Raw genomic sequence first — 55,405 nt, 5'->3', positions numbered from 1 at the left:
GACCCGTACCCCACCGTCCGCCGTCAGCCGGTGGTGTGCGGTGTACGACACCGAGCTGGTCACCCGTGCGCGTACCTGGTGCGGCACGTCCCCCGGCTCCAACAGCAGGTACGTCTCCACCGGCAGATCGGCCACCACCAGGTAGCCGTCCCGCTCCGCCACCGTCCGCGCCGGGGTGACCGCCAGTTCGCGCCCGGACCAGACCGCCTTGTTGATCTCGTGCCAGCCCAGCCGGTGCGCCCGACCGGGCAGCCAGAGCCCTCGGTTGCTGACCACCACGACCCCGTCGCCGTTGGACGTGGCCGCCCAGGAGAGCATCCGCTCGTCCCGCTCCAGCGGCGGTCGCTTGTCCGCCGGCAGCTTCGGCTTCCGGTTGAACAGTCCCACTCAGAAACCTCCCGCAGCCTGCTCGCGCAACGCCCGCGCGTGCTGCTCCAACGAGAGCAGCTCACCGAAGAGCGCGAAATAGTCGTCCTTGTTGGCCACCGGGTTGATCCGCTGCACCTTGGACTTCAGGTCCCGGATCCGGTTGGTCACCGACGCCCACTCCAGCCGGGCCAACGTGATCGAGACGTAACGCGGATCCGGCTCGCCGTCGATCCGCAGCGGCTCCACCGCCAGCTCGCCGACCAGGGCCCGGCCGCCGAGGTCGACGCAGGCGTCCCGGACCCGTTCGATCCAGACCGCTCCGGCGGCCCCGCTCGCCGCGCCACCGGCCTCGGTGATCGCCGCCCGGACGCCGTGGTGCATCGGGTGCAGGTACACCTCGGGGCCGAGGGCGTCGAACATCGGCCCGGCCAGCACCGGCTCCTGGAGGGCGAGCTTCAACGCCTCCCGCTCCACCATCACCTGCGGGTTGTCCACCGCCGGGGTGGCGGTTCGGGTCGGGGCGGGAGCCGTACCGCCGGGGGTGGGTCTGGTGGGCGCGGCGGCGGCGTTGAGCACGGCCCGCTGCACCGGCTCGATCTCCATGCCGAGGTCACCGGCGAGCTTGCGGACGTACTCCGGGCGTTTCTCCCGGTCCTTGAGCTTCGCGACCAGCGGCGCGGCCTGGCGCATCGCCTCCACCCGGCCGTCGACGGTGTCCAGGTCGAACCGGTTGAGCACGTGCCGCAGCGCGAAGTCGACCAGCGGCTCGCGGCGGGCGATCAGGTCGCGGACGGCCATGTCGCCCTTTGCCAGCCGCAGGTCGCACGGGTCCATGTTGTCGGGGCTGACCGCGATGAAGGTACGCCCGACGAACCGCTGGTCGTCCTCGAAGGCGCGCAGCGCCGCCTTCTGTCCGGCGGCGTCCCCGTCGAAGGTGAAGATGATCTCGCCGGCCACCGCGTCGGTGTCCAGCAGCAGCCGCCGCAGTACGCCGATGTGGTCCGCGCCGAAGGCGGTGCCGCAGGTCGCCACCGCCGTCGGTACGCCCGCCAGGTGGCAGGCCATCACGTCGGTGTAACCCTCGACGATCACCGCCCGCCCCTGCTTGGCGATCTCCCGTTTGGCCTGGTCGATGCCGTAGAGCACGTGCGACTTCTTGTACAGCGGCGTCTCGGGGGTGTTCAGGTACTTCGGGCCGTCGTCGTCGTCGAACAGCTTGCGGGCACCGAAGCCGATCACGTCCCCGGTCAGTTCCCGGATCGGCCAGAGCAGCCGGCGCCGGAACCGGTCGATCAACGAGCCGGACCGCGCCTCCCGGGCCAGCCCGGCGGTGATCAGCTCCTGCGGGCTGAAGCCGCGCTGCCGCAGGTGCTTGGTGAGCAGGTCCCAGCCGTCGGGGGCGAAGCCGCAGCCGTAGCGCTCGGCGGCGGCCCGGTCGAAGCCCCGCTGGGCCAGGAACTCGCGGGCCGGGCGGGCCCCGGCGGTGCCGAGCTGCCCGGCGTAGAACTCGACCGCGGCGGCGTGTGCGGCGACCAGCCGCTGCTTCTGGCCCTGCTGCTGGCGTACGGGCGCCGGGCCGGCCTCGGTGTAGCGCAGCTGGATGCCGGCCCGGCCGGCGAGCCGTTCGACCGACTCCAGGAACGACAGGTGCTCGGCGTCCATCAGGAACTTGATCGCGTCGCCACCGGCGCCGCAGCCGTGGCAGAAGTAGACGTTGCGCGCGGGTGAGACGGTGAACGACGGTGTCTTCTCGTCGTGGAACGGGCAGAGGCCCTTGAGGTTGCCGCCGCCGGCCGACTTGAGCGTCACCGTCTCGGAGATCACGTCGGCGATCGAGGTGCGCTCACGGACCAACGTGATGTCCTCGTCCTTGATCCGCCCCGCCATTCGCGCCACCCCCTCAGGCGTACATCCTGCCCTGTCGCACGGATCCGGCCCGCTCCGGGTGGCATTCGTGACACCTGTCGGCCGCCGGGTGGTACCGCTGGTGACACCCGCCGGTCGCCGGGTCGGGGTCACCGGGCCGAATCACTCGGACCGCCCATCAGAGGATCAATAGCATGGCATCGTCATAACCATGCGCATTCTGCTCACCAGTGCGACCGGGTACATCGGCTCCGCCGTACTGCCGGCGCTGCTGCTCGACGGGCACGAGGTGACCGCGATCGTCCGCAGCGACGACGGCGTCGCCACGGTCACCGCCACCGGAGCCACCGCGATCCGGGGCGACGTCACCGACAGCGAACTGCTCAGCCGGTCCGCCCGCGACGCCGACGGGGTGATCCACCTGGTCACACCGGGCGGGCAGATCACCGACGCGTTCGACAACGCGGTGGTGGACGGCGTCCTGGCCGGGCTGGAGGGCAGCGGCAAGTTCTACATCCACAGCAGTGGCATCTGGGTGCACGGCAACACCCACGGCGTCGCCGACGAGGACGCCCCGTTCGACCCACCGGAGGTCACCGCCTGGCGGCCGGCGATCATCGAGCGGGTCCGCAACGCCAGCGGCATCCGCAACGTGATCATCTCGCCCGGTGTCGTCTACGGCCACGGCTCCGGTCTGCCCCGGATGATCGTCGACGGCCCGCAGTCGTCGGACCCCGAACCGGCCCTGCTCTTTCCCGGCACCGGCGACCAGCACTGGACCGGAATCCACATCGACGACGTGGCCACCCTGTACGCCTCGGCGGCGCATCGGGGGAAGCCGGGCTCGTACTACCTGGGGGTCAACGGGGTGAACCCGACCATGCGCGAGATCGCCACCGCCGCCAGCCGGACCCTCGGGCTGGGCGGGCGGATCGCCCCCGAACCGCCGGAGCAGACCCGCCGCCGGTTGGGTCCGCTGGCGGAGGCGTTCGGCCTCGACCAGCAGGCCACCGGGGACCGGGCCCGCGCCGAACTCGGCTGGAAGCCGATCGGACCGTCCCTGCTCGACGAGATCGAAACCGGCTCGTACGCGCGCCGGATCTGACCGGGCGAAGACACGGTGGCCTGGTGGAAACCGGCGAACATACGCCGCCGTGGCATCGGCTGGCTACGGCTCCAGCTGCACGAGTCCGAACTCCCCCTCGACCAGGACGAACGGCACGCCACCTGGCTGGAACTCTTCTTCGACCTGGTCTTCGTGCTCGCCCTGGCCACGGTGCAGAACCGGCTGGACACGCCGACCCCGCACCTCGGTGACCTGTTCGCCACCTTCGGCCTCTACGCGGTGGTCTGGTTGGCCTGGATCGGGCAGGCGTTCTACGACACCCGGTTCGACCCGGACGACATCATCCACCGGCTGGCCGTACTCATCGGCATGGTGGGCGCCGGGGCGATGGCGATCGGCGCCGGCAGCGCCCCGCACACGCTGCTGCTGCCGGTCGGCTACATCGTCGTACGCTGCATGCTGATCGTGCTCTACCTGCGGGTGCACAACAGCGGCCCGGTCACCCGCCGGCTCACCACGGTGTACCTGATCGGCTTCGGGACCGGCGTCCTGGTCTGGATCGCCTCGTTGGGCGTACCCGAGCACCTGCGCCCGCTGCTCTGGACGATCGCCCTCGTGATCGAGTTCGCCACCCCGTGGGTGGGCCGGTCCCGGACCGCCCGGATCCCGGTCGACACCTCGCACCTGCCCGAACGGATCGGTCAGTTCACCATCATCCTGCTCGGCACCACCCTGACCGACCTGCGGGACGCGATCGCCCCGCGCCCGGAGGTCGACGTGGTGGTGGCCGCCGCCATCGCCCTGGTGATCCCGGCGGCGGTCTGGTGGGTCTACACCACCTTCGTGACCACCGGCCTGGCCGTGCCCCGGCTGAACGCGGGACTCGCCTACTCGTACGTGCACTCGTTCCTCGGCGCCGCGCTGCTGCTGCTCGGCTGGGCACTCGGGGAGGTCGTCGGGCAGGTCAGCGTGCACGCACCGGAGCTGCCGCACCGGCTGCGCTGGCTGCTCGCGCTGGGGCTGGTCACCTGGATGCTCTGCGGGCTCTGCCTCCAGTGGGTCTCACTGGGTTACGTGCCGCGCTCACGGGCGATCATCGCGGTCTGCGGGGTCGCCCCGGTCGGTCTGATCGCGTTCCTGGTGAGCGATCCGATGACCCTGCTCGCGCTGCTCGCCCTGTTGATGATCGGGTACGCGATCGCGGTCAGCCGGCACATCGTGCACCTGAGCGGTTCCCGTACCGCCGAGACCTGATATCCGCCGCGCCCGACATTCATCCGGTGTCGGCGGTCGGGTGTCGGACACCATCGAAGTTTCTCAATCCGATTGACGCGAACAACTTTCATTGGTTGGCTTCGAAGCATCGCGATGAACGACGGGCCCCATTCCGTGCCGACTTTCGTACTCACGAGGGGAAACAGTCGTGCGCAAAGTCCGCCTACTCATCATTCCCGCCCTCCTACTGCCGATGCTCCACGCCGTACCCGCGCAGGCCGGGCCGGTCGCCGGGAGCAGGGACAACGGCGTCACCCAGGTCACCCGGACGGCCCGGACCGGCGGCGACCCCACCACCTACTGGACGCCCGCGCGGCTCGCGGCGGCCACCCCGCTCGACGAGACGGCGTCCGCGCCGGACAAGGGCGCGGTCGAGAAGCTGCCCGTGGACAACGCGGTCACCCGCTACGCGTACGGCACCCCGTCACCGCGCGCCGCCTCGGACCGGGCGATCCAGCTCAACGAATCGATCACGGTCGGCAAGATCTTCTTCACCAACTCGACCACCGGCCAGGGCAACTACTGCTCGGCCAGCGTCATCAACAACCCGGCCCGGAACATGGTGATCACCGCCGCGCACTGCCTGCACGACGGACCCGGCCGGACCTGGCACACCGAGAACTGGATGTTCGTCCCCTCGTACCGCAACGGCGCGCAGCCCTACGGAACCTGGGACTGGTCGACGTTGGCGGTGCCGACCGGGTGGATCAACACCCGCGAGCGGCAGTACGACGTCGCGATCGCCCTCGTCTTCGGCAGCCGGTCGGTGGTCGACGCGGTCGGCGGCAACGGTCTGCTCACCGGCGGCGGCCGCTCCTACCACTACGACATCTTCGGCTACCCGAGCAACCGGGACAGCGGCGAGGTGCAGTGGAGCTGCTCCGGGACGTCGAGCGACGCCGGCAGCAACCGGATCGAGATGGGCTGCCCGTGGGGCGGCGGGTCCAGCGGTGGCCCGTGGTACTACAGCTACGACAACACGCTCAGGATCGGCGACGTACACGGGGTCACCAGTTACACGAATGACTCGAACAATCCCTCGTACATCGGATCGCCGTACTTCTCCGACGCCGTAGCCGGCACCCTCTACCGCACCTACGCCAACCAGACCTGGTAAAGGATCACCGATCCGCGGGTGCCTCGCGAGAATTGCGGGGCACCCGCGTCCGGTTCGCCTGGCACCATGAAGAGCGAGCGCTATTTCCGGAGGCGATGCCATGTCCGCCCGAGCCGTCCTCATCACCGGCGCGACCGTCGCCGTCCTGCTCGCCGGTGTCGCGGGCGTGGTCGGCCAACTCCGCTCGACCCCCGCCGAGCCGACGCCGGGCGACGGTGGCCGCCCGGCCGAGATCAGCGAGACCGTGAACCCGAGTCCGGGCACGAGCCCCGGCGGCGCGGCCGACTACTGGACCCCCGAGCGGATGCGCGATGCCGAGCCGGCACCCATGCCCGAGGGTCGCGACCCGCAGTGACGGGTCGCGGCCGAGGGATGGCGTCGAAACCGGTCAGCCGATCTCGCGGGCTTCCTGCTCCTCGATCTGACGGTTCCACTCGGGCTTGGCGGCACGCCAGCCCTCGTCGTCGGCGCCGAGCCGCCAGTAGCCGGAGATGGAGAGCCGGTCGCGGCCCAGGCCGCGCTCGACCCGGAGCAGGTGCCGGAGTTCCTTCACGAAGGCGGCCTCGCCGTGGACGAACGCGTGCGGCGTACCGGTGGGAAGGTCGGCGGCCCGGACGGCGGCGACCAGGGCCTCGCCGACGGCGCCGGTGCCCCGGTGCAACCAGACGATCTCGGCCTGTGCCTCGGTGGTCAGCTTCAGCTCCTCCGCCGGCCCGGCGACCTCCAGGAAGACCCGGGCGGTGGCGTCCACCGGCAGCCGTTCCAGGGTGGCGGCGATGGCCGGCAGGGCGCTCTCGTCGCCGACCAGCAGGTGCCAGTCGGCGTCCGGGTCCGGTGCGTAGCCGCCGCCGGGGCCCAGGAACATCACCGGGTCGCCGGGACGGGCGCGGACCGCCCACGGTCCGGCCAGCCCCTCCTCGCCGTGGTAGACGAAGTCGATGGTCAGCTCCGACACCGCCGGGTCGAAGGCCCGTACGGTGTACGCGCGCAGCCGTGGCCACTGGTCCGCCGGCAGGTCGCGACGGACCGCCTCCAGGTCGAACGGGGTCGGGTAGTCGACGTCCGGCCGGGGGAAGAGCAGCTTGACGTAGTGGTCGGTGCATCGGCCGATGTCGAGTCCGGCCAGCTCCGGCCCACCGAGCACAACCCTGATCAGGTGCGGCGTGAGCCGTTCGGTGCGGCTCACGGTAGCGTGAGTGACCTGCGCACGCGCTCTACGGTCCGTCATGAGGTTAGGTTAGCCTAAGTTCCTCCGGGGCGACGGACGGATTCCCGATCGAGGCGCACATCACGCTCCACCAGCCCGCCGGTCCCGGGCTTTGCCAGCCGGCCGGTTTCACCTGGCCAGGCGGTGGGCCAGCCAGGACAGGGCCAGCGGATAGCGGTAGTCGATCCCGCCGTGCCCGGCGTCGAACAGCTCGAACCGCACCCGGTCGTCCGGCAGCCCGATCCGGGCGAGTTCCACCCGGAACGCCTCGGTGCCGAGATCGAGGAACCACTCGTCCCTGGTCCCCGCGTCCAGCCAGACCGCCCGCAGCGAGCCGACCGCCTCCCGGTGACGCTCCACCATCCGGACCGGATCCCAGTCCAGCCAGCGCTGCCACAGCTCCGGCCGCAACACCCCGGTACGCGGGTCGAACGGCAGTTGCGGCGTACCGTCCGGGGCGGCCGAGAAGCACGCCGAGCAGCCGAGCATGCTCAACAGCGTCTGGTCACCGGCCTTCGTGAACGAGGGCCGGGACCGGAAGTCCGCCCACCAGCGGAAGATGTCCTGGTCGTACTCGCGCAGGTAGCGGACCGCCTTGCCGAACTCGGGCCCGTAACACAGCTCGTAGAGGGTGTCGCCGGCATGGCTGGCCAGCGCCCCGAACAGGTCCGGCCGGAGCATCGGGGTGATCAGCGCACCGAAGCCGCCGGACGACTTGCCGGAGATCGCCCGCGACTCCCGGTCGACGATGGTCCGGTACCGCGCGTCCACCCACGGCACCACCTCGTCACACAGGTACGAGTGGTACGCCCCGGTGCCGGGCGAGTCGACGAACTGCGAGCCGCCGTACGCGGTCCACGCGTCGACGTACACCACGACGCAGCCGGGGGCCTCGCCCGAGGCGAAGACCTGGTCGGCGGTCTCGACGAACGGCTGCCGGTACGGCATCCGGTTCGCCCACATCGACACGTGCCCGGTGTAACCCTGGATCACGTACACGCTCGGGTAGCGCACCTGCGGGTCGTCGTCGTAGTCCGGCGGCAGGTAGACCCAGATCGGCCGCTCGTGCGGGTCGCCGAGCGGGTTGCCGCGCAGCAGTTCCGAGGTGATGACGTGGCGTTCGAGCCGGCCGGCCAGTTCGGTGTCCCAGGGCAGCATGGCACCGAGTCAACCACGTACCCGACCGCTCCCCCACCCCTCAGCCGGCGGCCAGGCGGTGGTGCCAGGCGACCGCCGCCGGGTCGGTCAGCGACGCGACCTGGTCGATCACCACCCGCAGCCGCTCCGGGTCGGTGCCGGCGGAGCGCCACAGTGGCGCGAAGACCGGGTCGAGCGCGTCCGGCGCCCGTACGGTCAACGCGTGCACCAGTTCGGTGATCACCTCGCGCTGGCGGGCGTACCACCGGTCGGCGCCGGGGCGGCGCATCACGTACCGCAGGGCCATGCCCTTGAGCAGCGCGCACTGGGCCCGGACGGTCCGGGGTACGACGAGGTCGGCGGCGTAGCGGCGCAACGGGCCGGGGCCGTACCGGTCGCGGGTGGCGTCGACGGCGGCGGCGACGAACCGACCGGTCAGCGCGCTGGTCGTCTGCTTGAGCGCGACCTGGGCCCGGTGGCTGCCGTCGTAGCCGGCCAGCGGTGCCAGCACCGGGTCGGCGAGCAGTTCGACCAGGACCACGGAGAGGTCGGCGGCGGACTCGGCGGAGTAGTTGGCGGCCACGTCGACGCAGAGCGCGGCCCGCTCGTGCACGTCGGCGAGCAACTCCGGCAGCGGCAGGTAGCCCCGGTAGACGCCGTCCTCGACGTCGTGCACCGAGTAGGCGACGTCGTCGGCCCAGTCCATCACCTGAGCCTCCAGGCAGACCGCCCGCTCCGGGGCACCCACGCGCAGCCAGTCGAAGACCTCGGCGTCGTCGGCGTACACCCCGAACTTGCGCTGGCCGGGCCGGCGCGGCCAGGGATACTTGCCGGTCGCGTCGAGCGAGGCACGGGTCAGGTTGAGGCCCGCGGAGGTGCCGTCGGGCCGCAGCACCTTGGCCTCCAACCGGGACAGTACGCGCAGCGTCTGCGCGTTGCCCTCGAAGCCGCCGCAGGACTGGGCCAGCCCGTCCAGCACCGACTCCCCGTGGTGGCCGAACGGCGGGTGCCCGAGGTCGTGGGCGAGCCCGGCGACGTCGACCACGTCCGGGTCGGCGCCGAGCCGCTGGCCCATCTCCCGGCCGATCTGCGCGACCTCCAACGAGTGCGTCAGCCGGGTACGCAGGAAGTCGTCGGTGCCGGCGGTGTGCACCTGGGTCTTGGCCGCCAGCCGGCGGAAGGCGGCCGAGTGCAGCACCCTTGCCCGGTCCCGCTGGTACGGCCCGCGCCCGTCGCCGCTGCCCTTGGGTGGCTCGGCGACCAGGCGCTCGGCGTCGCCGTCGTGGTTCACCCGTTCACCCTGTCACCCGCTCACGGGGCGGTCGACGGCGCCTCCAGTACGCAGAACTCGTTGCCCTCCGGGTCGGCCAGTACGGTCCACCGGTCGCTGGGCCGTTGCCCGACGTCGACGTGCCGGGCGCCCATGTTGACCAGGCGCTCCACCTCGGCCTCCTGGTCGGCCGGGCGCAGGTCGATGTGGAGCCGGTTCTTCGTCTCCTTGCCGCTCGGCACCGGCACGAAGATGAGGCCGGGCAGTTCGTCGGCGGACCGGCGGATCTCCACCTCGTCGGGCTTCTCGTAGGTAATCCGGTAGCCGAGCGCCTCGGCCCACCAGCGCGCCAGCCGGGCCGGGTCCCGGGCGTCGACCACGAGGTTCTCCCAGAGACTGCCCATGGCAGAAACCTCCGTTGCGATCGGGTGACCAAACTTGGGTGACGACCAGGTTACGCCCGCCTGTCCGGGGCGCCGCACCGCCGAGCTGCCGACACCGAACGCAGCTGATTGGTGATCCCGCGCAACCACCAATCAGTCCAGAGTTGCTGTCCAATTGCCGACCGTCACGGGATGACATCACCCAGGACCAGGTGTAGCGTGCCGTAAACAGAAGGTCACCTGCCGGCGGCGATCCCGGCCGGTCCGCGTGCGGCCGACCAGCCCGCTGCCCCATCCGCGACACGCGACCATCCGCGTTGCCGGCCGGCGTCGACCCGACGGGCACGCCCAGGGCTGCCCACCGCGCCACCGCTGCCACCGCGCCACCCGCCACCGCCCCGGACCCGCCCGGCCGTCCGGATCCTTCGGCAGGACAGTTAAAGGAGACTCTCCCGTGGACGCTGACGCCGCCATCCGGGCCGAGCTGTACCGGCTGCGCCGCCGGCTACCCGATCTCTCCGGCGCGGTGCTCGGTGGAGTGGACGGACTCATGGTCGCCTGCGACCTGACCGCCGGGGACCCGCACCACCTGGCCGCGCTCTCCGCCGCGACGCTCGGCATCGGGCACCGGTTCGCCCAGTCGGCCGGGCACGGGGCGCTGCACGAGTCGGTCGTCCGCAGCGCCGGTGGCTGCGTGATCACCTACCCGGCCGGGGCGTACGGGCTGCTGACCCTGGTGACCTATCCGGACAGCAACGTGGAGCGGATCCATCCGGAGGCACGGGCGACCGCGCAGCGGCTCGGCACGATAGTCGACTCGATGCGGCACGCGGCGACGACGGGCAGCATCCCGACCGCCGACCCCGCCGCACCGCTGGCCGTACGGACGCCGATGGCCACCCTGCCGGCCGACCTCTGGGCCGAGACGGGTGGCCTGCGCCCACCGGGGCTGCACTGACAACGCTGGCAGCACAGTCCCCGGTGGACAGTCCATCCGGTCAGCGGCTGTCCGAGCCGGCGGTCCCGATCGCGGCGCGACCGGCCTCCAGCCGGGCGACCGGCACCCGGAACGGTGAACACGAGACGTAGTCGAGCCCGACCTCGTGGAAGAAGTGCACCGATTCCGGGTCGCCGCCGTGCTCGCCACAGACCCCGATCTTGAGTCCGGGTCGGGCGGCCCGACCCTCTTCGGTGGCGATCCGGACCAGCCGGCCGACCCCGTCCCGGTCGATCGACTCGAACGGGGAGATGCCGAAGATGCCCAGCTCCAGGTAACGCCAGAAGAAGGCGCCCTCCACGTCGTCGCGGGAGAAGCCCCAGCCCATCTGGGTCAGGTCGTTGGTGCCGAAGGAGAAGAACTCGGCCGCCTCGGCGATCTGGCCGGCGGTCAGCGCCGCCCGGGGCACCTCGATCATCGTGCCGACCAGCACCTTCACGCCACTGTCGCCGACCACCTCGGTGATGATCTTTTCCGCCTCGGCGCGTACGGTCTCCAGTTCCTGTACCGCGCCGACCAGCGGGACCATGATCTCCGGCTCGGCCACCAGACCGTCGCGGGCGCACGCCACCGCCGCCTCGACGATCGCCCGTACCTGCATCGCGAACAGGCCGGGGATGACCAGGCCGAGGCGGACCCCGCGCAGCCCGAGCATCGGGTTCTGCTCGTGCATCCGGCGTACCGCCGACAGCAGCGCCTCCTGCTTGGCCACGTCCTGACCGCGTTCCTGGGCGACGGCGACGTTGACCGCCAGTTCCTCCAGTGGCGGCAGGAACTCGTGCAGCGGCGGGTCGATCAGGCGTACGGTCACCGGCTGGCCGTCCATCTCGCGGAAGATCTCCACGAAGTCGGCCCGTTGCAGCGGCAGCAGTGCCGCCAGCGCCTCCTGCCGGTCGGTGTCGGTGCGGGCCAGGATCAGCCGCTCGACCAACTCCCGCCGGTCACCGAGGAACATGTGCTCGGTCCGGCACAGGCCGATCCCCTCGGCCCCGAACCGCCGGGCGCGGGCCGCGTCCTCGCCGGTGTCGGCGTTCGTCCGGACCCGCAGCACCCGCCGCTGGTCGGCGTGCATCATGATCCGGTGTACGGCCTGCACCAGCGGATCGTCCGACTCGGCCGGCTCCAGGCTCCCCTCGAAGTAGCGCACCACCTCGGACGGCGACACCGGCACCTCGCCGAGGTAGACCCGACCGGTGGTGCCGTCGATCGAGACGACGTCACCCTCCTTCACCACCTGCCCGTGCGCGGTGAACTGCTTCGCGCGGACGTTCACGTCGAGGGCGTCGGCGCCGCAGACACAGGTCTTGCCCATGCCCCGGGCCACCACGGCGGCGTGACTGGTCTTGCCGCCGCGCGAGGTGAGGATTCCCCGGGCGGCGATCATGCCGGGCAGGTCGTCCGGGCTGGTCTCCCGGCGGACCAGGATGACGTCCTCGCCCTGACCGGCCAGCTCGACCGCGCGGGCGGCGTCGAAGACCACCCGGCCGACGGCCGCGCCCGGTGAGGCCCCGACGCCGGCGGCCAGCGGCGCGATGTCGTGCTCCAACCGGAACCTCGGGAACATCAGCTGGGCGAGTTGCGCGCCGCTGACCCGGTGCAGCGCCTCGTCCAGGTCGATCAGCCCCTCGTCGACGAGCTGCCCGGCGATCACGAACGCGGCTGCCGCGGTGCGCTTGCCGACGCGGGTCTGGAGCATCCAGAGCTTGCCGCGCTCGATGGTGAACTCGATGTCGCACAGGTCGCGGTAGTGCTCCTCCAGCCGGGCCATGATGCCGAGCAGTTCGCCGTACGAGCGGGGGTCGAGCTTTTCGAGGTGTTGCAGCGGGACGGTGCTGCGGATGCCGGCGACCACGTCCTCGCCCTGCGCGTTGGCCAGGTAGTCGCCGTAGATGCCCTGGGCGCCGCTGGCCGGGTCGCGGGTGAACGCGACCCCGGTGCCGGAGTCCGGGCCGAGGTTGCCGAAGACCATCGCCACCACGTTGACCGCCGTGCCGAGGTCGGCCGGGATCCGCTCCTGCCGGCGGTAGAGCACCGCCCGGTCGGCGTTCCACGAGCCGAAGACGGCGAAGATGGCCAGGTCGAGCTGTTCGCGCGGGGTCTGCGGGAAGTCCCGCCCGGTGTGCTTGCGGAAGATCGTCTTGTACGTGTCGACCAGCGCCCGCAGGTCGGCCGCGTCCAGGTCGAGGTCGTCGGTGGTGTCCTTGGCCCGTTTCGCCTCGTCCAGCGCGTGTTCGAACTCCTCGCCGGGCACCTCGCAGACGGTCTTGCCGAACATCTGGATCAGCCGGCGGTAGGAGTCCCAGGCGAACCGTTCGTTTCCGCCGGCCTGGGCGGCGAGCCCGGCCACGCTGGCATCGTTGAGCCCGACGTTGAGGACGGTCTCCATCATTCCCGGCATGGAGAACTTCGCCCCGGAGCGGACCGAGACCAGCAGCGGGTCGGCCGGGTCGCCGAGCCGCTTGCCCATCGCCCGTTCCAGCGCGGTCAGGTGCCCGGTGATCTGTTCGGCGAGTTCGGCGGGGGCGGTTCCGGTGGCCAGGTACGCCTGGCAGGCCTCGGTGGTGATGGTGAAGCCGGGCGGTACCGGCAGGCCGAGGTTGGTCATCTCGGCCAGGTTCGCGCCCTTGCCGCCGAGCAGGTCCTTGAGACCCATGTTGCCCTCGGCGAAGTCGTACACGAACGTGTGCGGTTCCCCCGCTGTGCTGTCCCTCGCTGCGGTTTCGCTCGATGCCACCAGAAGCCTCCCACGTACGACGCTGAACGAAGGTTGAGTCCGCGAAGGTTAAGCCAGGCTAAGGCGACCCGTCAGTATTGGGTGACAATCGGCACAGGTGCGGTCCCTGTCCGTGTTCGTACCGGTTTATGGGAGCGCTTCCACGTGCACGAGCACGCACCCGAGCAGCGCTAACCTTGGTACGGCACCGTGCAGCGCACACCCCCCGGACCGGCCGCGAGGAAGCTGACTGACGATGAGCAGTGCACCCCTGGAGCAGTCCCGTACGCACCCCCCGGCGCCCGGACAGCGCTCCGACGTTCCGGCGGCGGCCGGCACCGGAATCCGGTTCACCGACGTGGTCCCCGCCCCGGTGGAGGTGCGACCCAGCCCCGGCGTGTACTACCCGCTGACCGCCGGGACCGGGATCCGGACCAGTGCCGAACCGGCCGCCAGCGCGGTCGGCGACCAGCTGGCCGAACTGCTCCGCCCGGCCACCGGCTACCCACTGCCGGTCACCGCGCTCGACCCCGACACTCCCCCGACCGGTGCCATCACCCTGCTTCTCGACCCGACCACCCCCACACCGGCCACCGGGTCCGAGGGCGGGTACGTCCTCGACGTGACCGCCGAGGGTGTGGTGATCCGGGCGGCCAGCGCCGACGGTCTCTTCTACGGCGTACAGACGCTGCGGCAGCTCCTGCCGGCGGAGATCGAGAGCACCACGCCCCGTCCCGGCCCGTGGCCGGTGCCCGGTGGGCGGATCGTCGACGCACCCCGGTTCGCCTACCGGGGCGCCATGCTCGACGTCTCCCGGCACTTCTTCGAGGTCCCCGACGTGCTCCGCCTCGTCGACCAGTTCGCCCGCTACAAGCTCAACCACCTGCACCTGCACCTCACCGACGACCAGGGCTGGCGGATCGCCATCGACTCCTGGCCCCGGCTGGCCGAGATCGGCGGCGCCACCGAGGTCGACGGCGGCACCGGCGGCTACTACACCCAGGCCGACTACCGGACCATCGTCGAGTACGCCGCCGTCCGCCGGATCACCGTCGTACCCGAGATCGACCTGCCCGGCCACACCAACGCGGCACTGAGCGCGTACGGGGAACTCGCGCCGGACGGGGTCGCGCCGCCGCCGTACACCGGCACCGAGGTCGGGTTCAGCTCCGTGGCCGTGACGAGCGAGCGGACGTACGACTTCGTCGACGACGTGCTCGGCGAGCTGGCCGCCCTGACCCCCGGCCCGTACCTGCACGTCGGTGGTGACGAGGCGTGGACGCTCGACCCGGCCGCCTACGCCACCGTGATGAACCGGGTGCAACGGATCGTCGCCGCCAAGGGCAAGACGGTGGTCGGCTGGCACCAGCTCGCCCCGACCGAGCACGTACCGGGCCGGGTGCTCCAGTACTGGGGCACGACCACCACCGACGAGCACGTCACCACGGCGGTACGCCACGGCGCGCGGGTGATCATGTCGCCGGGAAACCGCACCTACCTGGACATGAAGTACACCGAGCGGACCCCGCTCGGGCAGGACTGGGCCGGGCTGATCGAGGTGCGCACCGCGTACGACTGGGATCCGGGGTCGTACCTCGACGGGGTGCCGGCGGAGGCCGTACTCGGCGTCGAGGCACCACTGTGGACGGAGACGATCCGTACCGTGGCCGAGATCGAGTTCATGACCTTCCCCCGGCTGGTCGCGGTCGCCGAACTGGGCTGGTCGGCGGCGAACACGCGGGACTGGGACTCGTTCCGGCTCCGGCTGGCCGCCCAGGCACCGCGCTGGGGTCTCGCCGGGATCGAGTTCTACCGCTCACCCGAGGTCCCCTGGCCGATCACGCCCGACGAGACACCCACCGTCCCGGCCCCGCGCCGGGAGATCGGCCCGGTCGGCGAGACCGAGGCGATCCGGACCCGGTAGCACCTCGTCGCGTTTGCGCGGCCACCAGCGCGGGTCAGCCGCCGGAGTCGTCCATCTCGGCGCCGGCCGGTACGGCGTCGCTGTCCCGGTCGGCCAGCCAGCCGTCGGGCAGGTGGACCTTGCCGGGCGAGTTGGTCCGGCCGCGCGGCTGGCCGAGGGTGCTGACCGGGAACGGTTCGGCCGGATCGAGCTTGCCGAGCAGGTCGTCCAACTCGGCCAAACTGTTGATCATCGCCATTGCCCGGCGCAGTTCGCCGCCGACCGGGAAGCCCTTCAGATACCAGGCCACGTGCTTGCGGAAGTCGGTGCAGCCGTCCCGCTCGCTGCCCAGCCACTCGGCCAGCAACTCGGCGTGCCGGCGCATCGTCGCCGCCACCCGACCGAGGTCGGGCAGCCGCCGCTCGGACCGCCCGGCGAAGGCCGCCGCCAGGTCGGCGAAGAGCCACGGCCGCCCCAGGCAGCCCCGGCCGACGACCACGCCGTCCGCCCCGGTCCCGGCCACCATCCGCAGCGCGTCGTCCGCCTCCCAGATGTCGCCGTTACCCAGCACCGGTACGTCCAGCGCCTGCTTCAGCGTCGCGATCGCGTCCCAGTCCGCGCTGCCCGAGTAGCGCTGCTCGGCCGTACGCGCGTGCAGCGCCACCGCCGCCACCCCCGCCTCCTGGGCGGCGAGACCGGCCTCGACGTACGTCAGGTGGTTGTCGTCGATGCCCTTGCGCATCTTCACCGTGACCGGCACCCCGGCCGGTGCCGCCGCCTCGACCGCGGCCCGGACCAGCCGGGCGAAGAGCCGGCGCCGCCACGGCAACGCCGCGCCGCCGCCCTTGCGGGTGACCTTCGGCACCGGGCAGCCGAAGTTGAGGTCGATGTGGTCGGCCAGGTCCTCCTCGACCACCATCCGGACCGCCGCCGCGGTGGTCTCCGGATCCACGCCGTAGAGCTGGAGGCTGCGCGGGCGCTCGTCGGCGCCGAAGGCGATCATGCGCATCGTGCGCGGGTTCCGCTCGACCAGTGCGCGGGTGGTCACCATCTCGCAGACGTAGAGGCCACCGCCCTGTTCCCGACAGAGCTGACGAAAGGCGACATTGGTGATGCCGGCCATCGGCGCGAGCACCACCGGTGGCCAGACCAGGTGCCCGCCGATGGCCAACGAACCCGGCACGGCCCCGGCGGCGGTCGACGTCATCCTCCGAGGATCCCACCTCGGACCGCACGATCGGTAAGGACCCCCGCCGCCGATCTGCTTTATATTTACGGCCGTGCTTACCTTTGCCGCACTGCTGTTCGGCCTGGGGTGCGCCCTGCTCGTCGTCAGCGGGGTGGCGGTCCTGCTCCGCTGGGGCGAGGCCCGCCAGCGGCGGATCCTGGAACGAACCCCGCTGGTGCCCGCCGCGCAATGGCACCCCGGCCGGCACCGGCTGGCTGTCGCCGGCACGACCACGGCCGGCCCGGCCGGACTGGTGATCTCCCCGATCACCGGCACCACCTGCGCCTGGTACGCCGTCGAGTTGATCCGCGAACCGTCGCGCCGCTACGACGACACCGCGTCGAGCGCGGACCACCTGTGGGCGCAGGAGGCGCCGGGGCCGCCCGCGCTCCAGGACCACACCGGGCACCTGCTGGTCGACCCCCGACTGCTGCACCGCAGGTCGACCGACGGGGACCCGCTGATCACCACCACGACGGCCTGGCGCTACCGCCGCGACGACGAGGACTCCGTACCGGCGATCGTTCCCCGGAACGTGTTCGTCGGCACCGCCAAGCACGAGACCCTGGTGCTGACCGAGCTGATCGTGCACGCCGGCCAGCGGGTGTACGCGGTCGGCAGCGCCCGGTCCGTCAACGGGCAGACCATGCTCGGCGCGTCCCGGCGCGGACCGGTGACGGTCCTCACCACCGACACCGGCGAGCAGGTGCACGCCCGCCGGGTCGCCGCGATAGCCGACTCCCGGATGCTGGCCCGGACGTTCGGCGTCATCGGAGTGGTCGTGATCGCGGTGGCGCTCCCACTGATGTGGCTGGCCGCCTGACCGCGGCCGGGCCGAGCCGGTGGCTCAGCAGCCGGGCAGGCGCTCGACCAGGTAGTTCTCCACCTGGTCGAGTGAGATCCGCTCCTGCAACATGGTGTCCCGGTTCCGTACGGTGACCGCGTTGTCATTCAGGGTGTCGAAGTCGACCGTGACGCAGAACGGGGTGCCGATCTCGTCCTGGCGGCGGTACCGCCGGCCGATCGCCTGCGAGTCGTCGAACTCGACCACCCAACGCCTGCGCAGCGCCTCACTGAGGGCGCGGGCCTTCGGGGACAGTTCGGGGTTGCGCGACAGCGGCAGCACGGCCACCTTCACCGGGGAGAGCCGGGGATCGAACCGCAGCACGGTCCGCTTGTCCACGCCACCCTTGGTGTTCGGCGCCTCGTCCTCGTCGTACGCCTCCAGCAGGAAGGCCAGCACCGCGCGGGTCAGGCCGGCGGCCGGCTCGATCACGTACGGCATCCAGCGCTCGCCCTTCTCCTGGTCGAAGTAGGAGAGGTCGACCCCGGAGTGCTTGCTGTGCGTGCTGAGGTCGAAGTCGGTCCGGTTGGCGATCCCCTCCAACTCGGAGAACTCGGTGCCGCCGAACATGAACCTGTACTCGATGTCCACGGTGCGCTTCGAGTAGTGCGAGAGCTTTTCCTTCGGGTGCTCGAACAGGCGCAGGTTCGACTCGCTCAGCCCGAGGTCGAGGTACCAGTTCCAGCGCTCCCGCAGCCAGAACTCGTGCCACTGCTCGTCCGTGCCCGGCTCGACGAAGAACTCCATCTCCATCTGCTCGAACTCGCGGGTGCGGAAGATGAAGTTGCCCGGCGTGATCTCGTTGCGGAACGACTTGCCGACCTGGGCGATGCCGAACGGCGGCTTCTTGCGCGCCGAGGTCATCACGTTGGCGAAGTTGACGAAGATGCCCTGCGCCGTCTCCGGCCGCAGGTAGTGCAGTCCCTCGTCGCTCTCCACCGGGCCGAGGTGGGTCTTCATCAGGCCGTTGAACATGCGCGGCTCGGTGAAGGTGCCCTTGTTGCCGCAGTTGGCGCAGTTGAGCTCGGCGAGCGAGGTCGGCGGGCGGCCGTTGCGGGCCTCGAACGCCTCCTCCAGGTGGTCCGCGCGGAACCGCTTGTGGCAGAACTGGCACTCGGTCAGCGGGTCGACGAACGCCTCCAGGTGCCCGGAGGCGGCCCAGACGTCACGGGCGAGGATGACGGCCGAGTCGAGACCGACCACGTCGTCGCGCTGCTGCACCATGTTGCGCCACCACTGGCGCCGGACGTTCTCCTTCAGCTCGACGCCGAGCGGACCGTAGTCCCAGGCCGACCGGGTGCCTCCGTAGATCTCGCTGGAGGGGAAGACGAAGCCTCGACGCTTGGCGAGACTGACCACGGCATCGATACGGTCGGCCGGCATTGGTTCTCCTCCTACGCCGACTGGCGGTCGGCGGGGACGGGTCAGGGACGGAAGGCAGATTACTCCGCCGACCGGCCCGGCCGCCCGCCGCCTCGGCTCGCCCGCCCGTCGGCGGCCGGCCGGTGCGGTCAGCTGATGCCGCAGATCTCCAGCTCGCCGGTCCGGCTGTCCTGGGCCAACCGGACCCGCAGGTCGTCCCGGCCACCACCGCTGTAGGTGACACCGACCGGCACGATCAGGTCGTTGACCGCCGTCACCTCGCCGATCCGGAACGAGTCGATCTCCGGCTCCTCGGCGACCCGTCGCTCGAACTCGCTCGGCGACTCCCGGCGCTGGACCGCGTCGCAGAGGAAGTCGTACGCCTTGTCGAACTCCTCGTCGCGGACGGCCTCGAAGTAGTCACCGGCGACCGCGCGGGCCTGCTCGTTGATCGCCTCGCTGCCGGCGACGGTCAGACCGACCACGGCCGCCACCCCGCCACCGCAGCAGAGCACGACTCCCAGGGCGGCCGCCCCGAGCCCGAGCCAGACCCGCATGGTCCGGCCCTCGGTCGGCGGGGCGGCGAACGGGGGCGTCACACCCGGCCCCGGCGGCGGCGCGGGCACACCGTACGGCGTGGGTGTCGCCTCCGGTCCGGGCGTCACCGGGTACGGCATCGGCGGGCCGGCCGGCCCCGGGTTGGTCATGGACGCAAGGGTAGTGCCCGCGATCTCATCGGCTCGGATCAGTGGCCCGGTCACTGACCGCGACCTCGACCGGCCCGCCCGGTTCGGCGGTGGCTAGGGCCTCGAACGCCGACGGCTCGTCCAGCGACTCGGCGAGCAGCGGGGTGGCGTACACCTTGACGTCGAACGCGCCGAGCGCCCGGCGGTAGGTGCCGACCGACTCCCACTCGGTCACCAGCGACCACTGCCGGGGGTCCTCCAGGGCGCGGACGAGTTGCCCGCGCAGATAGCCGGGCCGGGCGGCCAGTGCCGCCAGCGCGGCGTGCGCCCGTTCCGTGAAGGACGCGGCGACGTCCTCGTCGACCACGAACCGGTTCGTCACCAGCACCCGGTGCCTCCTCGTAGAGTCTGTGCCATGCAGCGTACGCAGAGCGTCTTGCTGGCCCGGCTGGCCCGGGTGAACCCGACGGTGGTGTTCCTCGCCACGGTCGCCGTGGTGCTGGTGGGCCTCTTCGCCCCCGGAATCGTCGGCGGGGCGGTGTTGCTGGCGCTCGCCGCCGGCCTGCTCGCCCTGCTCCGGCTCACCTGGCCGGTGCAGCCGCCGGCGACCCGGATCATCCGCCTGCTGATGCTGACCCTGCTGGTGGCGGTCGCCCTGGTCAAGATCCTCTGACCGGTCTGCCCGCGCGGAGGCGAAGCCTTCTCACATGCAAGCATGCGTTTTTGACAATCATTCTCATTCGCGCGGAAAGTAGGGGCATGCTGAACCGCTCCGCTGCCCGTACCCTGGCCGTCGCCGCCAGCGCCCTGCTCACGCTCGGCGGCCTCGCCGCCTGCGGGCAGGACACCGCCGGGGATGACGCCGCCGGCCGGGTGGACGTGGTCGCCGCCTTCTACCCCCTCCAGTACGTCGCCGAGCGGGTCGGCGGCGACGCCGTACGGGTGACCAACCTCGCCAAGCCGGGGGCCGAGCCGCACGACCTGGAGCTGAACCCGAGCCAGGTCGGCCAGGTCAGCGACGCCGACGTGATCGTCTTCCTGAAGGGCTTCCAGCCGGCCGTGGACGACGCGGTGGAGCAGGTCGGCGGTGACCGTACCTTCGACGTCGCCGGGGTGGAACCGCTGCGCGACGCCCCGACCGGCGGCCACGAACACGAGGAGGCCGGCGCCGGTGCCGGCGAGCAGTCCGGGGTCAAGGACCCGCACGTCTGGCTCGACCCGACCCGGCTCGCCACCATCGGCGACAAGCTCGCCGAACGGCTGGGCAAGGCCGACCCGGAGCGGGCCGCCGACTACACCGCGCGGGCGCAGACACTGCGTACGGAGCTGACCGCGCTGGACCAGGAGTACACCCAGGGCCTGCGCGACTGCCAGCGTCGGGAACTGGTGACCGCGCACACCGCCTTCGGTTACCTGGCCGCCCGCTACCAGCTCGAACAGGTCGGCATCTCCGGCATCACCCCGGAGGACGAGCCGTCGCCGAAGCGGCTGGCCGAGGTGGCCGACGAGGCCCGCGAGCACGGCGCCACCACGATCTTCTTCGAGACCCTGGTCAGCCCGAAGGTCGCCGAGACCATCGCCCGCGAGGTCGGGGCCAAGACCGCCGTCCTCGACCCCATCGAGGGGCTGTCCGACGGCGGGACCGGGGACTACCTTTCGGTGATGCGGACCAACCTCGGCGCCCTGAAGACCGCGCTGAACTGCCCATGAGCGACCATCTAGGGATGGACCGAGGAGATCGGCGCGAGCCGCCCCGGACGGTGGTCACCGTCGAGCGGGCGGTTGTCGCCTACGCCGAGCGTCCCATCCTGCGCGGCGTCTCGCTCCAGGTGGGCGCCGGTGAGGTGGTGGCCGTCCTCGGGGCGAACGGTTCGGGCAAGTCGACACTGATCCGGGCCGTGCTCGGGCTGGTGCCACTGAGCGGCGGCTCGGTCGAGCTGTTCGGCACCCCGCTGCGGCGGTTCCGGCAGTGGGCCCGGCTCGGTTACGTACCGCAGCGGCTCGGCGCGGGCGGCGGGGTGCCGGCGACGGTGGCCGAGGTGGTCGGCTCCGGCCGGCTGGCCCGGCGCGGTTTCCTGCGCCCACCCGCTGCGGCCGACCGGACGGCGGTGGCCAGCGCCCTGCGCGCGGTCGGCCTCGCCGACCGGGCCGGCGACCCGGTCGCCACCCTCTCCGGCGGGCAGCAGCAGCGCACCCTGATCGCCCGTGCCCTGGCCGGGCAGCCGGAGCTGCTGATCCTGGACGAGCCGACCGCGGGGGTCGACGCGGCCAGCCAGGAGGCGTTCGCCGGGGCGCTGCGCCACTTCGTCGCCGACGGCGGCACGGTCCTGCTCGTCGCCCACGAACTCGGCCCACTGGCCCCGCTGATCAGCCGGGCGGTCGTCGTCGCCCAGGGGGAGATCGTGCACGACGGCGCGGTGCCGGAGCCGGCGGGTCACCACGCCGGTGCCGGGCACGACCACGTCCACCCGCACGGTCCGGAGGAACTACCGGGGTTGTGCATCGAATGAGCCTCTTCCAGTACGACTTCATGCTCCGCGCGCTGGTCGGCGCGCTCGTCATCGGGCTGGCCGCCCCGGCGCTCGGGATCTACCTGGTGCAGCGCCGGATGTCGCTGATCGGTGACGGGGTCGGACACGTGGCTCTCACCGGGGTCGGGGTGGGGCTGCTGCTGAACACCTCCCCGGTGCTCACCGCCGTGGTCGTCTCGGCGGTCGGCGCGGTCGCCATCGAACTGGTCCGGGAACGCGGCCGGACCTCCGGTGACCTGGCCCTGGCGCTGCTGTTCTACGGCGGCATCGCCGGTGGGGTGATGCTGGTCGGCCTCTCCTCCAACCGCAGCAACGCGAACCTGATGTCGTACCTGTTCGGCGCGCTGACCACGACGGCGCCCCGGGACCTGGTGGTGATCGTGGTGGTCGCGGCCGTGGTGCTGGTCACCATGCTGGGTCTGCGCCCGGTGCTGTTCGCCATCTCGCACGACGAGGAGTACGCCCGCGTCTCCGGGGTGCCGGTACGCGCGCTCAACCTGCTGCTCGCCGCGACCACGGCGGTGACCGTGACGATCGCCATGCGGACCGTCGGCCTGCTGCTGATCAGCGCCCTGATGGTGATCCCGGTCGCCACCGCGCAGCAGTTCACCCGGGGCTTCCGCAGCACCATGACGGCGGCGATGACGCTCGGCCTGCTCGCCGCCGCGGTCGGGGTGTGGCTGGCCGGAACGGCCGACACCGCACCGGGTGCGACGATCGTGGTGGTCTCCATCGCCGGTTTCCTGCTCGTCGCCGTCGGCGGTGTCGCCTGGCGGGCGGTCCGCCGCCGGGTGGTTCCGGTCACGGCGGGCGTTTCGCCGGTCGAGGCGCCGGAGTCGGTGCTGGATCACCCCGCCCCGTTGGTCGGACGGGGACGATAGTGGTTACCGTTACGAGGTGACCAGGGGAACCGGATACGAGGTGTACGAGAGCGCGGGTGAACTGCTGCGCGCGCTGTCCGCTCCGATCCGGGTCGCGATCGTCACGGAACTTGCCGACGGCGAGCGTTGCGTGCACGAGTTGGTGGAGAAGCTCGGCGCGGCCCAGCCCCTGGTCTCCCAGCACCTGCGGGTGCTGCGCGGGGCCGGTGTGGTGCGCGGTTCCCGCCGGGGCCGGGAGATCGCGTACGCGCTGGTCGACGAGCACATCGCGCACATCGTCGCGGACGCCGTCAGCCACGCGGGCGAGGCGGCCCCGGCCCGGTTGTCGGCGAGCTGACCCACCCGAGCGGGTACGGTCGGCGGACCGACCCGAGCTGGAGGACGACATGACGGACGCGGAAACGGAGACCAACCCCGCCGTACGCAACACCCGGCAGCGCAGCGCGGTCAGCGCCCTGCTGGCCGAGGTGGCCGGCTTCCACAGCGCCCAGGACCTGCACGGGATGCTCCGCGACCGGGGCGAACGGGTCGGGCTGACCACCGTCTACCGGACGTTGCAGGGGCTGGCCGACGCGGGCGAGATCGACGTGATGCGCCCGGCCGGTGGCGAGCACCTCTACCGGCGGTGCAGCGACGGGCACCACCACCACCTGGTCTGCCGGGGCTGTGGCCGTACGGTCGAGATCGAGGGGCCGGCGGTGGAGAACTGGGCCGACCGGGTCGCCGCCAAACACGGGTACGCGAACGTCAGCCACACGCTGGAGATCTTCGGCAGCTGCCCCGACTGCGCCGCCTGAACACATTCACCGGCCCGAATTTGCGCAACCTCGAAGTGGCCGCTGTGATCTTCCCGAACGGATACTCGGTCGACACATTTGCCGCCACCTGAATTATCGGCCGCGAATCGGGAGGACCGCAGTGAGTCAGACGCGCGATCCGGACCTCATCCACATCCCCTCGACGGTAGTTCCCGACTCAGCACCAACCTCGACGCTGGTCAATGGCTATTTCCCCCGGCGGCGAGGTCTCATCATCCTGCTCAGCGTGCTCGGCGGCTTCCTGCTGACCGTGGTCTGGTCGGCGGAGTTCGTCGACTCGACCATCGGTGACAACGTCGCGAACACGCTGCTCGGCCACGACGCCAAGGAGACCCCGATCGCCGGCATCGCCGCCGGGATCGCGTTCGCCTTCGTCTCCGGGCTGGCCGGCACGTTCACCGCCTGCAACATCGCCGCGTTCGGTGCGGTGGCACCGCTGCTCGGCGGCACCGGCGGACGGTGGCAGCGGATCGGTCAGACCCTGCAACCGCTCGGCTGGCTCTTCGTCGGCATGATCGCCGTCTCGATTCCGTACGGGATCATCGTCGGGCTGGTCGGGACCGACATGCCGCAGTTCTCCACCGCGCCGAACGCGCCCGGTGAACTGTCACCGCGCAGCATCCAGTCGATGGTGGTGTTCGGACTGGTCGGGCTCGCCATGACCTACCTCGGGCTGGCGTCGCTCGGCGTGGTACGCGACCCGTTCGCCCGGATCACCCGGCGTTACCCGAACGCGCCGATGGTGTTCATGGGCCTGCTGATAGGCGCCTTCCTGATCGGCCGACCGTTCCCGCTGTTCCGGCAGATGTTCCGGGACGCCGCCGAGAGCGGCAACCCGCTGTACGGCGCCGCCGCGTTCACCCTCCAGTCGCTGGGCAACGTGGTGGTGATGGCGGTGCTGTTCCTGCTGTTGACGTACACGGTCGGCGGGCGGTTGCAGCGGTGGATCGCCACCAACCCGCGCCGGATCACCGTTGTCACGGCGGTCGCGCTGCTGGTGGCCGGCGTCTTCACCTTCCTCTACTGGGACGTACGCCTGCTCGCCCGCCGCGAGATCATCCCCTGGTACCCGACCGCCCCCTGGGCCTGACCTTCACCGGCCCCACCACGGGACCCGGCGGACGCACCCGCCTGTCCCCCTCTACCGGCACCACCGGTCAACCCCCGACCGGCGCCGGTAGGAGGCGAAGTGCGTCCGCCGGGATCTCGTGCGGTCGGCCGGGACGTGACACCCTGTCCGGCGTGAAGATTTACGCCGACCGTTTTCCGAAGGCCGCCCGGCAACTGCTCACCGACCTGCTCGTGATCGCCTGGGTCTACCTGTCGATCCGGTTCTCGATGTGGCTCCACGACCTGATCCAGAAACTCGCCGTACCGGGCCAGAAGTTGGAGGGCGCCGGCACCGACCTGGCCCGGAACTTCACCGAGACCAGCGACAAGATCGGCCGTACGCCGCTGGTCGGCGACGAGCTGACCGGGCCGTTCGACCGGGCCGCCGACGCCGCCCGGTCACTGGCCGAAGCAGGTCACAACCAGCAGGAACAGGTCGGTGACCTGGCCCTGACGCTGGCCCTGCTCGCACTGGTCTTCCCGCTCGCCCTGGTGCTGCTCGGCTGGTTGCCGCTGCGGGTGCGGTGGATCCGCCGGGCCAGTGCGGCGACCTCGTTGCGGGACGCACCGGCCGGCCGGGACCTGCTCGCCCTGCGGGCGCTGGCCAACCAACCACTGCGCCAGCTGACCCGGATCGACCCGGACGTGGCCCAGGCGTGGCGCCTCGGTGACGAGACCACCGTCGACGCACTGGCCGCACTGGAACTACGGCGTCTCGGTCTGCGCGTCGGTCGATAGAGTCGACAACTGTGCGTATCCTGCTGGGTCTACTGAGCGTCCTCCTGCTGCTCTACGCGGCCGCCCTGCTCTGGGCGGCCCAGCGGGGGCGCGGCATCCCCCGGATCGGTTACCTGGTCCTGATTCCGCTCAACCTGGCCGTGGTCGCCCTGGTCATCCTCGTCGTCTGGTAGCCACGCCGGGTGGTCGTGGCCGGTGGCGGCGGACGGGTCGGGTGGGATCCGGCGACGTACGTCCGACACGGTGGCCGGGCCCGGTTCCCAGCCGGCGACCCAGTCCCGCTCGGCCGGCGGGGTGAGCACACCGTCTTCGAGGAACGCGTACCGGCCGGCGAGGATCCGCTCGGCCGCCAGCACGTCGACCGGGTCGGTGTTCTCCCAGAGCGTGTGGAACAGGATCTCCACCCTGGACCGCGCCTGGCGGCAGAACAGGTCGGCCAGTTCGACGCCCTCGGGACGGTGGTCGGATTCGGCGCGGGCCCGTACGGCGACCGCCGCCATCGCGAACAGTTCCGCGCCGATGTCCACGATCCGGCCGAGGAACGCCTGCTTGCGTTCGAGTTTGCCCTGCCAGCGGGACATCGCGTAGAACGTCGACCGGGCCAGTTTGCGCGACGACCGTTCGACGTAGCGCAGGTGCCGGGCCAGTGGACCGAACTCGGCGTACGAGTGGGGTTGCTGGCCTCGGCCGACCGCGAGCGTGGGCAGCCATTTCGCGTAGAAGGCGCTGGCGGAGGCGGCGGCGCGGGCCTTGCGCCCGAGTCCGGCCTCGGGGTCGATGATGTCCCCGGCGACGGAGAGGTGGGCGTCGACCGCCTCGCGGGCGATCAGCAGGTGCATGATCTCGGTGGAGCCCTCGAAGATCCGGTTGATCCGCAGGTCGCGCAGGAGTTGTTCGACGGCGGCGGGTCGTTCGCCACGGGCGGCGAGCGAGTCGGCGGTCTCGTAGCCGCGCCCGCCCCGGATCTGGACCAGTTCGTCGCCGATCTGCCAGGCCATCTCGCTGGCGTAGAGCTTGACCAGGGCGGCTTCGATCCGGATGTCGTTGCGGTCGTCGTCGGCGAGCAGGCAGCAGAGGTCGAGCATGGTCTCCAGGCCGTACGTGCTGGCGGCGATGAAGGAGAGCTTCTTCGCCACCGCCTCGTGCCGGCCGACCGGCCGCCCCCACTGGACCCGTTCGGCGGACCATTCGCGGGCCACGTTCAGCGACCACTTGGCGGCGCCGACGCACATCGCCGGCAGCGACAGCCGGCCGGTGTTGAGCGTGGTCAGGGCGATTTTCAGGCCCTTGCCCTCGCCGCCGATGACGTTCTCCTTCGGCACGATCACGTCGTGGAAGCGGGTGACGCTGTTCTCCAGCCCGCGCAGGCCGAGGAAGGTGTTGCGCCGCTCCACCGTGATGCCGGGCGAGTCGCCCTCGACCACGAACGCGGTGATCCCGCCGCGCCGCCCGTCGCCGGCCGGCACCCGGGCCATCACCACGAGCAGGGTGGCGACGGTGCCGTTGGTGGCCCAGAGTTTGAGCCCGTTGAGCCGGTAGCCGGTGCCGTCCTCGGTGGGTTCGGCGGTGGTCGCCAGCCGGGCCGGGTCGGAGCCGACGTCCGGTTCGGTGAGCAGGAACGCGGAGACCTCACCGGCGGCGAGCCGGGGCAGGAACCGCTGTTTCTGCTCGTCGGAGCCGAACATCTTCAACGGTTGTGGGACCCCGATCGACTGGTGGGCGCTGAGCAGCGCGCCGATCGCCGGGCTGGCCGAGCCGGCGAGCGCCAGCGCCCGGCAGTAGTGCAGGTTCGACAGGCCGAGTCCGCCGTACTTTTCGTCGATCTTCATGCCGAAGGCGCCGAGCCGGGCCAGGCCGTGGAAGACCTCGTCGGGGATGCGGGCGTCGCGTTCGATCGCGGCCCCGTCGACCTCGGTGCGGACGTAGTCGTCGAGCCGGGCGAGGAACTCCTCGGCCTTGCCTGCGCGGTCCGGGTCGGTGCGGGGCCACGGGTCGATCAGGTCGAGCCGGAACCGGCCGAGGAAGAGTTCCCGGCCGAAGCTCGGTTTGCCCCAGTCGGTTTCCCGGGCCGCCTCGGCGACCTGGCGGGCTTCCTTTTCGGAGACCTGACCGGCTTCCTTCGGCAGCGGCCCGACGCCGTCGGTCGAGCGGGCCGGCACCGGCCGGTCATCCTGGGTGGTGGTCATGGCAACCCCCTAGCGCGAGGTACGGCTGAAGCCGCGCTGCCTGCGCGGACAACGCTACTGCGCCCTGTTACCCAACGGTAGGTTTGTGCACTCCCGCGGATTTCCGACAGTGGCGGAACGCTGTGCCGGTACGCCGAAGAGTCGGCGTACCGGGATCGGTCACTCGCGTTCGCGCAGCTCTTCGTTGATCCGCAGGGCTTCCTGGAGCTGGTCCTCCAGGATGATGATCCGGCAGGCCGCCTCCAGGGCGGTGCCCTGGTCGACCAGTTCGCGGGCGCGGGCGGCCAGGCGCAACTGGTAGCGGGAGTAACGGCGGTGACCGCCGGCCGAGCGTTGCGGTTCGATCAGTTTCGCCTCGTCGAGGCTGCGCAGGAATCCCGGGGTGATCCCGAGCATCTCTGCGGCTCGGCCCATCGTGTAGGCCGGGTAGTGCTCGTCGTCGAACGTCGTGTTCGGGTCTTGACCCACTGCACCTCCACGTCACGAGGGCCCCGGTGCCGAAGCACCGGGGCCCAGGGTCTTGGGTTGAACACCATTTACCGGCGCTGACGCCGGTCTCTCGCTTGCGCACCGGCCGCTCGAAGCGACTGACGGTACGCGGATCGCATAATCGTGACCGGAGACCACCTTCCTTACGATGGGACTACGGTGTCCGTCCGCGCGCAAGAGCGCAGCTGACGGGCGATCCAACGGTGTTTTCCCTCCCCTTTCCTCTGATTCCTCTACGTGTTACTGCTGTTACTTCATTTGCCTTGCCGTGCTTCACTTCTATGCCCGTCGCTGCCGGAGCCCCTCACAACCACCTGGCCCCATGCACTTTCGACGGTGTCCGTCGAGTCGGAACCCTGGTTACCTGCCTGGCCCCGACTCCGCTGCCGGTCGCGTCCTCGCGTGCCGGTCAGTTCGTCCGCGTCTTCGTTGATCGTGCTCTCTCGACACCAGGAACACTACACCGCCCGGCAACCAATATCTACCTCAACCGCGATAGTTTTTTTAGTGAGTTCATCTCAGCTCTGCGACATCGACCGGTGACGCTCCGCTACCGCGACCGGTTCGCTCCCGGTCAGCTCCCCGGCAGCACCCTCGGCCGGTCTTCCTCCACCGCATCCTCGTCCTCGTCGTCCTCGTCCTCGCCCCACTTGCGGCGCATGAACGGCAGCGCGACCCAGAAGGTCAGGAACCAGATGGCGGTCACGCCACTGAGCAGGAGCGCGATCGGGCGGGGCAGGACGAAGTCGGTGATCAGCAGCACCGCGCTGACCATCGCGATCAACATGAACGCCAGCCCGCCGGTGGCCATGCTGTGCGCGAAGAGCACCAGTTCGGGCTTGCGCCCCTGCCGGAACAGCGCCCGGTGGAACGCCACCGGCGAGATGATCAGCGCGGTCGCGGCGGCGGCGGCGAGCAGCGCCACCACGTACACGTCCTTCTGGAACTGGCTCGTGTCCGGGAAGCCGTTGCTGAACGGGAGCGTCAGCAGGAACGCGAACAGGATCTGCACGCCGGTCTGCGCGACCCGCAACTCCTGGAGCAGATCGGCGAAGTTGCGCTGCCAGCGCTGCTTCTCGGTCTCCTTGGACACCCAGGCCACCTCTCGTTCATGTTTGGTTGGGGCCAGGTTTGCCCGACCCGCGTTTTCGCCAAACATGAACAAGGCTCACCGGTGACGAACGTCGCTAACCGGACGCCGTCAACCCGGACGCCGCCCACTTCGTACCGATTCCACAGTCACGCCACGCTTCGCCCCGCGGTACCACAAATCGAGGAGCTTGCCGCAGGTCGACATCCACGTGGTGCCGTACGAGGTCGGCGTACACGTCGGCCTGAACGGCCCGCTCCTGCTGGCCGGTTTCGAGGACGCGGATTCGGAGCAAGGCACTGCCCCACCGGCAGTCCATCAACCTGATCAAGGAAGTGGCGCAGACATGGAGCTGACCGGCGCGACCTGGCGCACGTCCACCCGCTCGTCCAACGGTGGCAACACGTGCGTCGAGGTGGCCGACAACCTGCCCGGCATCGTCGGCGTACGTGACAGCAAGGACCGCCAGGGCCCCGCGCTCACCTTCGACCCCACGGCCTGGCAGGCGTTCGGCGGCACGGTCAAGGAGCGCTGACGGCGGGACGGCTCAACCCTGTGGCTGCTCGATGTCGACCATCCAGGCGACGCCGAACCGGTCCGTGCAGGCGCCGTACTCGTCGCCCCAGATCTGCTTTGCCAGGGCAACCGACACGTCGCCGCCGTCGGACAGCTTCTCCCAGTAGCCCCGCAGTTCGTCGGCGTCGTTCCCGCTGAGACTCACCACGACGTTGTCCCCCCGGTTGTACGTCATTCCGGGCGGGGTGTCGGCGCCCATGATGGTGTAGCCGCTCGCGGTGTCCAGCCGGCCGTGCATGATCTTGTCCGCGTCCTCCGGGCCGGCGGCCCCGAACTCGCCGAACGTGCTCAGGCTCAGATCGCCGCCGAAGACGCCCTGGTAGAACTCCATCGCCTGCCGGGCAGTGCCGTCGAAGCTGATGTACGGGTTGAGACGAGAGACCACCGGAACCTCCGTGCGCAGCGACCTGGACAGCGCTCGCAGGATAGTCCCCGGCGACGATTCCGGGGACAGTCTTGATCGATCCGACTCCATAAACTTCCGGCATGTCCCATACCGCGCGGCTGCGCAGTCATTCGGTGGTGTCCACCGCCCTGGCCCTGATCAGTGACCGACAACTCGGCAAACTGGTGGACGAGGCGTCCGCCGTGGGGACCGGCATCGGAGGCGCGGCCGTCGCGCTGGAGGTCGAGGGCGTACCGGTCTTCGCCAAACGCGTACCCCTGACCGATCTGGAACGGCGGCCCGGAAACGTCCGGTCGACCGCCAACATGTTCGGCCTTCCCACCGAGTGCCAGTACGGCGTCGGCGGGCCGGGATTCGGCGTGTGGCGGGAGCTGGCCGCGAACGTGATGACCACCAACTGGGTGCTCGGCGGGCAGAGCGAGAGCTTCCCGCTGATGTACCACTGGCGGGTGCTGCCGGGGACGGTACCGACACCGGAGGAGTACGCCGACGTGGAGGGCGCGGTCGCGTACTGGGGCGGGTCGTCGGCCGTACGGGAAAGGATCCTGGCCGCCGCCCGGTCGTCCGCGACCGTGGTGCTCTTCCTCGAACACCTGCCGCAGACCCTGGACCAGTGGCTGGCCGAACAGGTCGCCCTCGGCACCGACGCGACCGAGGCGGCCTGCGTCATGGTGGAACGGCACCTGATCGCCGACGTCGCGTTCATGAACGCGAACGGGCTGACGCACTTCGACACCCACTTCCGCAACATCCTCACCGACGGCCGGCGGCTCTACCTCGCCGATCTCGGCCTGGCGACGTCGCCCCGGTTCGACCTCGCCCCCGCCGAGCGGGACTTCCTCGCGGCGAATGCGACCCACGACGCCGCCTACGCCGTCACGACGCTGGTCAACTGGCTGGTCACGGCGCTGATCGGCGCGGTCGGTCCGAAGCCGTTCACCGCCCGGGAACGCAACGAACTGGTCCGCCGGTACGCCGCCGGTGAGGAGCCGGTCAATGTGCCGCCGGCCGCTGCGGCGATCATCGCGCGGTACGCCCCGGTCAGCGCGGCGCTGAACGACTTCTACTGGCACCTGCACGGGACCAGCCGGGCCACCCCGTACCCGGCCGACGAGATCGAACGGGTCATCGCGGCGGTCGGGTCCGACCTGCGACCCGTCGGGCTGTGAACGAGGTGCGGGCGCCGGGCCACCGGCGGGCGGCGGCCCGGCGCCGACGGGTCAGCCGGCGGTGTCGGTCCGGCCGGTGTCGAGGATCATCGTGTAGGTGCTGATCCGCAGCGGTTCGAGGGTCAGCAGCTCGTGCGCGGCCAGCTCGCCGGTGGTCGGGTTGAAGACCAGCAGGTGCTGCTGACCGTGGGCACGGTCGTCGAAGGTGATCGCCAGCCCGGTCCGCCCGGCCCGGTCGGTCACCTCACCCCGCCAACTGAAACCGGGTACGTCGGCGAGCACCCGCAGGATCTCCGCCCGGGTCCGGCGCGGGACGACGTAGCGCCCGTACAGCGTCATGGTCGCCTTGCCCACGGCACCCGCACCGTGCTCGACCTTCAGCAGGTCGGCCAGGCCGGCACGGTCCGACGGCAGCGGCCGGATGCTCATCGACGGCAGCGGATCCGGGCCGGGTGGCGGGACCTTCTTCGACGTCTGCGGCGGGTTGCGTGTCCAGTAGTCGCGGGACGCCTCGTCCGGGAACTCTGGGTCGAGTTCGGTCCGGATCTGCTGCCCGGTGCCGTCGGCGGCCTGCCAGACCTTCAGCTCACTGACCAGCCCCATCACGTACGGTCCGTTGCCCATCAGCGGATCGCCGTACGACTTCGACGAGTGGTAGGCGTACCGGCCGACGCTGTTCTCGTACGGCGCGTCCCGCAACCGGCCGGCGAGGGCGCGCAGTTCGGCGGCGGCCGGCCTGCTGCCGTCCTGGAACTGGTACGCGATCGGTACCAGCACCCGCCTCGCCGGGATGCCACCGGGAGGGCCGATGGCGGTCGGCACCTCCGGGGTCTCGTCAGTCGACAGGTGGACGACGGTGCCGGCGGCCGCCAGGGCGACCGCCGCTCCCGCCGCGAGCACGAGCCTCCGGGTCGGGCGGGCGGCCGGGCGAACGTCGACCGGCTCCGGGGCCGCCTCGGCGAGGACGATCACGTCGTGCGCCGAGAGCCGGGGCGGTGCGACGGTACCGGTCCGGGTCGGGTCGGCCGGACCGAGCAGGGTACGGATCTGCTGTTCTCCGAACATCACGGTTCCTCTCAGGGCCGGGCCGGCGCCGGCTGGGACGCGGGCCGGGCCTTCCGGGTGGCGAGCGCGGCGGTCAGTCGTCCACGGGCGCGGTGCAGCCGCACCGCAGCGGTCGTACGGGTGCAGCCGAGCACCCGCGCCGCCTCGGACACGGTCAGCTCCTCCCACCCGACCAGGCGAAGGATCTCCTGGTCGAAATCGGTGAGAGTGGACAACGCGGTACGGAGATCGGCGACCCCGACGGTCGCCTCCGGCCCGGCCGAAACCGGTTCCCACAGCCGCTCCCCCTCCCCGATCGGCAGTACGTCCGGCGCCCCCCGACGGGCCCGCCAGTGGTTCGCCAACAGGCGCCGGGCCACCCCGTACAGCCAGGGCAGGGTGTGGTCGGGGACCTCGGCACGGCGCCGCCAGGCGATCACGAAGACCTCCTGGGCCAGCTCCGCCGACGCCTCCGGATCGCCGAGCCGGCGCTGGCCGTAGCGCACGATGTGGGCGTACTGGTCGGCGTAGATCCCGGTGAACCAACTCTCGTCGCGTCTGCGCGGTGGACCCATCCGAACTCCCAACTCGTCGGCGACCTTCACCCTGTTCTGTGTCGCCGCCGACGAGATGATTACCGGTGGTTTCGACCCCGGCGGTCACTCCTCGTGCCAGGCACTCACGTCACGTCCCCGCTGGCCGTTGCCGACCGTCGCCACCACCCCGGTCGCCATCGACACCCCGGCACCGTCGAGCGCCTCCACCACCAGCCCGTCGACGGTGGAATCCGCGTCGACGATCGGGTACGGCATCGCCAGCACCACGGCGGCTCCGGCGACCGGCGCCCGAGCCAGCTCACGCCCGTCCCGTACGACCCGGGCGGCAGCCGCTCCGACCGGCGTCACCACCAGCAGATGCCGCCCCTGCTCACCGAGCGGCACACCGAGCACCCCGGCCCGGTTGGCCGGATCCGTACCCACCTCGAACAGCACACCGGTGCCGATCGCCCCGTCCGCCGCCGGCCGGTCATAGTCGATCTCCACCCGGCCCAGCCAGCCACCGTCCAGTGCCGGCGCGGTCAGCACCGTCGCCAGCCCGTCGAACGAGCGGGCGACCACCCGGCCCGGACCCACACTCGCGTCCGGCTGCGTCGTGCCGGTGATCCGCCCGCCCCAGACCACAGTGGGCAGTGCGGTGACCCGATACCCCCAGTGCTGGGCCGCCTGCGCCACGAGCAGCCGGGCCCGCTGCGGATCGGCGGTGCCGCGCACCCGGGACAGGGCCGCCGTCGCCTGCTCCGCACCGATGCCGTCCGGGGCGAGCGACCCCGGCCCCGGTCGGAGCACCCGGACCACCCCGTCGCAGGTCACCCGCCACCACTCGGGCCGCGTCGTCCGCGGGTCGCGGACCAGGTAGGAACCGGTCGGCTCGACCGTCCACCGGCCCGGATCGGAGACCGGGGCGGTGGCGAAGACACACTCGTCCGGGGCGACCGCCACATGCACCCCCGTGGCCTGGCCGCCGGGAACGGGTGGGGCGATCGAAACGTCCTCGTAGGGTTCGAGCGTGTCGGAAACGCCCCGCTCCTTCGCGCTCGCCGCCAACGCGGCCGGGCCGGCACCCGCCTCGGCATCCAGCCACACCGAGGCGTTCAACCAGCCGGTGCCCGGATCGGGCGCCTCCCGGACGAACGCCACCAACGCGATCCGCCGGCCACCGACGTCGTCGGCGTACAGCACCCGTACCGCGTTCACCGGCACGGTCAGCCGCTCGAACTCGCCCCGGTGCTGGGCCAGGAGCAGCAGACGGGAGAGTGTCCGGACATACTCCGCGTCCTGTGCCACCGCACCACGCATCGGGGACATGAGCAGTTTGTCGCTCCAGGACAGCACCCGTCCGAAGGCGTCGGTCGGGTCGACCGGAGGAATCGCCGGGGGGCGGTCGGCCAACCCGACGGGGCCGACGACGACGGCGAGGGTACCGCCGGTCAGGGCGACCACCACGGCGGTCGCCAGCCCGGCCACCCGCCGCCGCAGGGTCCGCCGATACCGGGCCCGGACCCGGCCGTACGGATCCGGCTGTGGGCGCAGCGTCCTGGTCAGGTCGTCCAGCGCCGCCCGCAGCTCCTCGTCCACGCTCATCGCGCTCCCCCCGTACGCGTCGTCGCCGAGCGGGTCGCGCTCACCAGCGGCGACGAAGATGCCAGTGCCACCCGCAACCGGGCCAGCCCCCTCGACGCGAGGCTCTTGACCGAGCCGACCGAGCAGCCCAGGGTCGCGGCGACCTCCGCCTCCGGCAGGTCGGCCACGTAACGCAGCACGATCACCGCCCGGGTACGGGGTGGCAGCGCACGCATCGCGTCGTGTAGGGCGTGCCGTTCCGCCACCGTGTCCGCCGTGTCCCGGGCCGCCCGCTCCGGCAGGAACGCCGTCAACACCTCGTGCACCCGCTGCCGGCGCCACGTGCTGACATGCTGGTTGATCATGATCCGGCGCAGGTACGCCATCGGCTCGGCGATCCGCTGCCACCGGCGCATCGCCTTCACCAGCGCCGACTGCACCAGATCCTCGGCATCCTGCGCCGACCCGGTCAGGTGGTACGCCACCCGCAGCAGGTCCAGGTAGCGCGTGTCAACGAACTCCCGGAACTGCTCGTCGTCCTCGGTCATCGGCCCCCGCCTCAACTCGGTCACCCACCACGACCCGGAGGGAGTGCCGAAGGTTGAGCCGACCCGGAAAAAAGCCGAACGCGTCGGACGTGGCTGAACGTGAGGGCAGCGGGACCTCAGCCCCGGCCGGCGAACCCGCCCTTCGAAGACCTCGGTGCCGACCAGCGGATCCGACCGGCCCGGTTCACTCGTACGGCTGCTTCGGTGGCTCGACCTGATGCCACGACTCCACCTCCAGGTACGGGATGTCCTCGTCGTTGACCGGGTCCTTGCCGATCCGGTCGGAGTAGCGGCCGACCACGTCGACCCAGGTGTCCGGAGGCAGGCCGGTCGGCGGGTCGCCGGTCAGCCCGAGCTTGATCGGCCGACCGTCGGCCGCGCAGCAGGACAGGATCATGCGGGCCAGGATCGGTTCGCCGTCGGCGCCGGTGGCGACGAAACCGGTGAGCTGCACCCGCCGGTCACCGAGCGACACACCCTTGTCGAAGATGGCCCGGGACGCGTAGTCGAGCACCGCCAGCCGGACCGGGTCCCCCTCGGGCAACGGCGGATAGTCCGACATCGGCTGACTGCCGAGCGCGGTCCCGGCCTGGCCGGCCGCGTACGAGCCCAGGGCCGGCGGGGCGACCAGCAGCAGGCCGAGCACCGGCAGGATGAGCAGCCAACCGACCCTCGGCTCGTGGTGGCCCTTGCCGCCGTGCCCGTGGTCGTGGCCGTGCTCGTGGTCCTCGTCGGCCGGCTCCCCCGGACCGGCACCCGCCCCCGCGCCGACCCTGCGGCGGGCCGGGCGCAGGTCGTACACCAGGGTCATCACCGCGACGGCGATCAGCAGGAGCGCGGACCCGATCAGGAAGGGTTGCAGCCCCTCCTTGACGTACCGCAGGTACATGTCGGTGAAACTGGCCTTGAGCACCGCCCCGCCGAGCAGCAACAACACGACCGCCTGCGCCTGCCGGTTCATCAGAGCACCACCGCTCCCACTCCCACCGCCACCAGCACGGCGATCGCGAACGTCGCCGGGGCGAACCGGAACGCGAACCGCCGCCCGAAGACACCGGCCTGCATCGAGATCAGCTTGAGGTCGACCATCGGCCCGACGACCAGGAACACCAGCCGGGACGTCAGCGAGAACTGCGACAGCGAGGCGGCGACGAACGCGTCCGCCTCCGAGCAGATCGACAGCAGCACCGCGAGGATCGCCAGCGCCAGCACCGACAGGATCGGATTGTCGGCCAGGGTCTGCAACCAGCGCTCCGGAACCAGCACGTTGATGCAGGCCGCCGCCATCGCACCGAGCACCAGGAACCCGCCCGCGTGCACCACGTCGTGCCGTACGGCCGCCCAGAACGCGCGCCCCTTCGACACCCCGTCGAGATCGGGGCGGTGCGGCAGCCGGATCCAGTCGGCCCGCCCCAGCCGCAGCCAGAGCCAGCCCATCACCATGGCGACGATCAGGCTCGCCACACCCCGGCCGACCACCATCTCCGGATTCTGCGGGAAGGCGACCGCGGTGGCGGTGAGCACGATCGGGTTGATCGCCGGGGCGGCGAGCAGGAACGCCAGCGCGGCGGCCGGGGTGACCCCCCGGCGGATCAGCGACCCGGCGATCGGCACCGCCCCGCACTCGCAACCGGGCAGGATCACCCCGGCACAGCTCGCCACCGGCACGGCCAGCGCCGGATGTTTCGGCAACGCCTTCGCCCAGAACGAACGCGGCACGAACACCGCGATCACCGCGCTGAGGACGACACCGAAAACCAGGAACGGCACCGCCTGCACCATCACCGAGACGAAGACCGTGGTCCAGGTCTGCAACCGGGGGCTGGAGATCGCCTCGGCGACCGGGCCCCGGAAGACGACCAGCAGGATGAGCAGTACGGCGAGCACCTCGACCGAACCGATCCGGTCACCGAACAGGCGCCGTCGCGGCGGGTGGTCGCCGGCCTTGGGCGTACCGCCGGGGGTGGTGGAGCCACGGCCGGGACCGGTGGGCGAACCGTGCTGGCGCGGATCCACCGGGTCACCGCCGGTGACGGGCGGGATCGTCCAGTCGATCTCGTCGCCGGAGCCGGCGCGGCGCTCGGTCGCGCGGTCGGAGGCGGTCACGGCTTCTCTGCTCTCCTCGCTCGGCCGGGTCCGGTGGCAGCTCACCCTAACCCGAGTACCGGTGTCGACCACCACACCCGATCGATACGGCACTGTGCCGCGCCGCCGGTCGGTGCTAGCGTCGCCGAAACAACTTCACATCCGACAGGGGAGCGCACAGCGCTGAGAGTGCGGGATGACATCCGCAGACCCTCGAACCTGATCTGGGTAATGCCAGCGCAGGGAGTTCGGTCATGCTCCGGCCCACGCCGGAGTCCGGCATCAGGCCGGGCCGAGGCGTGCGACTTCTCCTGGTTCACTTCGAGAACTGGGAGGCAACACCATGGAAGGTTCCGCCAACAACCGCTGGCGTACGGTCGACGTGGTCATCGCGTCGGTCATCGCGGTCGCGTTCGGGGTCGTCTTCTGGGCCTGGAACTACGTCTGGAGCGCGACCGAGGCGGCCTTCGCCTTCTTCCCGCCGGCACAGGCGATCCTCTACGGCATCTGGCTGATGCCGGCGGTGCTCGGTGGTCTGATCATCCGCAAGCCCGGAGCCGCGCTCTACACCGAGGCGGTGGCCGCGATCGTCTCGGCGCTGCTCGGCACCCAGTGGAGCGGCACCGTCATCCCGCAGGGACTGGTCCAGGGACTCGGCGCCGAGTTGGCCTTCGCCGCCCTGCGGTACCGCTCCTTCAAGCTCCCGGCGGCGTTGCTCGCGGGCGCGTTGACCGGACTGAGCGCCGCCCTGTTCGACTTCTTCGTCTGGAACGGCGCCTACGACCTCTGGTCCTACCGGATCCCGTACGGCCTGGTCACCATCGTGAGCGCCACCCTGCTCGCCGGCATCGGCGCCTGGTCGCTCACCCGCGCCCTCGCCAACACCGGCGCCCTGGACCGCTTCCCCGCCGGCCGCACCCGCACCCGCACCCCCATCTAACCCCCACCCCCACCCCGGGCACCGGGCACCGGGCACCGGGCACCGGGCACCGCCCGGGCCAACGCCGTTGATCATGAAGTTAGCGCAAGTTTCGATCTTCATCTGGCGCACTAACTTCATGATCAACGGCGTGGGTGGGGGTGGGTGGGTGGGTGGGGTGGGTGGGGTGGGTGGGGTGGGTGGGGGTGGGAGGGAGGGGGCAGGGGTGGGTGGGGTTGAGTTGCGGGGGTTTGGGTGGCGGCATGCGGGGCGGAAGCGGTGGGCGGTGCGCGGGCTCGATCTGCGGGTCGGGCGTGGGGAGCGGGTGTTGTTGCTCGGGGCCTCGGGGGCGGGTAAGAGCACGCTGCTGGCCGCGCTCGCCGGGCTGCTCGCCGAGGACTCCGGCGAACAGGCGGGGCTGATCGAGGTCGACGGGGTCGATCCGCGTACGGCACGGGAGCGGGTCGGAATCCTCTTCCAGGACCCGGAAAGTCAGCTCGTCATGGCGCGGGCCGGCGACGACGTGGCGTTCGGGCTGGAGAACCGGGGGGTGGCGGCCGGCGAGATCTGGGGCCGGGTCGACGAGGCACTGGACCGGGTCGGCTTCCCCTACGGGCGGGACCGGTCCACCGCCGCCCTCTCCGGCGGCGAGCAGCAACGACTCGCCCTGGCCGGCGTACTCGCGCTCCGGCCCGGACTGCTCCTGCTCGACGAACCCACCGCCAACCTCGACCCGGCCGGTGCCGCCCTGGTCCGGTCCGCGATCGGCGCGGCCGTCGACCGGGACACCACCCTGATCCTGGTCGAGCACCGGGTCGCCGAGGCGCTGCCGCTGGTCGACCGGGTGGTGGTGCTGGAACCGGGCGGCGGCATCCGCGCCGACGGCACCCCGGACGAGGTCTTCGCCGCGCACGGTGACCACCTCGCCGACGCCGGGGTCTGGGTGCCCGGCCGTTCCGTGCACGCCCGACCGGCGACCACCGCCGCCGGGGACATGTTGCTCACCGCCGACCGGCTCGGCCTGCCGCCCCGGCTGGCCCCGACCGATCTGACCGTACGGGCCGGTGAGGCGGTTGCCGTACTCGGCCCGAACGGGGCCGGCAAGACCACCCTGGCGCTGCAACTCGGCGGACTGATGAAACCGGGTACGGGTCGACTGACCGCCGGTCCCGCCCTGGCCGGAGCCGACGCCCGTACGCCACCGCACCGCTGGCGGGCCACCGCGCTGGTACGCCGGATCGGCTCGGTCTTCCAGGACCCGGAACACCAGTTCCTCACCGGTACGGTCTTCGACGAACTGGCCCTCGGGCCACGCCGGACCGGCCACCCGGAAGCCGCCGTACGCTCCACAGTGGACGATCTGCTGAACAGGCTGAGACTGGACCGGCTCGCCGGGGCGAACCCGTACACCCTCTCCGGTGGTGAGGCGCGGCGACTGAGTGTGGCGACCGCCCTGGCCACCGCGCCCCGGCTGCTGGTACTGGACGAACCGACCTTCGGGCAGGACCGGCGTACCTGGATCGAGCTGGTCGACCTCCTCGCCGAGCTGCGCGACGCCGGCCACGGCGTTGTCACCGTCACCCACGACGCCGACTTCGTGACCGCGATCGCCGACCGGACGGTGACCCTGCCCGGCCGGGGCACCCTCCCCGCCGCCGGGAAACCGACCACCGCCGGTGGCCCGAGCGGTGCCGGGGATCCGAGCGGTGCCGGGAAGCCAACCGATGCCGGGAATCCAACCGGTACCGGGAAGCCGAGCGGTGCCGGGTCGGGGCGGGGAGGGTGGGCGTGATCATCACCGGGGCGGTCGGGAGGACAACCGCGCCACTGGCCCGGCGCAACCCGGTCGCCAAACTCGCCGCCGCGCTGATCTTCTCGTTCACGCTGGTCGCGACGATCGACCCGGTCGCACCCGCCGTCGCCATCGCGATCGAACTGGCCGTGCTGCCACTGTTCGGCATCGGCTACACCACACTGGCCCGCCGGGCCTGGCCGCTGCTGCTCAGCGCGGTGGGCATCGTGATCACCATGGTGCTGTTCGCCGCCGACCGTACCGGAGCCGTGCTGCTCGACGCCGGTCCGATCACGGTCACCACCGGGGTCCTCAGTACCGCCCTGGGGCTCGCGTTGCGCCTGATCGCGGTGGCACTGCCCGGCATCCTGGTGTTCGCCACCACCGACCCGACCGACCTGGCCGACGCGCTGATCCAGAACGCCAAGGCACCGCCACGGTTCGCCCTCGGCGCGCTGGCCGCGTTCCGGATGCTGCCGCTGCTCGCCGCCGAGTGGCATCTGCTGGGCATGGCCCGCCGGGCCCGGGGCGTGGACGCCGGGCGCAACCCGGTCGCACGGCTACGGCTCTTCGCCGCCACCGCGTTCGCCCTGCTCGTCGGGGCGATCCGGCGGGGCACCCGGTTGGCCACCGCGATGGACGCCCGCGGCTTCGACGCCGGCACCCCGCGTACGGTCGCCCGGCGGCAGCGGTTCACGCTGGCCGACACCGCGTTGGTCCTGGGTGCCGCCGTACTCGCCGGGGCGGCGCTGACGGTCAGCATCCTGCTCGGTACCTTCCAACCACTGCTCGGCTGATCATCACCGGCACCGCCGGTACCGCCGTCCCCGGAAGGATGCCGATGACCGTCGCCCTACGGGTACCGGCCACCCCGACCACGCCCGCGCTGCTGCTCCGGCCCTGGATCGATGGTGACGTCGAGGGGTTGGTCGAGGCGTACCGCGATCCGGTCCTGCGCCGGTGGACCCGGATGCCGGTGTCGGACGCCGAGGAGGCGATGCACTGGCTGGCGCTACAGGCCGAGGGCTGGCAGAGCGGCCGACGGCACAGCTTCGCCATCCTGGAGGACGAGCCGTTGGCAGGCCGATCCCCGGAAGACCGGTCTCTGGATGACGGGGCGGTGGAGAATCGGCGGGTTGCTGGCGAGGGTGGGGTGCTGGGCAACGTGGTGCTGAAGACGGCCGAGCCGGGATCGGGTTCCGCCGAGGTCGGCTACTGGACGGCGGTGCACGCGCGTGGTCGGGGAATCGCCCCGCTCGCCCTGGAAGCGTTGACCGGCTGGGCCTTCGACACGTTCGCGTCGTCCGGCCTGAGCCGCCTCGACCTGCTCCACCAGGTGGACAATTCCGCCTCGTGCCGGGTGGCGGAGAAGGCCGGCTACCGCTTCGAGCAGGTCCTGCCGGCCCGACCACCCTTCCCCAACGACGGCCACCTGCACACCCGGCACCGCACGCGGCTCGACGCCGGGGCGGCGGAACGGGTCACTTCGCCTGCGCGGTGACCCTGGTCGCGGTGACCGTACCGGCGGAGTTGGGTCCGTCGACGGTGACGGTGTCACCGGCCTTCAGATCCTTGAGCGAACCGGATCGCGCGATCGCCACCGCGGTGTCGGTGCCGGTCCGCACGGTGATCACTGTGCCGTCGGCGGTCTGGAGGTAGACGGTGCTGCCGTCGACCAGTTTCACTGTGCCGGTGGTGCTCCCGGCCGTACCACCACTGCCGTCGACGCCACTGCCGGTGCCCGTACCGGTGGTGGTGGTGCCGCCGGGCCGGCCTGCGCCGCCGGGGAAGCCGGCGAAACCGCCCGCGCCGCGCTGGGCACCCCGACCGGTCGCCGCCGCCGGACCGGTGCCGGCCGGATCGCCGTACGACTTCTGCACCTGGACCCCACCGGCAAAACCGCCGACCAGCAGCACCGCCGCAGCGAGGTAGAGGGTCGCCCGGTTCCACCACCGGCGCCCCGCCACGGCGGCCAGTTCGTCGGCGAGGTTGTCGTCGGACTCCGGTCGGGCCGGCGGGGTGTCCGTCGGGACGTCCCGGTGAGCCCCGGGTACGGCCGGCGACCGGCGACCCCACCGCACTGCTCTGCTCATGGTTGCTTCCCCGGAATCACTCGTGGCTCACTCGTAGCGGAGGGCGTCGATGGGCCGCAGACCGGCGGCGCGGCTGGCCGGTACGCTGCCGAAGAAGAGCCCGATCGCGACCGAGACGCCCAGCGCCAGGGCAATCGAACCGGGCACCACCACCGGCTTGACGCCGACGATGGTGAAGTGACTGCCGACCAGGGCCGCCAGCACGCCCAGTCCCCCGCCGACCAGGCTGAGCATGGTCGCCTCGGCCAGGAACTGGGTCAGAATCACCCGGCGGGGCGCACCGAGCGCCTTGCGGATGCCGATCTCGCGGGTCCGCTCGGTCACCGTGACCAGCATGATGTTGGTGATGCCGATCCCGCCGACCAGCAGGCTGATCCCGGCCACCGCGCCGAGCAGGACGGTGAAGGTGTCGGCGGTCTCGGTCTGGGTCTGGAGCAGTTGGGCCGCGTTCTGGATCCGGTACGGCGCGCTCTGCGCCCGCCCGCCGGCGGCCGGGGTGACCTTGAGTCGCTGGTCGAGAATGGTGGCGACCTGCGCCTGGGCGTCGTCCACCCGGTCCGGTCCGGTCGCCTCGACCAGCACGGAGTTGACCGGGCCGTAGCCGGTCAGGGTCTGCTGCACCGCGGTCAGCGGCGCGATCGCCACGTCGTTGGCATCCTGGAACCCGGTCGCGGAACCCTTCTCCGCCAGTACGCCGACCACCGTGTAGAGCGCACCGCCGACGGTCACCTGCGCGCCGAGCGGATCGGTGCCGGGGAACAGCTCGGTGGCCACGGTCTGCCCGATCAGCACCACCCGCCGGCCCTGGGCGAGATCGGAGTCGCTGAACGCGGCGCCGGTCGCCACCGAGGTGTTCGACGCCCCGAGATAACTCGGGTACGTGCCGACGAACTGCGCCACCTCGTGGTCGGTCCCCTGGTACGTGATGGTCGCCGACGCGTTCACCACCGGCGAGACCGACCGGACGTCCGGCGCCAGGACCGGATCCTTCAGCGCCAACGCCGTCGGTACGGTGATCGCGTCGCTGCCGCTGCCGCCGCGCGCGGTGCTCTGCACGGTGAGGGTGTTGCTGCCCAACGCGGCGATCCGGTCGGTGATCTGTCTCGCCGAGCCGTTGCCGACGGCGACCAGCAGGATCACCGCCCCGACCCCGATCAGGACCCCGAGCATGGTCAGCGCCGAGCGGAGCTTGTTGGCGGTGACCCCGCGTACGGCGAAGCGCAGGATCTCGAAGAAGCTCACCGGATCGGCTCCAGTCGTACCGTCGCCGGCTCGGAGCCGCCGGCACCGGACCGGGCACCCGTTCGACCGTCCTGGCGCTGGTCGCTGGCGATCTCCCCGTCGAAGAGCCGGATCAGCCGCTTGGCCCGGTCGCCCACCTCCGACTCGTGGGTGATCATGACGATGGTGCGACCGGCCGCGTTCAACCGGTCGAAAATGGCCAGTACGTCCGACGTCGACCGGCTGTCCAGGTTGCCGGTCGGCTCGTCGGCCAGGATCAGCGCCGGCTCGGTGACCAGCGCACGGGCCACCGCCACCCGCTGCTGCTGCCCGCCGGAGAGCTGGTTCGGCTCGTGTCCGGCCCGGTCGGCCAGCCCCACCAGGTCGAGCGCGGCGAGCGCCCGGCGCCGCCGCTCGTTCGCCCGGACCCCGGCGTACGCCAACGGCAGTTCCACGTTGGCCACCGCGCTGGTCCGCGCGATCAGGTTGAACGCCTGGAAGACGAACCCGATCCGCCGGTTGCGGACCAGGGCGAGTTGCCGGTCGTCCAGCCGGCTGACGTCCACCCCGTCCAGCAGGTACTGCCCGGTGGTGGGCACGTCCAGGCAGCCGAGGATGTTCATCAGCGTCGACTTGCCCGAACCCGACGAGCCCATGATGGCGAGGTAGTCACCGGCTCCGACGGCGAGTGACACCCCGCGCAGCGCGTGCACGGTCGCCTCGCCCTCGCCGTACCTCTTGGTCAGCCGGCGGACGTCGAGCACCACGCGGCCGGGCGCGCTCATCGCCCACCCCGCGCCGCCCCGGCGCCCCGGGGAAAGCCGCCGCCACCGGTGAAACCGCCGCCACCGGTGAGTCCACCGCCCGGTCGGCCGCCACCGGTCGTGCCGGTCCCGGGAGCGGACGTCCGGACCACGACCAGCTCACCGACCCGCAGGCCGGAGGTGACCTGTACGGTCTGGTCGCCGGTCAGCCCGACCTCGACCGGGCGGGTCACCGGCTGCCCGTTCTCCAGCACCGTGACGGTGTGCCGGTTGCCGACGGTGGTGAGCGCCGCCGAGTTGACGTAGATCGCGTCCTGCACCTGGCCGACCGTCACCGTCGTCTGGACGGTCTGGCCGGGGCGGGCGCCCGGCGGGAGCTGGCCCACCCCGAACACCACACCGTAGGTGACCACGTTGTTGCTGGTGCTGGCGTTCGGGTCGATCGAGGTGAGCGTGCCGGTCGCGGTGGCACCGGCGAGGGCGTTCCAGGCGATCGTGGCCACCTGGCCGACCTTGAGTTTGGTCGCGTCGGCCTCGGCCACCGAGGCGGACACCTCCAGTTTGCCCAGGTCCGCGAGCTCGACGAAACCGCCGTTCGAGCTACCGTTCGCCGTACCGGCCGAGGCGTTGCCGGACGACGCTCCCCCGGACGAGCCTGCGCCGACGGAGCCGTTCGACGAACCGCCGGATGAGCCGGAACCGCTCGATCCGGCGCCGCTCGGCCCGGAGCCGGTGGAGCCGGAGCCGCCGGTGGAACCGCCGACGCTGCCGTTGACGGCGACCACGGTCCCGGCCATCGGCGCCTTGAGCACCGTGCCGTCGACCGCGTCCAGGGCGGTGTCGACGGCCAACTGGGCGGTGGTGACCTGGCTCTGGGCGTCGGTGGTGTCGGCACCGGCCGCCTCGGCGCGGTCGCGGGCCGCCTGCGCCGCGCTCAGGTTCGCCCGCGCGGCGGTGAGCTGCCGGTTCGCGGCGGTCGGGTCGACCTTCGCCAGCACCGCGCCCTTGGTGACGAGGTCACCGACCTTGACCCGGATCTCGCTGACCGTACCGCCGGTGCCGAAGGTGGCACCCGCGGTGGCGGCGCTGCGCAGCGTGCCGGCCGCGGAGACGGTGGCGGTCACGGTGCCCTGCCCGACCGGGAGCGTACGGGTCGTGGCGCCGGTCGCCGCCGCACTGGACTCGGGCCTGACGAAGGAGGCGTAGACCCAGACCCCGCCGCCGAGGATCGCCAGGCCGAGTACGGCGTTGACGAGCACCGACGGGCGGCGTAGCGGGACCAGACGTCGCACCGGCATGCGAGCCAGCCTGGATCACCCGGCTCGGAACAGCCCCGGCGTCAGCTCGGAGCATCCTGAGAAGCGTCGGCCGAGACGGGGCCGGGCACGGTCGGCAGCAGCACCCGGAACGTCGCGCCGGGCCCGCCCGTGCCGACCAGGTCGACCCGGCCACCGTGACCCTGCACGATCGCGGCCACGATGGACAGACCGAGCCCGGACCCGACACCGGGACTGCGGGTGCGGCTCTGGTCGACCCGGTAGAGCCGCTCGAAGATCCGGTCGGCGTGCTCGGGCGGGATGCCGGGACCGGTGTCGGCGACCTCCAGCACCGCGTACTCGGCCTGCACTCCGGGGTAGGCCGGGCCGGCGGTGGACCAGCGCCCCACCCGTACGGTGATCTCCGTGTCCGGCGGGGTGTGCTGCAACGCGTTCGTGACCAGGTTCGTCGCCACCTGACGCAGCTGGTGCTCGTCGCCGAGCACCGTGACCGGCTCCAGAGCACCACCGACGGTGCCCGCACCGGGGCCGTCGACACCGGTACCGGGAGCGTCCGCGCCGACGGGGGCAAACGGGACCAGCCGGACCGGCCGGTCGGGCCGGCGGGCGTACGCGTCCCGGATCGTGTCGGCGGCGATCGCCAGCAAATCCACCGGGGCCCGGTTCATCGGCCGACGCAGGTCCAGCCGAGCCAGATGCAGCAGGTCCTCGACGAGCAGGCCCATCCGGGCCGCCTCGCCCTCGATCCGGCTCATCGTCTCGTCCAGCGCCGGTCCGGGTGGCGCCCCGCCGCGCCGGTACAGCTCGGCGAAGCCGCGGATCGAGGTGAGCGGCGTACGCAACTCGTGCGAGGCGTCCGCGACGAACTGCCGTAGCCGCTGCTCGGAGGCGGTACGGGCGGCCATCTCGGCGCCGATCCGGTCGAGCATGACGTTGAGCGCGATGCCCAGCCGCCCCGGCTCGGTGTGCGGGTCGGCGTCCTCCACCCGCCGGGCCAGGTTACCGGCGGTGATCTCACTGGAGATGCGTTCCATTCGGGTCAGCGGACGCAACCCGATCCGTACCACCAACGCGGCGACCAGCCCGAGCACGAGCAGGACCAGCAGCATCACCGCCGCGTCGATCAGCAGCAACCCGTCGGCGGTGGCGTCGACGTCCCGCAGCGACACCGCCACCACCGCCAGCCCACCGCTGGCGGTCGGTGCCGACAGCACCCGCCAGGTGCTGCCACCGTCCGTCGCGTCGACGGTGAACGGCCCACCGCTGCCGGCGCGTTCGGCCAGGTCGGCGAAGCCGGTCAGCTCCGGCGGGGAGAGTTCCTCGTGGGAGAGGACGGCGACCAGCACCCGACCGTTCCCGTCGTAGATCACCACCGCCTGGCCGGGTCCGCCGGCCGGGGTGGACCGGCCGGCGCGGGTCGGCGCCGATCCGAGTTCGGGCACCAGACCCGCGGCGTACGGGCGGATCGACCGCTCCAACTGCTCGTCCACCCGGTCGGTGAGGTACGACCGGAGCAGCACCAGCCCGGCGGCGTTCGCCACGACCAGCGCGATCGCGGTCAGTACGGCGATCACCACCACCAGCCGGGCGCGCAGCGTCCAGTGGCTCCACCGACGTATCCGGGCCAGTCGCCGCCGCCACCGCCCGACCGGGGGTGCCGCCGTCCAGTCGGGCGGTGGCGGGGGCGGCCAGCCGGATGGGGCGGCCCGACCGGGTGGGGCGGTGCCGCCGGGCTGGCCGGGTCGGCTGGTCACTCGCCGGCCGGTCGAGGCAGCCGGAGCGCATACCCGACGCCCCGTACCGTCTGGATCAGTGGCGGATCCCAGCGGTCGATCTTCTTCCGCAGGTAGTAGACGTACGACTCGACGATCCGGCCGTCGCCGCCGAAGTCGTAACTCCAGACCCGGTCGAGGATCTGCGCCTTGCTGACCACCCGACCGGCGTTGACCATCAGGTAGCGCAGCAGGTTGAACTCGGTCGGCGACAGGTCGACCAGCCGGCCGGCGCGGCGTACCTCGTGCGCGTCCTCGTTCAGCTCCAGATCGGCGTACTGGATCACACCCGGCTCGGGCTCGACCCGGGTGCGCCGCAGGATCGCCCGGATCCGCAGCACCACCTCCTCCAGGCTGAACGGCTTGGTGACGTAGTCGTCCGCGCCGACGGTCAGCCCGGAGATCCGGTCCTCCACCGCGTCGCGCGCGGTCAGGAAGAGCACGGGTACGCCCCGGCCGTCGGTCGCCGTACGCAGTTGCCGCGCCACCTGGAAGCCGTCCAGGTCCGGCATCATCACGTCGAGTACCACCAGGTCCGGCTCGAACTCGGCGGCGGCGGCGAGCGCCTCGTGCCCGCCGTACGCGATCCGCACCTCGAAGTCGATCAGCCGCAGGGTCGCCGAGAGCAACGCGCAGATGTTCGGCTCGTCGTCCACGACGAGCACCCTGGTCGACCGCCGGGTCGACTCTCCTGCCGATGGGCGCACCCGTCGACCTCCTCCACCTCGAAGTCCGGGTCATCTCTAGCCCAGTCCGCTGGGAACGACCTGGGAGCCGGGTAAGGAAGTGCTGGGGAGGATCACCAGTCGAGGACGACCTCGTCCCCTTCGGCGAGGCCACCGACAACCTCGACGTACCGGTCCCCCCGTACGCCGACGGTGACCTGGCGGGGTTCGGTGCCGCCGGCCGGGGTTCGGACCAGCACCTGCGCGGTTGCGGTTGTCGTGCCCGCCGGGCCGCCCGGCACGGCGTCCGGTCCGCTGGCCGGCGGGTCGACGGTCGGGTGGACCGCGGTCGCGGGCACCCGCAGCACGGCCGGCACCGACTCAACCGTGACCTGTGCGTTCGCGGTCTGCCCGACCAGCGCGTCGGCGGGCACCCGGTCGAAGGCGAGCAGAGCACCGTATCGGACGAGTTGCCCGCTCGGGGTACCAACCGGGTCGACCTGGGTCACGTGCGCCGGGAACTCCTCGCCGGGCCGGTTCGCCAGGGTCACGGTGGCGACCAGGCCGACGGCCAGACGCCCGGCGTCCGCCTCCGGGAAGCTCGCCTCGACCTCCATCCCGGCCACGTCGCCGAGGGTGACGAAGGTGCTGCCGCCGCCCACGACCGCACCGACCCCGCCAGCGACGGAGAGCACCTTCCCGGCGATCGGCGCGGTGATCCTGGTGCCGGTAAGCAGGTCCGACGCGGTGTCCAGGTTCAGTTGGGCGGCGGTCACCTGCTGCTGGGCCCGGAGTACGGGATCCGGGCCGCCGGCCGACCCGACCCCGCTCCGACCGTCGCACTCCCCCGCACCGCCCGCCGGCCGGCCCGCCCCACCGGCGGCCGGTTGCCCGGTCCCGGCCACCCCCGGCCGTCCCGCCGGCCCGCTCGTGGCCGACGGGACGGGCGTCGCCGAACCGCCGGACGCACCGGACGGGCTCGGCGAGCCGGTACGGGCAGACCCGCTCGGCGCAACCGACCCGCTCGGCATCGGCGTCCCGCCGCCCCCACCGGTGCCGGCGTCGCATGCGGTGGGCGGGGGCGGCGTGGCCTGGCGTTGCTCGGCGGCGTCGAGCGCCGTCCGCGCCTCGGTCAACGCGCTCCGGGCCGAGTCGACCCGCTGCTGCGCGTCGGCCGGATCGAGTTGCGCCAGCAACTGACCGGCGGTCACCTGGTCGCCCGCCCGTACCTTGACGGCGGTGACCGTACCGGTGCCGCTGAATCCGAGGCTGCGGGTCTGCGCCGGGCGCAGGGCGCCGGTGGTGGCGATGGCGAGCGTGACGTCACCACGATCCACCCGGGCGGTCGCCGCCGGGCGGGACGGCTCGGCATCGTCGCCGGTCAACGCGTACGCCGCCACCGAGCCGGACAGTACGAGCACGACGGCCACGCCACCGGTCAACCACCACACCCGCCGGCCGCGTCCGGCACGCCCCGACGCCCTCAGGCCGATCCCCATGACGGGCGATTGTCATCGCCCCGGCTCGGCGCTGACTCGGCCGTACCTCGGAATCGCCTGAGAGTCCCCGGCGTGCACCGCCGGCACCAGCGCCACCAGCGGCGTCGCCCGGTCGGGCGCCGATTCCCAGCCGGCGTCGAGGCTGGTCCGATCTTGCCCGGAGGTGGTCCCGGTTACCTGTGGACGCGCCCCGGGGACCCTCTCACCCTCTCCGCCCCGGTGGCGCCGACCCGAGGGAGGTACCGGTGGCGGTGTTGAGCTGGTGGGCGCGCTGGACGTTGACCGCGGCGGCGGGGTCGGCGGCCCTGATCCTCGCGACAGCCTGCGGCGGTGCCGACACCAGTGGTCAGGACGCGGCGGCACCGGCGGCGGATGGTCGATCCGACGCCTTCGCCGCGTACGTCGGTTGCCTGAAGAAGCAGGGCATCGACGTGCCTGACAGCCTGCCCACCGGACGGCCGTCCGCGCGACCACGGCCGGACGGCTCCGGTCGACCGTCCGGCTTCCCGTCCGGACGGCCGTCGCGTTTCCCCTCCGGGCGGCCGTCCGGCCAGCCGTCGCCGGGTGCGTCCGGCTGGCCGGGCGGCTATCGGGGGCCCGGCGGCGGCTTCTCCGGAATCCGGCCGTCCGGGGTGGACGACGCGACCTGGCAGAAGGCACAGCAGGCGTGCGCCTCCGTCCTGCCCAGCGGTGGTCCCGGTCGGGGGCAGGGCCGCGCCGGTCGGCCGGGTGGCGGTGCCGCGCCGGACACCGCGTACGCGAACTGTCTGACCGATCACGGCGTGACGCTCGCCCCCGGCCTGAGCACCACCGACCCGAAGGTGAGCGCCGCCCTCGACGCGTGCCGGGTGCTCAGCCCGAGCCCGTCACCGGCCGGCTGACCCCGGTCGACACCTCAGGACATCAGCTCCGGCGGCACGGCCACCTCCAGGTGTTCCAGCAGCGCGGCGACCTTGTGGTCGAGCTCGACACCGACCGAGGTGATCTCCGGGCGGCCGTACGAGCCGACGAGGCTGCTCGGCTGGTCGAGGGAGAACCAGGTGCCGGTACTGCCGTCGTCGCTGATGGTGACCCTGAGTGGCACGTACAGGAAGACGGTCGGGTCGTGCCGGAACATCCGCTCGGCGATCACGTGGTTGCCCATCAGGTACTGGGCGCACCGGGCCTGGTCCCCGGCCACCCCCATGATCCACTGCGCGTCGATGTGCCAGTAGATGAGGAAACCGTGCGGGGCCACCTGGTTCGTCACCTCGACCCACTCCGGCCAGTCCGCCTTCCGCTCGGCCAGGGCCTTGAACGTCGGGATGTCGAACACCGGCACGGCCTGCTCGTACCGTCGCCGGAAGTCGTCGAAGGGCGCGTCCACCGGAATGGTGAGCCGACGCGCCGGATAGTCGGTCCGTACGACCTCGCGGGCGACCATGACCCCACCTCCTCTTTCTCCGGACGGGCCGGCGTCCGGGTGCGGCGCACCTCGCCGACGTCACGCCGCGAGCGCCCCGCGGCACCGGCCGTCACTGGCGCACGGTAGCCCGACCGCCCACCGACCGCGCCGGAAACACCGGTTTTGTCACCCTGCCCCGGCGCGCACCGTCACCCGGGCGAGGAGGCTGCCGTCGCTCCCGGCCACCGACGCACCGACCGCCGGCCGGACGGAGCACCCCTACCGGGCGAGCACCGCCATACACCCAGCGTGACGCAGCGCTGCGAGCAGTGCGGACGCGGCCGAGCACACATGCTCGAAGCCGCATGTTCGCACCCATGCCGCGATCAGGACACCTGCCGTTCCACAGGCTTCGCGACATTGGCGCCACATACTGCGCGAAACGGAGTCACCCATGGGTCACGATCACTCTCATCACGGCCACGACCACGGCCACAGTCACGACCACGGTCACGAGCACAACGTGGATCTGACGCCGGCCCTCGACCTGGCCGTACCGGACAGCGAGCTGTCGCCGTCGGAGCTGTCCCGGCGCGGTTTCCTGCGCAACGCCGGCCTGCTCGGCGCCGGTGCCGCCGCCGCGACCGTGCTGGCCACCCCGGAGCTGGCGCACGCGCACGGATCCGACAAGAGCGACGACCGGGACCGCACCGGCGGCTTCCAGTGGCTCGCCGGTGACCACCACATCCACACCCAGTACAGCTCCGACGCCCAGTACCGGGTGATCGACCAGGCACGGCACGCCCAGGCGTACGGCCTGGACTGGATGGTCATCACCGACCACGGCAGCGTCGCCCACGCCAAGATCGGCGTCGACAAGGTCAACCCGGAGATCGTCGCCGCCCGCGAGCAGCTCAAGGAACTGCTGATCTTCCAGGGCATGGAGTGGAACATCCCGGCCGCCGAGCACGGCACCGTCTTCGTCCACCCCGGACGCAACGAGGTCGCCGTCCTCAAGGAGTTCGAGAACGGCTTCGACGGCTCGGTCACCGGCACCTCCGGCCCGGGTGCGGCCAACGAGGCGCTCGCCATCGCCGGCGTCAAGTTCCTCGCCGAGGCCGTCCGCAAGCGTCGGGTCGACGGTGCGCTCTTCCTCGCCAACCACCCGGCCCGCCGGGGCGTCGACTCGCCGCACGAGATCCGGGCCTGGCGCGACGCCGACCCGACCGTGGCGATCGGCATGGAGGGCGCCCCCGGCCACCAGGCCGCCGGCATCCCCGGTGGCACCGGCCGTGGCCGTGGCTACTACGAGAGCAGCCCGGGCGCCGAGTCGTTCCCCGGCTACCCGCTGGAGAGCTACCGCACCTGGGGCGGCTTCGACTGGATGACCTCCACCGTCGGCGGCCTCTGGGACAGCCTGCTCGCCGAGGGCAAGCCCTGGTGGATCAGCGCGAACTCCGACTCGCACGTGAACTACCTGGACACCTCGCAGCGCGGCCCGGACAGCAACTTCGACCGCGACGGCAAGCAGGCCGACCCCGTACGCGGCCCGCTGCTCACCGCGGCCGGCGACTACTGGCCGGGCTTCTACAGCCGGACCCACGTCGGCGCCAGCTCGGACAGCTACCGCGCGGTCATGGACGGCCTGCGCGCCGGCCGGGTCTGGGTCGACCACGGCGGCCTGATCAAGGGCCTCGACGTACGGGCCCGGGTCGCCGGTGACCGGCACCGCGACTCCGGCACCCCGCTCGGCGGCACGCTGCGGGTGCGCCGGGGCGAGCAGGTCGAGGTCACCATCGACATCGACCTGGCGACCACCCCGAACTGGTCACAGTTCGTGGCGAAGCTGGCCCGGGTCGACGTGATCGCGGGCGCGGTCACCGGTCCGGTACGCGACGGCGACACCTTCACCGCCCCGCGTACCCGGGTGGTCAAGTCGTTCGAGGTCAGCGCCAAGAACAACGGCCGGGTGTCGTTCAGCTACAACTTCGGCAAGGTCAACGAGCCGTTCTACCTGCGGGTCCGGGGCACCGACGGCAACCGCACCGCCCCCGGCCTGATGGGCGCCTCAGTGGACCCGCACGGTCCGGCGATGGACGTCGTCGGCGACGCCGACCCGTGGGCCGACCTGTGGTTCTACGGCAACCCGATCTGGGTCCTGACCAAGTGACCTACCTGGGCGTCAGCCTCGGTCACCGGGGCATCAGCCTCGGGCACCGCAACGACCTGGAGGCGGAGCAGTGGCTGCGCGACGTCGTGCTGCCGCTCAGCCTGCCGGATCTGACCGCCTGTACGCACCTCATGCGGGAGCCGTACCCGCATGTGGCGCTGAGCCTCAGCGGCGCGGGCATGGAGTCGGCGACGTTGCCGGCGGTGCCGGTCGAACTCCGGGACGCGGCCACGGCCGCCGCGGCCGAACACGCCACCCGCCGATCCGGTCGGGCGGTCTACTTCGCCGGGGTCGAACGGCTGGTCGGCACGATCACGGTCGGCGAACTGCTGGCCTGGAGCGCGATCGACCGGGTGGCCGTGCTCGGCGGCTCCCCCGCGCAGGAGGACACCCGGATCCACACCCGGGACTTCGTCCGCCCGCTGTGGCAACACGGTGAGCTGGTGCTGACCACGCAGCCGGCCCGTGGCGGCATCCTCGTCCCGTTCGAGATGCCCGACCCGACCCCCTGCTGCGCCGACCACTAACAACCGCGCCGACCACCGGCGCAACGAGAAAGGCCCCTTCCCGTCGTACTCCGACGACGGGAAGGGGCCCGTTGCGCCTCCAGCTACAACGCGACCGCTTCCAGCAGCAGCACGACCGCTTTCCGTGGCAACGCGACCGCTTTCCTGCGCAGCGCGACCGCCGATCAGCTCCGGCGGAAGGCGTACTGGCGGGTCGGGCGGGTGCCCTGCGACCGGCCCACACCACCCGAGCGCCCACCCCGCACCGGCGGACCGGCCTTCGGCGCGGCCTTCGGCAGCGACACCGGCGCACCGGTCCCCGGCACGTCGACCGATCCGGGCACCCCGGTCACGTCGACCGATCCGGGTACTCCGGTCACGTCGATCGATCCGGGTACTCCGGTCAGGTCGAGTTCCGGCTGCTGTGCCGGTACGGCGGCGGGCGTGGCGTCGCGGTTGCGCTGACGATCGCTTCGAGAGTTTCGCTTACCAGGCATTCTGGCCTCCTTCGGAAGATCTCCACCCCGCTCGTGTCGAGGCGGTCGGGTGAGAAAGGAGTGCCTGCGGCGCCCGGAACAACGGCTCCGCGACGGTCACGACGACCGGATGTCAGGACGACCGACGGCGAGGACAATCAACGGTCGGGATCATCACGACGGGTGCATCACGACGGGTGCGGAGAGCGCACGGACGCCCGGCACGGGCCCACGGCGAGAAGCGGCGGGCCGGCACGGTGCACAGGGGCATCAGTAACGCATGGCACCGACGCTAACCGCATCCGGCGCCCCACGCATCCGATTTATCTCGACGACACCGATCACGGTGGCCCGGACCGTACGACAGTGCGACCATCAACGACATGCTGATCGCGTTTTCGGTGAGTCCGCTCGGCGGTGGGGAGTCCGTGGGTGACGCGGTGGCCGAGGCCGTACGGGTGGTCCGGGAGTCCGGGCTGCCGAACGAGACCAACGCCATGTTCACCCTGATCGAGGGCGACTGGGACGAGGTGATGGCGGTGGTGAAGCGGGCGGTCGACGTACTCGCCGAGCAGTCGCCACGGGTGAGCCTGGTCCTCAAGGCGGACATCCGGGCCGGTGTCACCGACGCGCTGACGTCGAAGGTGGCGCACATCGAGGCCCGACTGGCGCAGGGATGACCGACCCGGCGCCATCACCCACCGATCCGATCACGCCGGCACCACGGCTGCTGATGTGGGACATCGACGGCACCCTGGTGCAGACCGGCGGGGTGGCGAGACTCGCGTACGCGGAGGCGTTCACCACGCTCACCGGGGTGCCCTGGCAGCGGATGCCGCACGCGGCGGGACGGACCGACCGGGACCTGGCCGCCGAGGCGTTCACCACGCACGGAGTGGCCGACTACGAGCCGTACCTGGAGGAGTTCTTCCTCCGCTACGCCGCCGCGCTCACCGCCCGCCGGCATTTGATCACCGAACAGGGCCGGGTGCTACCCGGCGTCGCCGCCGTGCTCGCCGGGTTGGGCGACCACCCGCACGTCATCCAGACCCTGGTGACCGGGAACATCCCCTCCGTCGCCGAGGACAAGCTCACCGCCCTCGGCCTCGGCGCCGGCCTGGACCTCGACATCGGCGGCTACGGGCGGCACGACACCGTACGCGCGGCCCTGGTCCGTCAGTGCCGCGACCGGGCCGAAGCCAAGTACGGCCACCGCTTCGCCCCCGCCGACATCCTGGTCATCGGCGACACCGTGCACGACGTGACCGCCGCCCTGGCCAACGGAGTCACCGCAGTGGGCGTGGCCACCGGCACCACCACCGCCGCCGCCCTGACCGCAGCCGGCGCCCACATCATCCTGACCGACCTAACCGACACAGCGAAGGTAATACCCCTCCTCTCCAACACCACCCCCACCCTCCCCACCCCCACCTCACATTCCGCCCCCTAATACAGAGAAAGAGTGCCTATTCCCCAAGGAATAACCACTCGTTCTCTACAAGAGCGCGAACCCCCCGCCCGCTCCGACCGCAACCCACGTCGCGAGTCGACCGAGCGACGGCGGGGGGGGGGGGGGGGGGGGGGGGGGGGGGGGGGGGGGGGGGGGGGGGGGGGGGGGGGGGGGGGGGGGGGGGGGGGGGGGGGGGGGGGGGG

General features: G+C 71.7%; 55 protein-coding genes, 1 pseudogene and 1 riboswitch (1 of these 57 cut by a window edge). Of the genes and pseudogenes, 26 read left to right on the top strand and 30 right to left on the bottom strand.

Annotated features, from left to right (window positions below):
* Both ACZ6QQ_RS30125 and dnaG read right to left on the bottom strand, forming a co-directional pair.
* On the bottom strand, positions 1-387 hold the 5' portion of the coding sequence (locus tag ACZ6QQ_RS30125; protein ID WP_465880866.1) for a hypothetical protein. It extends 144 nt beyond the left edge of the window; 387 of the gene's 531 nt are visible here — the first part of the coding sequence; its start codon is at positions 385-387; its stop codon lies off the left edge, out of view.
* Positions 388-2,256, bottom strand: a complete 1,869-nt coding sequence (dnaG, locus tag ACZ6QQ_RS30120; protein ID WP_465880865.1) for a DNA primase — start codon at positions 2,254-2,256, stop codon at positions 388-390.
* A gap of 190 nt (positions 2,257-2,446) precedes the next feature.
* Between dnaG and ACZ6QQ_RS30115 the strand changes: the two genes are divergently transcribed.
* The 4 genes from ACZ6QQ_RS30115 to ACZ6QQ_RS30100 all read left to right on the top strand — a co-directional run bounded on the left by ACZ6QQ_RS30115 (position 2,447) and on the right by ACZ6QQ_RS30100 (position 6,048).
* The gene (locus ACZ6QQ_RS30115) at positions 2,447-3,340 is read left to right on the top strand and encodes an NAD-dependent epimerase/dehydratase family protein (RefSeq protein WP_465880864.1); all 894 of its coding nucleotides are present in this window, start codon (positions 2,447-2,449) and stop codon (positions 3,338-3,340) included.
* A 15-nt stretch (positions 3,341-3,355) separates the two neighbouring features.
* Positions 3,356-4,555, top strand: a complete 1,200-nt coding sequence (locus tag ACZ6QQ_RS30110; RefSeq protein WP_465880863.1) for a low temperature requirement protein A — start codon at positions 3,356-3,358, stop codon at positions 4,553-4,555.
* 169 nt (positions 4,556-4,724) lie between these two features.
* A complete protein-coding gene (locus tag ACZ6QQ_RS30105; RefSeq protein ID WP_465880862.1) occupies positions 4,725-5,693 on the top strand; it encodes a trypsin-like serine peptidase in 969 nt (322 codons plus the stop codon).
* A gap of 100 nt (positions 5,694-5,793) precedes the next feature.
* Complete coding sequence (locus tag ACZ6QQ_RS30100) at positions 5,794-6,048, top strand: hypothetical protein (protein ID WP_465880861.1); 255 nt, start codon at positions 5,794-5,796, stop codon at positions 6,046-6,048.
* Positions 6,049-6,081: 33 nt separating this feature from the next.
* Here ACZ6QQ_RS30100 and ACZ6QQ_RS30095 read toward each other — a convergent pair whose 3' ends face one another.
* From ACZ6QQ_RS30095 to ACZ6QQ_RS30080, 4 genes are all read right to left on the bottom strand, one after another.
* On the bottom strand, positions 6,082-6,921 hold the full coding sequence (locus ACZ6QQ_RS30095; protein ID WP_465880860.1) for a siderophore-interacting protein: 840 nt from the start codon (positions 6,919-6,921) through the stop codon (positions 6,082-6,084).
* A gap of 108 nt (positions 6,922-7,029) precedes the next feature.
* Positions 7,030-8,058 (bottom strand): alpha/beta hydrolase, encoded by a 1,029-nt coding sequence (locus ACZ6QQ_RS30090; RefSeq protein WP_465880859.1) that lies wholly within the window; start codon positions 8,056-8,058, stop codon positions 7,030-7,032.
* Between the two features lie 40 nt (positions 8,059-8,098).
* A complete protein-coding gene (locus ACZ6QQ_RS30085; RefSeq protein WP_465880858.1) occupies positions 8,099-9,328 on the bottom strand; it encodes a deoxyguanosinetriphosphate triphosphohydrolase in 1,230 nt (409 codons plus the stop codon).
* A 20-nt stretch (positions 9,329-9,348) separates the two neighbouring features.
* Positions 9,349-9,711, bottom strand: a complete 363-nt coding sequence (locus ACZ6QQ_RS30080) for a VOC family protein (RefSeq protein WP_465880857.1) — start codon at positions 9,709-9,711, stop codon at positions 9,349-9,351.
* 433 nt (positions 9,712-10,144) lie between these two features.
* On the opposite strand from ACZ6QQ_RS30080, the gene ACZ6QQ_RS30075 reads away from it, so the two are divergent.
* Positions 10,145-10,648: a roadblock/LC7 domain-containing protein gene (locus ACZ6QQ_RS30075; protein WP_465880855.1), complete on the top strand. Its 504-nt coding sequence runs from the start codon at positions 10,145-10,147 to the stop codon at positions 10,646-10,648.
* A 40-nt stretch (positions 10,649-10,688) separates the two neighbouring features.
* Here the strand turns inward: ACZ6QQ_RS30075 and ppdK are convergent, their stop codons facing one another.
* Positions 10,689-13,421, bottom strand: a complete 2,733-nt coding sequence (gene ppdK / locus ACZ6QQ_RS30070) for a pyruvate, phosphate dikinase (protein ID WP_465880853.1) — start codon at positions 13,419-13,421, stop codon at positions 10,689-10,691.
* 235 nt (positions 13,422-13,656) lie between these two features.
* Here ppdK and ACZ6QQ_RS30065 point away from each other — a divergent pair, with 235 nt between their 5' ends.
* Positions 13,657-15,324 (top strand): beta-N-acetylhexosaminidase, encoded by a 1,668-nt coding sequence (locus ACZ6QQ_RS30065; protein ID WP_465880852.1) that lies wholly within the window; start codon positions 13,657-13,659, stop codon positions 15,322-15,324.
* Between the two features lie 34 nt (positions 15,325-15,358).
* Here the strand turns inward: ACZ6QQ_RS30065 and dusB are convergent, their stop codons facing one another.
* Positions 15,359-16,510, bottom strand: coding sequence for a tRNA dihydrouridine synthase DusB (dusB, locus tag ACZ6QQ_RS30060; RefSeq protein WP_465880851.1), 1,152 nt, complete (start codon positions 16,508-16,510; stop codon positions 15,359-15,361).
* Positions 16,511-16,583: 73 nt separating this feature from the next.
* Between dusB and ACZ6QQ_RS30055 the strand changes: the two genes are divergently transcribed.
* Entirely contained in the window at positions 16,584-17,354 is a 771-nt protein-coding gene (locus ACZ6QQ_RS30055) for a hypothetical protein (RefSeq protein WP_465880850.1), read from the top strand.
* Positions 17,355-17,378: 24 nt separating this feature from the next.
* On the opposite strand, the gene ACZ6QQ_RS30050 is transcribed toward ACZ6QQ_RS30055, so the two are convergent.
* From ACZ6QQ_RS30050 to ACZ6QQ_RS30040, 3 genes are all read right to left on the bottom strand, one after another.
* Entirely contained in the window at positions 17,379-18,758 is a 1,380-nt protein-coding gene (locus ACZ6QQ_RS30050; RefSeq protein WP_465880849.1) for a glycine--tRNA ligase, read from the bottom strand.
* Positions 18,759-18,886: 128 nt separating this feature from the next.
* A complete protein-coding gene (locus ACZ6QQ_RS30045) occupies positions 18,887-19,363 on the bottom strand; it encodes a hypothetical protein (protein WP_465880950.1) in 477 nt (158 codons plus the stop codon).
* A 106-nt stretch (positions 19,364-19,469) separates the two neighbouring features.
* The gene (locus ACZ6QQ_RS30040) at positions 19,470-19,811 is read right to left on the bottom strand and encodes an antibiotic biosynthesis monooxygenase family protein (protein ID WP_465880847.1); all 342 of its coding nucleotides are present in this window, start codon (positions 19,809-19,811) and stop codon (positions 19,470-19,472) included.
* A gap of 27 nt (positions 19,812-19,838) precedes the next feature.
* Here ACZ6QQ_RS30040 and ACZ6QQ_RS30035 point away from each other — a divergent pair, with 27 nt between their 5' ends.
* The 8 genes from ACZ6QQ_RS30035 to ACZ6QQ_RS30000 all read left to right on the top strand — a co-directional run bounded on the left by ACZ6QQ_RS30035 (position 19,839) and on the right by ACZ6QQ_RS30000 (position 25,501).
* Complete coding sequence (locus ACZ6QQ_RS30035; protein WP_465880846.1) at positions 19,839-20,096, top strand: DUF6703 family protein; 258 nt, start codon at positions 19,839-19,841, stop codon at positions 20,094-20,096.
* A gap of 86 nt (positions 20,097-20,182) precedes the next feature.
* Positions 20,183-21,133, top strand: coding sequence for a metal ABC transporter substrate-binding protein (locus tag ACZ6QQ_RS30030; RefSeq protein ID WP_465880844.1), 951 nt, complete (start codon positions 20,183-20,185; stop codon positions 21,131-21,133).
* Positions 21,134-21,147: 14 nt separating this feature from the next.
* Positions 21,148-21,933, top strand: coding sequence for a metal ABC transporter ATP-binding protein (locus tag ACZ6QQ_RS30025; RefSeq protein WP_465880843.1), 786 nt, complete (start codon positions 21,148-21,150; stop codon positions 21,931-21,933).
* Positions 21,930-22,835, top strand: a complete 906-nt coding sequence (locus ACZ6QQ_RS30020; RefSeq protein ID WP_465880841.1) for a metal ABC transporter permease — start codon at positions 21,930-21,932, stop codon at positions 22,833-22,835. Before ACZ6QQ_RS30025 ends, ACZ6QQ_RS30020 begins: the two co-directional genes overlap by 4 nt.
* 16 nt (positions 22,836-22,851) lie before the next feature.
* Positions 22,852-23,172: an ArsR/SmtB family transcription factor gene (locus ACZ6QQ_RS30015; protein WP_465880840.1), complete on the top strand. Its 321-nt coding sequence runs from the start codon at positions 22,852-22,854 to the stop codon at positions 23,170-23,172.
* Positions 23,173-23,221: 49 nt separating this feature from the next.
* Positions 23,222-23,632 (top strand): Fur family transcriptional regulator, encoded by a 411-nt coding sequence (locus ACZ6QQ_RS30010; protein ID WP_465880839.1) that lies wholly within the window; start codon positions 23,222-23,224, stop codon positions 23,630-23,632.
* Positions 23,633-23,753: 121 nt separating this feature from the next.
* Complete coding sequence (locus ACZ6QQ_RS30005; protein WP_465880837.1) at positions 23,754-24,743, top strand: hypothetical protein; 990 nt, start codon at positions 23,754-23,756, stop codon at positions 24,741-24,743.
* Positions 24,744-24,895: 152 nt separating this feature from the next.
* Positions 24,896-25,501 (top strand): hypothetical protein, encoded by a 606-nt coding sequence (locus ACZ6QQ_RS30000; protein ID WP_465880836.1) that lies wholly within the window; start codon positions 24,896-24,898, stop codon positions 25,499-25,501.
* Between the two features lie 212 nt (positions 25,502-25,713).
* Here ACZ6QQ_RS30000 and ACZ6QQ_RS29995 read toward each other — a convergent pair.
* The 3 genes and pseudogenes from ACZ6QQ_RS29995 to ACZ6QQ_RS29985 form a co-directional block, all read right to left on the bottom strand.
* Positions 25,714-27,687 (bottom strand): annotated as a pseudogene (locus ACZ6QQ_RS29995) (acyl-CoA dehydrogenase family protein); the annotation flags it as partial.
* Positions 27,688-27,846: 159 nt separating this feature from the next.
* Positions 27,847-28,101 (bottom strand): MerR family transcriptional regulator, encoded by a 255-nt coding sequence (locus tag ACZ6QQ_RS29990; RefSeq protein ID WP_465880949.1) that lies wholly within the window; start codon positions 28,099-28,101, stop codon positions 27,847-27,849.
* 649 nt (positions 28,102-28,750) lie between these two features.
* Entirely contained in the window at positions 28,751-29,269 is a 519-nt protein-coding gene (locus tag ACZ6QQ_RS29985; protein ID WP_465880834.1) for a DUF6328 family protein, read from the bottom strand.
* 343 nt (positions 29,270-29,612) lie between these two features.
* Between ACZ6QQ_RS29985 and ACZ6QQ_RS29980 the strand changes: the two genes are divergently transcribed.
* On the top strand, positions 29,613-29,801 hold the full coding sequence (locus ACZ6QQ_RS29980) for a DUF397 domain-containing protein (RefSeq protein WP_465880948.1): 189 nt from the start codon (positions 29,613-29,615) through the stop codon (positions 29,799-29,801).
* A gap of 12 nt (positions 29,802-29,813) precedes the next feature.
* Here ACZ6QQ_RS29980 and ACZ6QQ_RS29975 read toward each other — a convergent pair whose 3' ends face one another.
* Positions 29,814-30,227, bottom strand: a complete 414-nt coding sequence (locus ACZ6QQ_RS29975) for a VOC family protein (protein WP_465880833.1) — start codon at positions 30,225-30,227, stop codon at positions 29,814-29,816.
* A gap of 101 nt (positions 30,228-30,328) precedes the next feature.
* On the opposite strand from ACZ6QQ_RS29975, the gene ACZ6QQ_RS29970 reads away from it, so the two are divergent.
* Positions 30,329-31,417 carry a serine/threonine protein phosphatase gene (locus tag ACZ6QQ_RS29970; protein ID WP_465880831.1) on the top strand — a complete coding sequence of 363 codons (1,089 nt, stop codon included), beginning with the start codon at positions 30,329-30,331 and terminating at the stop codon, positions 31,415-31,417.
* A 51-nt stretch (positions 31,418-31,468) separates the two neighbouring features.
* Here the strand turns inward: ACZ6QQ_RS29970 and ACZ6QQ_RS29965 are convergent, their stop codons facing one another.
* The 6 genes from ACZ6QQ_RS29965 to ACZ6QQ_RS29940 all read right to left on the bottom strand — a co-directional run bounded on the left by ACZ6QQ_RS29965 (position 31,469) and on the right by ACZ6QQ_RS29940 (position 37,046).
* The gene (locus ACZ6QQ_RS29965) at positions 31,469-32,482 is read right to left on the bottom strand and encodes a CU044_5270 family protein (RefSeq protein ID WP_465880829.1); all 1,014 of its coding nucleotides are present in this window, start codon (positions 32,480-32,482) and stop codon (positions 31,469-31,471) included.
* Positions 32,483-32,493: 11 nt separating this feature from the next.
* The gene (locus ACZ6QQ_RS29960) at positions 32,494-33,036 is read right to left on the bottom strand and encodes an RNA polymerase sigma factor (RefSeq protein WP_465880827.1); all 543 of its coding nucleotides are present in this window, start codon (positions 33,034-33,036) and stop codon (positions 32,494-32,496) included.
* 84 nt (positions 33,037-33,120) lie between these two features.
* Complete coding sequence (locus ACZ6QQ_RS29955) at positions 33,121-34,602, bottom strand: hypothetical protein (RefSeq protein WP_465880826.1); 1,482 nt, start codon at positions 34,600-34,602, stop codon at positions 33,121-33,123.
* Positions 34,599-35,129 (bottom strand): SigE family RNA polymerase sigma factor, encoded by a 531-nt coding sequence (locus tag ACZ6QQ_RS29950; RefSeq protein ID WP_465880825.1) that lies wholly within the window; start codon positions 35,127-35,129, stop codon positions 34,599-34,601. Before ACZ6QQ_RS29950 ends, ACZ6QQ_RS29955 begins: the two co-directional genes overlap by 4 nt.
* Before the next feature lie 184 nt (positions 35,130-35,313).
* Positions 35,314-36,090 (bottom strand): TIGR03943 family putative permease subunit, encoded by a 777-nt coding sequence (locus ACZ6QQ_RS29945; protein ID WP_465880824.1) that lies wholly within the window; start codon positions 36,088-36,090, stop codon positions 35,314-35,316.
* Positions 36,090-37,046, bottom strand: coding sequence for a permease (locus ACZ6QQ_RS29940; protein ID WP_465880947.1), 957 nt, complete (start codon positions 37,044-37,046; stop codon positions 36,090-36,092). The genes ACZ6QQ_RS29945 and ACZ6QQ_RS29940 overlap by 1 nt, the downstream gene beginning before the upstream one ends.
* Positions 37,047-37,371: 325 nt before the next feature.
* A riboswitch (TPP riboswitch) is annotated at positions 37,372-37,478 on the top strand.
* A 79-nt stretch (positions 37,479-37,557) separates the two neighbouring features.
* Between ACZ6QQ_RS29940 and ACZ6QQ_RS29935 the strand changes: the two genes are divergently transcribed.
* From ACZ6QQ_RS29935 to ACZ6QQ_RS29920, 4 genes are all read left to right on the top strand, one after another.
* Positions 37,558-38,154: an ECF transporter S component gene (locus ACZ6QQ_RS29935; protein WP_465880822.1), complete on the top strand. Its 597-nt coding sequence runs from the start codon at positions 37,558-37,560 to the stop codon at positions 38,152-38,154.
* Positions 38,155-38,359: 205 nt separating this feature from the next.
* Complete coding sequence (locus ACZ6QQ_RS29930) at positions 38,360-39,925, top strand: ABC transporter ATP-binding protein (protein WP_465880821.1); 1,566 nt, start codon at positions 38,360-38,362, stop codon at positions 39,923-39,925.
* Positions 39,922-40,722 carry an energy-coupling factor transporter transmembrane component T family protein gene (locus ACZ6QQ_RS29925; protein WP_465880819.1) on the top strand — a complete coding sequence of 267 codons (801 nt, stop codon included), beginning with the start codon at positions 39,922-39,924 and terminating at the stop codon, positions 40,720-40,722. Before ACZ6QQ_RS29930 ends, ACZ6QQ_RS29925 begins: the two co-directional genes overlap by 4 nt.
* Positions 40,723-40,766: 44 nt before the next feature.
* On the top strand, positions 40,767-41,426 hold the full coding sequence (locus ACZ6QQ_RS29920) for a GNAT family N-acetyltransferase (RefSeq protein WP_465880818.1): 660 nt from the start codon (positions 40,767-40,769) through the stop codon (positions 41,424-41,426).
* Here ACZ6QQ_RS29920 and ACZ6QQ_RS29915 read toward each other — a convergent pair.
* From ACZ6QQ_RS29915 to ACZ6QQ_RS29885, 7 genes are all read right to left on the bottom strand, one after another.
* Positions 41,407-42,018 carry a hypothetical protein gene (locus ACZ6QQ_RS29915; RefSeq protein ID WP_465880816.1) on the bottom strand — a complete coding sequence of 204 codons (612 nt, stop codon included), beginning with the start codon at positions 42,016-42,018 and terminating at the stop codon, positions 41,407-41,409. The two genes, ACZ6QQ_RS29920 and ACZ6QQ_RS29915, sit on opposite strands and share 20 nt — an antisense overlap.
* Positions 42,019-42,045: 27 nt before the next feature.
* Positions 42,046-43,260, bottom strand: a complete 1,215-nt coding sequence (locus ACZ6QQ_RS29910; RefSeq protein ID WP_465880815.1) for an ABC transporter permease — start codon at positions 43,258-43,260, stop codon at positions 42,046-42,048.
* The gene (locus ACZ6QQ_RS29905) at positions 43,257-44,024 is read right to left on the bottom strand and encodes an ABC transporter ATP-binding protein (protein WP_465880814.1); all 768 of its coding nucleotides are present in this window, start codon (positions 44,022-44,024) and stop codon (positions 43,257-43,259) included. The genes ACZ6QQ_RS29910 and ACZ6QQ_RS29905 overlap by 4 nt, the downstream gene beginning before the upstream one ends.
* Positions 44,021-45,301, bottom strand: coding sequence for an efflux RND transporter periplasmic adaptor subunit (locus ACZ6QQ_RS29900; RefSeq protein ID WP_465880813.1), 1,281 nt, complete (start codon positions 45,299-45,301; stop codon positions 44,021-44,023). Before ACZ6QQ_RS29900 ends, ACZ6QQ_RS29905 begins: the two co-directional genes overlap by 4 nt.
* A 41-nt stretch (positions 45,302-45,342) precedes the next feature.
* Positions 45,343-46,899: a sensor histidine kinase gene (locus tag ACZ6QQ_RS29895; protein WP_465880945.1), complete on the bottom strand. Its 1,557-nt coding sequence runs from the start codon at positions 46,897-46,899 to the stop codon at positions 45,343-45,345.
* A gap of 131 nt (positions 46,900-47,030) precedes the next feature.
* Entirely contained in the window at positions 47,031-47,759 is a 729-nt protein-coding gene (locus tag ACZ6QQ_RS29890) for a response regulator transcription factor (protein ID WP_465880811.1), read from the bottom strand.
* A gap of 92 nt (positions 47,760-47,851) precedes the next feature.
* Positions 47,852-49,216, bottom strand: a complete 1,365-nt coding sequence (locus tag ACZ6QQ_RS29885) for an efflux RND transporter periplasmic adaptor subunit (RefSeq protein ID WP_465880810.1) — start codon at positions 49,214-49,216, stop codon at positions 47,852-47,854.
* A gap of 245 nt (positions 49,217-49,461) precedes the next feature.
* On the opposite strand from ACZ6QQ_RS29885, the gene ACZ6QQ_RS29880 reads away from it, so the two are divergent.
* Positions 49,462-50,097, top strand: coding sequence for a hypothetical protein (locus tag ACZ6QQ_RS29880; RefSeq protein WP_465880809.1), 636 nt, complete (start codon positions 49,462-49,464; stop codon positions 50,095-50,097).
* Positions 50,098-50,111: 14 nt separating this feature from the next.
* Here ACZ6QQ_RS29880 and ACZ6QQ_RS29875 read toward each other — a convergent pair whose 3' ends face one another.
* On the bottom strand, positions 50,112-50,639 hold the full coding sequence (locus ACZ6QQ_RS29875) for a DUF302 domain-containing protein (RefSeq protein ID WP_465880807.1): 528 nt from the start codon (positions 50,637-50,639) through the stop codon (positions 50,112-50,114).
* Between the two features lie 484 nt (positions 50,640-51,123).
* Between ACZ6QQ_RS29875 and ACZ6QQ_RS29870 the strand changes: the two genes are divergently transcribed.
* Both ACZ6QQ_RS29870 and ACZ6QQ_RS29865 read left to right on the top strand, forming a co-directional pair.
* A complete protein-coding gene (locus ACZ6QQ_RS29870) occupies positions 51,124-52,770 on the top strand; it encodes a PHP domain-containing protein (RefSeq protein WP_465880805.1) in 1,647 nt (548 codons plus the stop codon).
* On the top strand, positions 52,767-53,297 hold the full coding sequence (locus tag ACZ6QQ_RS29865; protein WP_465880804.1) for a hypothetical protein: 531 nt from the start codon (positions 52,767-52,769) through the stop codon (positions 53,295-53,297). Before ACZ6QQ_RS29870 ends, ACZ6QQ_RS29865 begins: the two co-directional genes overlap by 4 nt.
* Positions 53,298-53,461: 164 nt before the next feature.
* Here ACZ6QQ_RS29865 and ACZ6QQ_RS29860 read toward each other — a convergent pair whose 3' ends face one another.
* Positions 53,462-53,773 (bottom strand): hypothetical protein, encoded by a 312-nt coding sequence (locus ACZ6QQ_RS29860; RefSeq protein ID WP_465880802.1) that lies wholly within the window; start codon positions 53,771-53,773, stop codon positions 53,462-53,464.
* Positions 53,774-54,135: 362 nt separating this feature from the next.
* Here ACZ6QQ_RS29860 and ACZ6QQ_RS29855 point away from each other — a divergent pair, with 362 nt between their 5' ends.
* Together ACZ6QQ_RS29855 and ACZ6QQ_RS29850 are read left to right on the top strand one after the other, a co-directional pair.
* Positions 54,136-54,432, top strand: a complete 297-nt coding sequence (locus ACZ6QQ_RS29855) for an MTH1187 family thiamine-binding protein (RefSeq protein WP_465880801.1) — start codon at positions 54,136-54,138, stop codon at positions 54,430-54,432.
* On the top strand, positions 54,429-55,202 hold the full coding sequence (locus tag ACZ6QQ_RS29850) for a haloacid dehalogenase-like hydrolase (protein WP_465880799.1): 774 nt from the start codon (positions 54,429-54,431) through the stop codon (positions 55,200-55,202). The genes ACZ6QQ_RS29855 and ACZ6QQ_RS29850 overlap by 4 nt, the downstream gene beginning before the upstream one ends.
* Positions 55,203-55,405 lie beyond the last annotated feature (203 nt).

The organism is Micromonospora sp. NPDC049529 (assembly GCF_055586685.1).
Note: the sequence above shows the minus strand (reverse complement) of the source record. Positions and strands in the feature narration are given on the sequence as shown.

What these genes read in the sequence shown, in the direction of transcription:
- ACZ6QQ_RS30010 (WP_465880839.1), top strand. Translation starts at nt 23,222, where the DNA reads ATGACGGACGCGGAAACGGAGACCAACCCCGCCGTACGCAACACCCGG.
- ACZ6QQ_RS29945 (WP_465880824.1), bottom strand. Translation starts at nt 36,090, where the DNA reads ATGAACCGGCAGGCGCAGGCGGTCGTGTTGTTGCTGCTCGGCGGGGCG.
- ACZ6QQ_RS29915 (WP_465880816.1), bottom strand. Translation starts at nt 42,018, where the DNA reads ATGAGCAGAGCAGTGCGGTGGGGTCGCCGGTCGCCGGCCGTACCCGGG.
- ACZ6QQ_RS29965 (WP_465880829.1), bottom strand. Translation starts at nt 32,482, where the DNA reads ATGTTCGGAGAACAGCAGATCCGTACCCTGCTCGGTCCGGCCGACCCG.
- ACZ6QQ_RS29885 (WP_465880810.1), bottom strand. Translation starts at nt 49,216, where the DNA reads ATGGGGATCGGCCTGAGGGCGTCGGGGCGTGCCGGACGCGGCCGGCGG.
- ACZ6QQ_RS29855 (WP_465880801.1), top strand. Translation starts at nt 54,136, where the DNA reads ATGCTGATCGCGTTTTCGGTGAGTCCGCTCGGCGGTGGGGAGTCCGTG.
- ACZ6QQ_RS30030 (WP_465880844.1), top strand. Translation starts at nt 20,183, where the DNA reads ATGCTGAACCGCTCCGCTGCCCGTACCCTGGCCGTCGCCGCCAGCGCC.
- ACZ6QQ_RS29950 (WP_465880825.1), bottom strand. Translation starts at nt 35,129, where the DNA reads ATGACCGAGGACGACGAGCAGTTCCGGGAGTTCGTTGACACGCGCTAC.
- dusB (WP_465880851.1), bottom strand. Translation starts at nt 16,510, where the DNA reads ATGACGTCGACCGCCGCCGGGGCCGTGCCGGGTTCGTTGGCCATCGGC.
- ACZ6QQ_RS29850 (WP_465880799.1), top strand. Translation starts at nt 54,429, where the DNA reads ATGACCGACCCGGCGCCATCACCCACCGATCCGATCACGCCGGCACCA.
- ACZ6QQ_RS29970 (WP_465880831.1), top strand. Translation starts at nt 30,329, where the DNA reads ATGTCCCATACCGCGCGGCTGCGCAGTCATTCGGTGGTGTCCACCGCC.
- ACZ6QQ_RS30095 (WP_465880860.1), bottom strand. Translation starts at nt 6,921, where the DNA reads ATGACGGACCGTAGAGCGCGTGCGCAGGTCACTCACGCTACCGTGAGC.
- ACZ6QQ_RS30020 (WP_465880841.1), top strand. Translation starts at nt 21,930, where the DNA reads ATGAGCCTCTTCCAGTACGACTTCATGCTCCGCGCGCTGGTCGGCGCG.
- ACZ6QQ_RS30035 (WP_465880846.1), top strand. Translation starts at nt 19,839, where the DNA reads ATGCAGCGTACGCAGAGCGTCTTGCTGGCCCGGCTGGCCCGGGTGAAC.
- ACZ6QQ_RS30115 (WP_465880864.1), top strand. Translation starts at nt 2,447, where the DNA reads ATGCGCATTCTGCTCACCAGTGCGACCGGGTACATCGGCTCCGCCGTA.
- ACZ6QQ_RS29955 (WP_465880826.1), bottom strand. Translation starts at nt 34,602, where the DNA reads ATGAGCGTGGACGAGGAGCTGCGGGCGGCGCTGGACGACCTGACCAGG.
- ACZ6QQ_RS30100 (WP_465880861.1), top strand. Translation starts at nt 5,794, where the DNA reads ATGTCCGCCCGAGCCGTCCTCATCACCGGCGCGACCGTCGCCGTCCTG.
- ACZ6QQ_RS30065 (WP_465880852.1), top strand. Translation starts at nt 13,657, where the DNA reads ATGAGCAGTGCACCCCTGGAGCAGTCCCGTACGCACCCCCCGGCGCCC.
- ACZ6QQ_RS29860 (WP_465880802.1), bottom strand. Translation starts at nt 53,773, where the DNA reads ATGCCTGGTAAGCGAAACTCTCGAAGCGATCGTCAGCGCAACCGCGAC.
- ACZ6QQ_RS30090 (WP_465880859.1), bottom strand. Translation starts at nt 8,058, where the DNA reads ATGCTGCCCTGGGACACCGAACTGGCCGGCCGGCTCGAACGCCACGTC.
- ACZ6QQ_RS29935 (WP_465880822.1), top strand. Translation starts at nt 37,558, where the DNA reads ATGGAAGGTTCCGCCAACAACCGCTGGCGTACGGTCGACGTGGTCATC.
- ACZ6QQ_RS29875 (WP_465880807.1), bottom strand. Translation starts at nt 50,639, where the DNA reads ATGGTCGCCCGCGAGGTCGTACGGACCGACTATCCGGCGCGTCGGCTC.
- ACZ6QQ_RS29990 (WP_465880949.1), bottom strand. Translation starts at nt 28,101, where the DNA reads ATGGGCCGAGCCGCAGAGATGCTCGGGATCACCCCGGGATTCCTGCGC.
- ACZ6QQ_RS30025 (WP_465880843.1), top strand. Translation starts at nt 21,148, where the DNA reads ATGGACCGAGGAGATCGGCGCGAGCCGCCCCGGACGGTGGTCACCGTC.
- ACZ6QQ_RS30080 (WP_465880857.1), bottom strand. Translation starts at nt 9,711, where the DNA reads ATGGGCAGTCTCTGGGAGAACCTCGTGGTCGACGCCCGGGACCCGGCC.
- ACZ6QQ_RS29900 (WP_465880813.1), bottom strand. Translation starts at nt 45,301, where the DNA reads ATGCCGGTGCGACGTCTGGTCCCGCTACGCCGCCCGTCGGTGCTCGTC.
- ACZ6QQ_RS29960 (WP_465880827.1), bottom strand. Translation starts at nt 33,036, where the DNA reads ATGGGTCCACCGCGCAGACGCGACGAGAGTTGGTTCACCGGGATCTAC.
- ACZ6QQ_RS30050 (WP_465880849.1), bottom strand. Translation starts at nt 18,758, where the DNA reads ATGCCGGCCGACCGTATCGATGCCGTGGTCAGTCTCGCCAAGCGTCGA.
- dnaG (WP_465880865.1), bottom strand. Translation starts at nt 2,256, where the DNA reads ATGGCGGGGCGGATCAAGGACGAGGACATCACGTTGGTCCGTGAGCGC.
- ACZ6QQ_RS29920 (WP_465880818.1), top strand. Translation starts at nt 40,767, where the DNA reads ATGACCGTCGCCCTACGGGTACCGGCCACCCCGACCACGCCCGCGCTG.
- ACZ6QQ_RS29980 (WP_465880948.1), top strand. Translation starts at nt 29,613, where the DNA reads ATGGAGCTGACCGGCGCGACCTGGCGCACGTCCACCCGCTCGTCCAAC.
- ACZ6QQ_RS29905 (WP_465880814.1), bottom strand. Translation starts at nt 44,024, where the DNA reads ATGAGCGCGCCCGGCCGCGTGGTGCTCGACGTCCGCCGGCTGACCAAG.